Here is a 56,713-nt window from a genome sequence, read left to right as displayed (position 1 = left end):
CGGGGCCGCGTACCGGCTGCTGGAGGGGGCCGGCGAGCGGGACGCCCGGGTGCTCCAGGACGCCCGGGTCGTCTCGCAGATGGCCACGTCCAACGCCTTCGACAGCGACGACCCGGCCCAGGCCCTCGCGGCCAACCGGTACCGTGACCGGGCCATGGCCGAGAACGCCGTCTGGTGGCAGCGGAACACCGGCGGCCGGATCGTCGTCTCGGCACACGACGGGCACATCTCCTACGACACGGCCCTGCCGCACGTCTACCCCGTCACGATGGGCGCGGACCTGCGCGAACTCATCGGCAAGGAGTACCTCGCCGTCGGCACGACCGCGTACGGCGGCGCCTACCGGGCCCGCACGGCGACGAACGGCGTGGGAGCGTTCCCCTTCGGCCCGGCCGCGCCCGGGAGCAATGAGTACGTCCTCGACCAGGTGCGCCACCGCGACTTCTACGTCGACCTGCGCGAGGCGCGCCGCGATCCGGCCCTGGCCGGGTGGCTGGACACGGCCCGGCCGACCTTTGTGATCCCCGGCCGGTACCCCTACCGGACGGCGTGGCCGCTGGCGCTGGGCCGGGGCTACGACATCGTCATGCACCTGCACGACGTGCGGGCGTCCGTCCCGGTGACGCGGCCGTAGCGGCCGGCGAGAGCCCCCTGCCTCGGCCGCCAGTGGTGTCCCCTACTCCCCGGGACGGAGACGCGACTGGTCATCACGGATGATGTCATCTCCCGTAGGATCCACCACCGTTGAGCCATGCACCGCTTCCCTGCATCCAGTAATGACAGGAGCATGCCTTGACTGACGTGACACGACGCGGAGTGCTCGCGGGCACGGCGGCGTTGGGGGCGACGGCCGCCGGGCTGTCCGCGCCGGCGGTGGCCGCCGCGCCGGCCCGGTCCGGCCCCGCCACCGTCGGCCCCGCCACCGTCGGCCCCGACGACACGCGCTACCCGTCGCTCACCCGGCGCGGGACCAACGGCCGCTTCGTCGGCAGGCCCGACTACGTACGGGTGGCCGACACCACCGAGCAGGTCGTCGCGGCCGTGCAGCAGGCCGTGCGCGAGGGCAGGCGCATCGCCGTGCGCAGTGGCGGGCACTGCTTCGAGAGCTTCGTCGACGACCCCTCCGTCAAGGCCCTCATCGACCTCTCCCCCATGACCGCCGTCCATTACGACGCGTCGCGGCGGGCGTTCGCGGTCGAGCCGGGTGCCCTGCTCGGCCAGGTGTACCGGCGGCTGTTCACCGAGTGGGGCGTGACCATCCCGGCGGGGGCCACCGCCGAGGTGGGGGTCGGCGGGCATGTGCTCGGGGGCGGGTACGGTGCCCTGTCCCGCCGGTACGGGCTGTCCGTCGACCATCTGTACGGCGTCGAGGTCGTGGTCGTGGACGCCTCCGGCAAGGCGTCGAGCGTCGTCGCCACCCGGGACTCCTCCGGCCCCCTGCGCGAGCTGTGGTGGGCGCACACCGGCGGCGGGGGCGGCAACTTCGGCGTCGTCACGCGCTACTGGTTCCGGGACCCGGCGGCCACCGGGTCGGACCCCGCCCGTCTGCTGCCCCGCCCACCCGCGTCCGTCCTCACCTTCACCGCCTCCTGGTCGTGGAAGGACCTCGACGAGGCCGCCTTCGCCCGGCTGGTGCGCGACCACGGCACCTGGTACGAGAACAACAGCGCGCCCGGCTCGCCCTACGCGGGGTTGTTCAGCGTGCTGATGCTGAACACCCGCAAGTACGGCACCGTCGACCTGGTCGGCCAGCTGGACTCCGCGGGCTCCGGGGCGCGGCGCCTCCTGGACGACTACGTGGCCGCCGTCGGCCGGGAGGTGGGGGCCCGGCCCACGGTGAAGCGGGAGGAGCGGCCCTGGCTCGAGGCCAACGCGAACGTGACGGAGTCCGCGCCGTCGTTCTTCAAGGCCAAGTCCGGCTATCTGCGGCAGCGCTTCACGGACCGTCAGATCGCGGTCCTCCACGAGCACCTCACCGGCAAGGCGGGTGGTGAGCTCCCCGGTTCGCTGTGGCTGGTCTCCTACGGCGGGAAGGTCAACACCGTCCCGGCGGACGCGACGGCCGTCGCCCAGCGGGACTCCGTCCTCAAGGCGGTCTACCTGACGGGCTGGGAGGACCCGAAGCACGACGGCGGGCCGGAGCTCACCTGGCTGCGCGAGCTCTACCGGGCCGTGTACGCCGACAGCGGCGGCGTGCCCGCGCCCGGCACCAACAGCGACGGGTGTTTCATCAACTACCCCGACGCCGAACTCGCCGATCCCGCGGTCAACACGTCCGGGACGCCGTGGCACACCCTCTACTACAAGGGCCACTACCCGCGCCTCCAGCGCGTCAAGGCGCACTGGGACCCGAGAAACGAGTTCCGGCACGCGCTGTCCATCCGTCCGCCCCGCTGACCGTCCCGTCGCCGGCGCCCGCGACGACGTACCCGTATTCGTAGGCCATGATCACGGCCTGGGTGCGGTTGCGGGCGCCGAGCTTGGCCAGGAGGTTGCTGACGTGGGTCTTGACCGTCTCCAGGCCGACGGTCAGCCGGCCGGCGACATCGGCGTTGGACAGGCCCCTGGCCATGAGGCGGAGGATCTCCCGTTCGCGGGCGGTGAGGGCGGGGGTGCCGCGCGGGGGTCGCGGCGGCGGCCCGGGGCGGGCGGCGACGAGCCTGCGGACGCTGTCCGGGAAGAGGAGGGAGTCGGTCGTGGCGACCAGGCGCAGGGCGTGGCCGATCTGTTCGGACGGGGCGCGCTTGAGGACGAAGCCCGCCGCGCCCGCGCGCAGCGCGTCGTAGACGTACGCGTCGTTCTCGAAGGTCGTGATCACCACGACCTTCGGCGGGGCGGGCAGGGCGGTCTGGAGCCGCCGGGTGGCCTCGATGCCGTCGATGCCCGGCATCCGGACGTCCATCAGGACGACGTCCGGGCGCAGTTCCCCGGCGAGAGCCAGGGCCTGGTGGCCGTCGGCCGCCTCGCCGACGACGTCGAGCCCGGGCAGCGCCGAGAGCAGGGTGCGCAGGCCGGTACGGGTGAGTTCCTCGTCGTCCGCGACGAGGACGGTGACGGTCGTGGTCACGGCGCCTGCCTCAGCGGGACGCGCACGGTGAGCAGCCAGGCCGTGCCGTCGGCGTCCGGTCCCGCGGTGGCCTCGCCCTTGAGGAGGTCCACGCGTTCCAGGATGCCGGTGAGGCCCCTGCCGCGTCGTGCTCCGCGGGCCGGCCGGGCGCGGCCCGGGACCGGGTTGGCGATCTCCAGTTCCAGGAGGGCGGGAGTGACCGTCACGCGCAGGCGGACGGGGGAACGGTCGCCGTGTTTGAGGGCGTTGGTGAGCCCTTCCTGGACGATGCGGTAGGCCTCCCGGGACACGGTCGCGGGGACGCCCGACGGGTCGCCGGTGATGTCCGTGTGGACGTCGGTCCCCGTCCGGCGGACCCGGTCGGCGAGGGTGTGGAGGTCGGCCAGGGTGAGCGGCGGGGCGGTGGTGTCGCGCTCCTCGCGGAGGATGCCCAGGGCGTGGTCGAGGTCGTCCATGGCGGCGCGGGAGGCCTCCTCCAGGCCGGTGAGGGCACGGCGGGCGGCGGCCGGGTCGGTGTCCATGAGGCTTCTGGCCACCGCCGCCTGGATGGTGGACGCCGTCAGGGTGTGGCCGATCGAGTCGTGCAACTCCTGTGCCAGCCGGTTGCGCTGTGCCATCCGCCGCATCTGCGACTCGAGCGCGGCGAGCTGTTCGGCGCGGCCGTGGCCGAGGAGGGCGGGGGCGGCGTGCCGGAGGAGGGCGGAGACGGCGGCGCAGGCGTGGCCCGCCAGGAGGAGGAGCGCGGCAGCCGCCGGGAGCGTCCAGAGCCCGCTCGTTCCCCCGGGCACGTCCAGGGGGCGGAACACCATGATCCGGTCGCCGCCGTTCAGCCACACGGCGGGCAGGGCGACGGCCGTGCCCAGCGCGAGGGCTGTCACGGCCGTCAGCGCGCCGCCCGCCACCGTGTGCAGGACGAGCCACGTCCCCGTACGGAACCGGTCGGCGCCGCGTGGGCGCGCCTCCGCGACGGGGGCGGGAAGGTCCGTGCCCAGCAGGCCGTTGGCCAGCCGGACGGAGGCGCTCCGTGCCGGGCGCGGGCAGCCGGCGGCGATGGTGAGGGCGGCCCACACGGCCAGGAGCACGGTGGTCCGGGCCGGTGCGGGCCAGTCGCGCGGGGCCGCCGCGGTGCCGAGCGACGCGGCGGCGAGCGGCAGGAGACCGCCGGCGGCGCCGAGCAGGCCGTGGAGCCAGGCTCGGAGGGTGTCGCCGCTCGTGGGTGGGCGGAACGGACGTATCAGCGGGCGGAACGGATGTATCGGAAGACGCACGCCCGGGAGTATCGCAGTGGCTTCCGGCGGCCCGCCTCCCCCGCGCGAGCGATACGGGTGCTCCCCCGCCGACGGGATGTGCCGGCCGGTCCGGCGTACGAGGCTTGCCGGGATTTCGGCATCGGCTTCGTGAGACGGGGGTTTCTTTCATGGCATCGCAGATCGCGGCGGTGGACACCACGACCGGGGTGGGGGGTGGTGATCCGGGCGGCCGGAAAGGCGTGGTGGCCTTCCTGGTCATCTGTTTCACGGGGAGCTGGCTCTATATCTACGCCGCTCACTCCCTGTGGGGGCTGTCGCTGGTCAACCCGCTCGCCCAACTGCCCTTCGGGTTCATGCCCGCGCTCGCCGCGGTGGTGGTGCGCCGCTGGGTGACCCGGGAGGGCTTCGCCGGGGCCGGGCTGAGGCCCCGGTTCCGGAGCGCGTGGCCGTACTACCTCGCCGCGTGGCTGGGGCCGCTGGTCTTCGCCGCCATGGCCGTGGGGCTGGCGTGGGCGCTGGAGTGGCGGGTGCCCGGTCCCGCCGCGCTCGCGGACCTCGCCGGCGGGCTGTCCGCCTGGGTGTTCGTCCCGCTGCTCATGGCGGCCGTCCCGCTTCTGACGCCCGTCTACTGGGGAGAGGAGTTCGGGTGGACCGCCTTCCTCAGGCAGCGGCTGTTCCCGGGGCGTCCGGTGCGGGCCACGATGGCGACCGGGCTGATCTGGGCGGTGTGGCACTATCCGCTGGCGTTCACCGGCTACATCGAATTCTCCTGCGTACCCCTCGGACTGGCCGTCTGGACCGTGTCGTTCCTGTTCCAGGAGATGCTGCTCGGCTGGCTCTACGACCGCAGCGGCAGCGTGTGGGTGGTGTCCCTGGCGCACGGCGGGAACAACATGGTGCTCTCGCTGCTCACCGGCTTCCTCCTCGGTGAACGGGCCGGTCTCGGTGTGAACACCGTGGCGCTGCTGATGACGGCTCCGATGGCCCTGGCCTGTGCCGTGATCGCCGTCGGCGCGCGCCGACGGGGAAAGTCGCTTGCCCGACGGCGGGCGGCCGTGCGAGCCTCTGACGACACCTCAGTTCCAGGAAAGGTCCGCTCGTGACACTCGGCATGGTTCTCGGCGACGTCCCCTCTCGCGCTTCGACGCGGGAGCGGTAGCCCGGCCTGCCCTGACACGACCGCCCGTGCCCCGGCACGGGCCGCTCTCCTCCCGCTCCTCGTCGAAGTGCTCTTCGTGCCCCTTGCGCGTTCGATCACGAGGAGTCCCCCGTGTCCACGATCCACTGGACCGAGTCCCCCACGCCCTTTTCCGCCCGTTGGCACTCCGAGAACGCGACCCCGCCGCCCGGCCGGGTCGTGGTCGCGGACGACCGGATGACAGCGGACACCGCCCACCGGCTGGCCTGCGAAGGCACGGCGCTGCTGTGGCGCGGCGACTTCCACAACGCCCGCCAGTTGCTGCGGGCCATGGGCCGCCGAGTCGACCGGAAGTCTCCCCGGCCGGGCGACGACCCCGCCCAGTCGTTCCGGCTCCACCGCCGGGCCCGCGCGCACCGGGCCCGGGTACTCAACAGGCTGCTCGTACTGCTGGAGGACGACCACTGCCTGCGCCTGCGCAGGGCCCCCGACACGCGCCAGGCGTGCGCGGAGGCGTACGGGCCGCCGCGCGGGGCTACGGCGGTCTCCCTCACGGAGCTGCTGGGCGTGCTCGGGGCGTGGCAGTGGCGCCGGAGAGGGGTGGAGGTACCGGCGCTCGACGCGCGCGTCCACCCGCACTACGGGGTGTTCGCGCCCGTCAGGGGCGAGTACGTCGACCTGGTCGCGCGGGCGCCGCTTCCGGCCCCGGCGCCCGGGCGGGCCGACGGGCGGACGGCGTTCGACCTCGGCACGGGGACGGGCGTGCTCGCGGCCGTGCTGGCGCGCCGGGGCGTCGAGCGGGTCGTGGCCACGGACATCAGCCCGCGGGCGCTGGCCTGCGCCCGTGAGAACGCCCGGCGGCTCGGGCTCGCCGGGCGCGTCGACGTCATGGGCGTCCCCGGGCTGTTCCCGGACGGCCGTGCCGGACTTGTCGTCTGCAACCCTCCCTGGCTTCCGGGCCGGCCCGCCTCGGCCGTCGAGCAGGGTGTCTACGACCAGGGCAGCGGGATGCTCCACGCCTTCCTGGACGGGCTCGCCTCCCACCTCGTACCCGGTGGGGAGGGGTGGCTCGTCCTGTCCGACCTGGCCGAGCGGCTGGGGCTCAGGACGCGGGGCGAGTTGCTCGCCCGTATCGAGGGCGCGGGGCTGCGGGTGGTGGACCGGACCGGCACCCGGCCCCGGCATCCCCGCGCGCGGGACACGGCGGACCCCTTCCACGCCGCGCGCGCCGGGGAGGTCACCTCGCTCTGGCGGCTGGCCGTCGCGTGAGCGCTTCGCGTGAACACGCGGCGCCGCCCCGTATCCCCCCATCGGTGCCGGGACCCCCGCCGGCCGGCGGGGGAAATGGGCCCTGGGGTGTATCCGGGCATTGGCCATTCGGCCGTTACCGCCGGTCACACCCGGAGTGAATTCTGAAGTCCGCACCGGGAATTCCACGACGGCCGCCCGCCATGGCCGTCGTGGGCCCTTTCCTGCCTCGGCGACCCCCGGAAGGACGGGGACCCGGCGAATGGGATTCCGGTGCCGCTGTCGTGGACTGATGAAGGGGAACGATGAGCAATCGGATGGGGCGTTCCGCCCCGCGTCGTACGGCGATGACGGCGGTGGCGACGGCCGTGGTCCTCACGATGACCGGTGCGGCCGTCGCCGAGGCGGCCCCGCCGGCGGGGCCGGAGAACGGGGGCACGAGCCGGCAGGTCATGGCCCCTGAATACACGCACATAGCCGTGGACAAACAGGGAACGGGGCTCGACGCTCTCCGGCGGACGCTGCACGAGAACGGCCTCCAGACCGCGGAGCACCGCGGTATCGAGCTGGCGCCGGGCAGCGTCAAACTCGACCACCACCGGCATGTGTTCATGTGGGACTCGACCACCGCGAAGGGCATCGAGGGCGCCAACGAGATCGAGGCGCGCGGCAGCGCCGTGCGTGTGAAGATCCGGTGGAACGAACTCAAGGAACAGGGCGGTCTGCTGGGCCGCGGCAATCTCAAGGGCGACAACGGAAAGCTCGGGGGCAGGTCCACCAATGGCGCCTGGGCCCACGAGGGCGACATCCCGCGCGAATACCTGTTCATCGAGGGGGTCGACGACCCCCGGAATCCCGGAATGCGCGACTGGCTGGCCGGCAAGGGGTGGCCCGAGGGGCACGGCGTCTGCGAGGCCGGACCGTCCGGCGGCCGGTCGAAGCGTTCGGTGAGCGCGTGCGAGAGGGGCGAGCCGGACGGCGCCCGGCCGGAAGGGACCCCGCCCGGCGAGGACGCGGCGAAGCCGCCCGCGGGCCGGGAGCGGCCCGGAGCGGGTACGCCGGAGAGCACGGAGGCGCTGGAGGCCCGGCAGGTGGAGGAGGCCTTCGCCCGGCTCGCGGCCAAGTACTCCCTGAACGTGGCCGGGGCCGGCGGCCGGAAGCTCACGCCCGCCGACGTCCACGCCCGTATCCGCGGCTACACCGCCCTGTCCCCGGCGGCGAAGGCCACGGTCCGGGCGAAGCTGAAGAGCGCCGGTGGCACCGCCAAGGGCGCCCTCCTGGTGACCGGGGCCGCGCTGTGGGCGAAGGGCGTGCACGACGCGTTCGCGCAGGACACCACCAGTCTCGACAAGGCCGCGGCCATCACGGCGATCGTGCCGTTCGTGGGCTGCGGGACACAGGCAGGGGCCGATGCCGAGCACGGCCGGGCGGACGCCGGGGACACCATCGCCTGCCTCGGTGGCGACGCGCTGACGGTGTCGCCGCTGTGGCCGCTGGGGCTGACGGTCCACGGCGCGCGCTACTTCGGCCAGAAGTGGCAGGAGGCCCAGATCCCTTCGGTGACGGTCTTCCGGCAGACGCGGGACAAGGCGTGGGAGGAGGCCTTCCAGGCGTTCCGCGCCAACGGCTTCGAGCAGCTCGTCAGGTCGGCCCTCGCGACCGAGCGGGAGCAGCTGGAGGCCGAGAAGGCCGTGATCCTCCACGACGCCGCCGAGGAGATCGCCGCGGTGGAGCGCCGCTTCGCCGGGCTGCGCGCCGACGCGGCCTCCGACGCGGACCGCGAGCGGGTGTCGGCCAATTCCAGGATCCTCACCTGGAGCATCGAGAAGCGGGCCCGGGAGCGCGTCGGGAAATTGCCGGAGCAGCTCCGGCGGCACTACGCCAAGGCGGTCCGGGACGTACTGGTGGAGCGGGCGCGGCAGTACGGCGAGGAGTTCGTCGAGCAGCAGGTGGACATCGAGCGCTGGAAGGAGGACTCCTGGCAGTCGGGGGTGGCCGGGCCCCGGCAGTCCCGCGAGGAGCGGCAGAAGTACCTCGACGCGGTGGCCAACCTGCTGCGCGACACGCCGCCGCCCGTGCCGCACGAGAACGAGATCGGCCTCGGGATCGACCGGGTGCGCGTCTCGCTGGAGCGGGAGCGGAACCGGGGCTGACCGGCCGGGAGCGGTCCCGCGCCGCCAACACGCCTGTCGGCCCGTCATACCGGCCTGCTCGCAGGCGATGAGACGCACCGTCGCCCCGGCCGGACACGGTACCGGGGCGGCGGAGCCGGCGTCCGGCGCGCCTCCCGAGGCGTCGAAATTCCCCCTTCACCCCAAAGGTTCCGCCCGCCTTGCCGATTGGCCCAACACGCCTGTTTCTTATATCGTTTGGCTCCGACACCGCGAAAAAGGAGTGCCCAATGGCAGTCAAGTTCGAGCAGGTTGAAGATTCCGAAAAGGAAGCACCGGGCGTCGAGCCGGTCGCCGTTCCGGTCGGCGGGCAGGAAATCACAACGTACTGGCGGCGTATTTTCCACGACGACCTCAATCCCGAGGTGACGGAGGACGTCTTCACCGTCGAGATCCTGGCCCCGGTCATGAGCACCGAGGAATACGAGACCGACGAGCAGAACGAGGACGGCAGCTTCAAGCTGGCGACCCGTCCGTGCATGACCCACGAGCGTCGTGAGGTGGACCTCGGCAAGGAGTCCATGGAGAAGCTCCTGGAGGCCCTGAAGCCGTTCCTGGACGCCTCCCGCGAGGCCCAGCCCCTCCCGCAGCAGGCCAAGAAGCGCCGCGCCAAGGCCCCCAAGGCGGCCGTCGACGGCCTCGCGTAAGGACTCGGGCGACGGCACCGGCCGAGTGCCGGGCCAGTAAAGGCGACCACTCCACCGGGGGTCGCCTTTTTTCATTTCCCCGAAATGCCGTGCGGCGGCACCGGCTGATAGTCCATCGGGACCGCACGAGTGGCCCGTGGGGTGATCGCCGTTCATCATGGCGGCATGCGCCGCGTCCGCGCCTTCCCGGGCCGGCGGCCGCCGGCCCGGGACATTTCCTCCGGACGGGCCCGTCCATTTCACCCGTCCGAAGGAAAGGGCACCGCCCATGCCCCTCGACCCGGATCTCGCCGGCCTCCTCCACCGGGCGAACGCCGCCACCGCCGCCCCCGTCCGGACGACCGACCCCGAGGCGCTGCGCGAGGCCGAGCGGCAGCTGTCCGCCTCGACGGCGCCGGCCGAGCCCATCGCCATCGGCTCCGTGCAGAACGGCGCGGCGCCCGGGCCCGCCGGGAACGTCCCCGTGCGGATCTACTGGCCCGTGGACGAGGGGCCGGTCCCCACGGTGGTCTACTTCCACGGCGGCGGCTGGATCACCGGCGACCTCGACAGCCACGACCATGTGACCCGCCGGCTGTGCCGGGACACCGGCGCGGTCGTCGTCGCCGTCCACTACCGCCGGGCACCCGAACACCCCTTCCCCGCCCCCTACGAGGACTGCCTGGCCGTGGCGCACCACGTCGCCGACCACGTCAAGGAGTACGGGGCGCGGCGCGACCGCCTCGCCGTGGCCGGGGACAGCGCGGGCGGCAACCTCGCCGCCGTGATCGCCCAGACCTTCCGGGACGAGGGCCGCCCGCTGGCGGGCCAGCTGCTCGCCTATCCGGCGACCGACTTCGACGGCGAGTACCCCTCGCGCGCCGAGAACGGCTCGGGGTATCTGCTCACCAGCGAGAACATCGCCGACATACAGCACCTCTACGCGGGCGACGACCCCGCCGTGCGCGGCTCGGCGCGGGTGTCGCCGCTACGGGCCCGGAGCCTCGCCGGACTGGCGCCCGCGATCATCGGCACCGCCGAGTACGACCCGCTGCGCGACGAGGGCCTGGCCTACGCGCGGGCCCTCCGGGACGCCGGTGTGGAGGTGTTCGTCCATACCTACGCCGGGCTGATCCACGGCTTCCTGAACGCGTTCGCGGTGTCCACCGCGGCGGACGCCGCCGTAGGCGAGCTGTTCGCACGGTTCAAGCGGCGGCTGGACGGCGTGCCGCCGAACGTGTGAACGGTCGCTCGGGGTGTTTGCCGCCGGTGCCGGGCGGCCACTCAGGAAAGCGAGGTGACGCCCGAGAGTTCGACTGCCACAGGGGGATCCAGCGCCCATGAGTGACGTCCCCGGCTGGCCCCATGGACCCCGGCCGCCGGCACCCGACCCGGAGCCGCCGCCCCCGGCGCCTTCCGTCGCCCCCCGGCCGGGCCTGTGGTGGCGGTGCCTGCTCGGCGGGCTGCTGCTGTGGCTGCTCGCCGTCGTGGTCACGTACACGACGCAGAACTCGAACCTGCTGCCGACGCTGATCCTGCTGGGAAGTTTTCTCGTGCCCGGCTGTTTCACGCTGTGGGCGTACGAGAAGTACGGCCGGGTGCTGGGCGTGGATCTGCTGCTCGGCTGTTTCGTCGTCGGCGGGATCCTGGGCGTCCTCGGGGCGTCCGTCCTGGAGTACTACCTGCTCCATCCCTCCCTGGCGCTGTTCCTCGGCGTGGGCCTGATCGAGGAGGCCGTCAAGGCCCTGGCGCTGATGCTCGTCCTGCGCCGGCGCCCGGACGTCCGGGGGTTGCGCGCGGGCCTGGTGCTCGGTGCGGCGGTCGGTTTCGGGTTCGCGGCGTTCGAGAGTTCCGGCTACGCGTTCAACGCCCTGTTCACCCTCCACGGGCGGCCGTTGCGCGACCTCGTGGAGACGGAGATCCTGCGCGGTGTCCTGGCCCCGTTCGGCCATGGCCTGTGGACGGCCGTCCTGGGTGCCGCCCTGCTCTCCGACCGCCGGGGCGACGGCCGCTTCCGGCTCACGGGCCGGGTCCTCGGCACGTACGTGGGGGTGACGGTGCTGCACGCGCTGTGGGACTCGGTCAACGGCATCGCGGTCTGGCTGGTCTACGCGCTCACGGCGAACGCGGGGCAGCGTGCCCTGTTCGACAGCGGGTACATGCCGCACCCCACCCTTGAACAGCGGCATCTCTACACGCTGTTCTCCGACGGCGGGCTGCTCGTCGTCGCCCTGCTGGGGGTTCTCTGGCTGACGTCCCTGACCCGGCGGGCGAGTCGCGGGGGCGCGCGGTGAGCGACGACGCTCAGCCGGAGAACAATTGCCGCAGCTTGAGGGTGAGTTCGTAGACGCCGTAGACGAAGGGGGCTCCCACCCACAGCCAGCTGAGGACGAACAGTGCCTTACGGCCGGTGGTCACAGCGCGACTCCCCCGTCCGGCGCGACGGCGGTGCGTCCTGGCGCACCCGCCGGTTCGTGGTGGCGGGGGTGGACGGGGCGGATGAACTCGTTCGCCGCGAACCCGAGCGCCAGCACCCCGATCATGACGAAGAAGGACGTGGTGTACAGGCCGGGCCCGGTGTGGCCGGCGGACTTCCCCGCGTCGGCGATGGCGTTGACGATCAGGGGGCCGAGGATGCCGGCGGTGGACCAGGCGGTGAGCAGCCTGCCGTGGATCGCACCCACCTGGTAGGTGCCGAAGAGGTCCTTGAGGTAAGCGGGCACGGTGGCGAAGCCGCCGCCGTAGAAGGAGAGGATGACGGCCGCGCAGACGATGAGCACGGGCTTGGAGGAGCCGCCGGTCAGCGCGATCAGCAGGTACATCAGCGCGCCGGCGCCGAGGTAGAGCCGGTAGACGTTCTTCCTGCCGGCGGCGTCGGAGACGGAGGACCACACGATCCGGCCGAGCATATTGGCGAGCGAGAGCAGGCCGACGAATCCGGCGGCAGCGGTGGCCGTGACGGGCGAGGACGACTCGGCGAAGAAGTCCATGATCATCGGTGCGGCCTTCTCCAGGATGCCGATGCCCGCGGTGACATTGGCGCACAGGACCACCCACAGGCACCAGAACTGCGGGGTGCGCAGGGCGGTACGGGCCGACACCTCGGCCGTGGCGGCCACCGGGCGGGCCGGTGCGGCGCCCGCGCCTTCCCCGGCCCCGCCCCCGTCCGGTGGCACCCGGATCAGCAGGACGCCGAGCGTCATGAAGACGCCGTAGGCCAGGCCCATGACCAGGAACGTCTTCGCGATGCCCGCCGGCTCCTTGCCGAAGGCGGACAGCAGCGCGGTGGACCAGGGCGAGGCGATGAGCGCGCCGCCGCCGAAGCCCATGATGGCGATGCCGGAGGCGAGTCCCGGCCTGTCGGGGAACCACTTGATGAGGGTGGAGACGGGCGAGATGTAGCCGATGCCGAGGCCGGTGCCGCCGATGAGGCCGTAGCCCGCCACCACGAGCCAGTACTGCCGCGTGCCCGCTCCGCACGCGGCCACCAGGAACCCGGCGCAGAAGCAGAGGGCCGACACGGCCATGGCCCAGCGCGGCCCGTTGCGCTCCACCAGCGTGCCGCCGAACGCGGCGGACAGGCCGAGCATGGCGATCGCCACCTGGAACGGCAGTGCCGACGCGGTGCCGGAGAGCCCCAGCGAGGCCTCCAGCGGGGGTTTGAACACGCTCCAGGCGTAGACCTGGCCGATGGCGAGATGAATGGAGAGCGCGGCGGGCGGCACGAGCCAGCGGCTCCACCCGGGCGGCGCGACGGTACAGGATCGGGCGGGCATGCACGGAACGTACAGCCCGCCGGAGCCGCGCCGGAAGAGCGCGACTCCGGGCTAAGGGGTGTGGCCGGTGTTATCCGATGTTCCGCCGGTCCTGACCGGCGGGGAGCGGGTGGGGCCGGCCGGCGGCCGCCAGCAGGGCCTGCTCCCGTTCGGGTGTGATGGGCCGTGCCTCCCGGCCCGTACGGTCGGGGCCGAAGGCCTCGTCGAGGCCGCCGGGGCCGAACAGCCAGGCGGCGGTGTCGCGGATGGACTCCTCGACGGGGCGGCAGCGCAGCCCCGCCGCGACGGCCTTGGCCGAGCTGGGCCGCCAGACCGCGGCCGTCTCCCCGTGCTCCGGGGACCACAGCGGGAGTTCGGTCCAGACGGCGACCTCGTGCTCCAGCAGGATCTCGTCGCCCACCCACACCAGCTCCGCCCCGCCGCCGGTCACGGCCACGCACGTGCCCAGGAACTCGCCCCAGGTCGTGTTCGCGGGCGTACCGCTGACCAGGTACGTCCCGGCGTCCTCGGCCACGATCCGGTCCAGGCCGAACACCGCGATGTCGCGGGCGTCGACGAGCTGCATCGCGCGGTCGGGCGCGCCCGGCGCGATCATCGGGCCGCCCTGTGCGGCCCGGCGCAGCCACCAGGTGAGGCGGCGCGCGAGGTCGTGCGGCCCGATGATCAGGCCGGGTTCGAGGATCAGCGCGCGCCCGGGGAAGCCCTCCTCCACGGCCCGTTCGCAGCCGACCTTGAGCTTGCCGTAGTCGCCGTCGTCGGGGCCCGCGTCCGGGGCGCAGTCGTGCCGGGGCGAGCTCTCGTCCACGGGCTCGGCGGGCCAGCCGGGGCGGGCGTTGATGGAGGACACGTACAGATACGCGGCCGCCGACCCGGCCAGGGCCTCGACGGAGGCCTTCACGACGCGGGGGACGTACCCGCAGACGTCCACGACCGCGTCCCAGGGGCCCGCCCCGGCGAGCCGGGCGAGGTCCTCGGGGCGCTCGCGGTCGCCCCGGATCACCCGGACACCGTCCGGGTCGGCCTGGGTCCTGCCCCGGTTGAAGACCGTCACCTCCCAGCCGCGCCGGAGCCCCTCCTCGACGAAAGCCCTTCCCAGGAACACCGATCCACCGATCACCAGAAGTCTCATGCGGCTGAGTCTGCGCGCGGATGCCGGTGAGGGAACAGGAGTACGCCAGGAGCGGAGCGGTTGTGCCACGGGCGAACGCCGTGACGACCGCCCGGGCGGCGGATACTGGGGGCATGAGCTCCGCCACCACCGCTCCCCCGCCCGGGCCGTCCGGGCCGACCGGTCCGTCCGTCCCGTCCGCCGTGTTCCCGGTCCCCGACGTCCTGGCGTTCCTGACCGGCCGCTGGACGGTCGACCGTACGCTCACCGATCTGGCCACCGGCTCGACCGGGACGTATCGCGGCACGGCCGAGTTCCGGGCGGACGGCGACGGCGCACGTCTGCTCCACGTCGAGGACGGCGAGCTGGACTGGAACGGCACGGTCAACCGCGCCGGCCGTACTCTCGGGCTCCTGCCCGGCCCCGACGGCACCGCCGAGGTGACCTTCGCCGACGGCCGCCCCTTCCACGACCTGGACCTCCGCACGGGCCTCTGGCACACGCGCCACCCGTGCGGCGCCGACCTCTACGACGGCGAATTCACGGTCGTCTCCCCCGGCGAATGGCGGGTGCGCTGGCGGACGGCCGGCCCGGCCAAGGAGCACGTCCAGCACTCCGTCTACCGGCGCCGGGACGGGAGCGGCGCGGGCGTCTGAGCCGTTCCGCCGCCCTCCGCCGCCCTCCTCTGCCCTTCCCCTGTCCTTCCCCTGTCATGACCACGAGCACCGCGGTACCCTGCGGGCCGTCCGTCGCCGAAGGGGTGGGCCCATGGGTACTGCCGGCCGGTTCGATGCCGGGGCCGAGCACGAGAGGGCCCGTGCGGCGTTGCGGGCCGCGGTGCCGCGGCTGGCGGGGTTGCTCCGGGACGTCACCGACCCGGGGGTGCCCTCGGGGGTGCCGCCGTGGACGGTGGGCGACGTCGGTGCGCATGTGTGCGCTGTCTATGTGGCATACGGCTCCACGTTCACGCATGAGTTCCAGGACTGGGACAGCGTGCTGCCGCGAGGCGCCGTCACCTTCGCCGAGCGGGTCGGCTCGGTCAACGCCAAGTCCCTCGGCCTGCTCGGCGAGGAGGCGCGCACGCGTCTCGACGCGCTGGTCCTGGAACGGGGTGAGACGTTCCTGCGGGTCACCGAGGGGCTGGCGCCGGACGCGCCGGTCACGACGCCCTGGTACGGGCCGGGCGTCGCCGTCACCCTGGCCGCGGCCACCGGCATGATGCTCAGCGAGACCCTCCTGCACGGCCTCGACATCGCTCGCGGCGCCCGGCTGCCCTGGGTGATCGCGCCGGACGACGCGCGTCTGGTGCTCGGGCAGTCGATGCCGACGATGATGCCGCTCGCCGTCGACGCGGCGCGGGCCCGGGGCGTCCGGATCGCCTTCGACCTCGCCGTCGAGGGCGGGCCCCGGCTGGCGGTCGTCGTCGACGACGGGGCGGCGACGGTGACCCGCGACGCGCCGCCGCGCGCCTACGACTGCCGGATCACGACCGACCCGGTGACCTTCCTGCTGATCGCCTTCCGCCGTATGCCCCTCTGGAAGGCGGTCGTCCGCGGCGCGATGCGCCCGGGCGGCCGCAGGCCGTGGCTCGCCCCACGGCTCAGCGGCTTCTTCGTCAGCCCCTGACGCCACCGGGGGCCGCGGGCAGCCGGTACTCCGCGCAGGCGGCCGGCAAGCGTACGCCCGCCAGCCGGAGCCGGGTGACGCGTGCGTGGAAGGCGGCGCCGTGGAGGAGGTGGTGGGCGATGGCGGTGACCTGGCGCCGGGCGGGATCGGCCAGGGCGGTGCCGACCGTCCAGGCGTTGAAGGCGCCCATGGCGGGCCCGCACCAGATCTGCCAGTCCCCCTGGCGCCCGGCCTCCCCGGTGACGGCCCAGCGCGAGGCCATGGCCAGGTACCAGCGGAAGACCATCGCCATCCGGAACTTCGGTTCCCGCTCGGCGCGCTCGCGCCACGACGGGTGGTGGGCCGCCAGATAGTCGGCCGTGTCGCGCCAGACCTCGTCGAGGGGGCGGCGCAGGACGCGTTGTTCCAGGTAGCGGCGTTCCGTGGGCGGCAGGGCGGCCAGGCCGTCGTGGTCGCGGTAGAGGCGGTACAGCCGGCCGGCGTGGCCGGGGAACATGGTGCCCCGGGCGAGGACCTGGACGGTCACGCCCTGTTCGAACAGGTCGGCGGCCGGGGCCATGACGCAGTCGGCCAGGCCCGCCTCCGCCAGCAGTCGTTTGACGGCCGGTGAGGTGCCGGCCTCGGTGGCGGCCTGGTTGACCGATCCGGTGACGACGTACGCGGCGCCCAGCGCGAGGGCCGCCACCACGGCCTCCGGGGTGCCGATGCCGCCTGCCGCGCCGACGCGCACCCGCGCGGTGGCGGGGTGCTCGCGGGCGACGCGGTCGCGCAGGCGGACGACGGCGGGCAGCAGGACGGCTAGGGGGCGGCGGTCGGTGTGGCCGCCGGAGTCGGCCTCGACGGTGACGTCGTCGGCGAGCGGGACCGTGCGGGCGAGCGCGGCCTGTTCGGCGGTGACGTGCCCGGCGGCCACCAGGGCGGCCGTCAGCTCCCCGGGCGCCGGGCGGAGGAACAGTTCGGCGGTCTCCGGGCGGGAGACCTTGGCGACGACCCGGTGCTCGGCCCGTACCCCGGACGGGCCCGGGTCGCGGTGGAGCCCGGCGAGACGGTAGCGCACGAGGTCGGGGGTGAGCTGGACGAACGCGGAGGCCTCCACGCAGCGCACACGGTGGCGCAGGCAGGCGTCGACGCAGGCGCGTTCCTGGCCGGGTGCCATGGGGCTGTGGATGAGATTGCACGCGTACGGCACCCCGGCGGAGCCGAGGGCGCCTTCCAGCCTCCCCAGGGCCGTGTCGATGCGGGCCTCGGGGAGTCCGGCGGCTCCGAAGGAGGCGAGGTGCCCGGCCCGGGCGGCGGCGATGACCAGCTCCTCGCAGGCGATGCCTCCCGCCATCGCACCGGTCATGTAGGCGTAGCGGACGCCGTGGTGCCGGCGGAAGTCGGCGGAGCCGAGCCGGTCGGGGTGCTGCGGGGCGACGGCCGCCAGGACGGAGAAGCCGTCGCCGGGGACGGGCGGCGCGTTCGTGGCGCCCACACGGCCGCCGCCGCTGACGATGTAGCAGGGGCGGTCCAGGTCGGCCAGGACCGCGTGGACGCCCTCGGCGTCGTACCGCACCTGAGTGGATGTCAACGCCGCCCCCTTGCCCGCGTGGTCACGCGGCCTCCCCGCGGATGTCGGCCGCGATGTTGTCCACCTGGTAGATGCGCAGGTCGTCGCGCCAGACACTGCCGTCGGCGCGCAGCAGGACCCGCCGGTCCTCGCGGCGCACCTCGCGGATGTGCGCTTCGCCGCGCACCCGCCGGTGTTCGCGCAGGATCTGCCCCCGGTACGACCAGTGGAGCTCCTCCCCGACGGCGATGTGCGAGCGGGGGCGGACGAGGTGGTCGAGCAGGCCGGTGTGGAGGGCGTAGGCGTGCACCGCCTGGTAGAGCATCTGCACCCCGGCGGAGCCCGGCATCACGGGATCCCGGAAGAAGTGGTGGTCGAAGAACCAGTCGTCGCGCCGCACGGGTTTGTCGCACAGGACGTATCCGGCGCCGTGGTCGCCGCCGCCGGGTACGAGCGTCACGTCCTCCAGCAGCGCGAGGCGGCCGCGCCCGAGCCGGAGGTCCCGGTGCAGGTCCAGCCGGCGGACGTCGGCGGGGGCGGGCGGGTGGCGTTCCAGCCAGGGGGGCCGGTACGTGCCGGCGTCCAGGCCCTGCTGTTCCGCGAGCAGTTCGGGGGTGAAGAAGCCGTGGACGGCCTCCCCCTCGTAGAAGGGCTCGCCGCCCGCGCCGAGCCGGAAGTCGTAGCGGTGCATGACGCCGCCGGGCAGCGGTGAGTGCGACCGCAGGGTGACGTGCTGCTCCACGGTGGTGCCCGGTGCGTCGACGTGCCGGATCAGCCGCGCCCTGCCGTCGAGGTTGCGGCAGGAAAGGTGCTCGTCGGGGTACGCGCCCGCGACCCCGAGCATGCCGCTGAACAGGCCCGCCGCCTGGAGCGCGGTCTCCATGAGGGCCAGTTGCGGCATCGTCCCGCCGTTCTCCCGTACGTACCAGGGGTCGGCCGGGACGTCGTACTCGGCGAGGCCCCAGCTGCCGGGGCGGTACACGTCCCACTCCCCGTGCCCGTCGACGACGCGGTCCAGCATGCGGAAGTCCCCTCGGGGCAGCCGGGGCCGGACCCGGCCGGTGACCCGTGCGGTGCTCCCGGGCAGCGGGACGATGCCCAGGTCGCCCTCGGCGAAGATCGCGGTGTGCAGTTCGTCGGCGACCACGCGCTTGCCGGTGACGCTCGTACGGAGGCTGGGCCGGACGGGGTCCAGGGCGTCCTCCCCCGGCCCCTCCTTGAGTACGACGCCCACGTCCCGCAGCCGTGCCAGGGGGCGGCCGGCCGCGGTGATCTCGCAGTCGGCGGTCGCGTACGGCCTGGGCAGCATGCCGGTCGCGGTGATCTCGGCCGCCAGCCGGAGTTCCGCGCCGGGCGGGGCGGGGGCGTCGCGGACGTCCAGCAGGACGGGCCGGCCGGCCGGGAGGGTGGCGCGGGCGCCGGGCAGGCACAGGTGGAGGCCTTGGTGGAAGGCGTGGACGCGGAGGAGTTCCAGGGCCGCCGCGACGCAGTGCGGCCAGGCCTCCTCGGCGCGGTCGGGCAGCCGGGTGGTGGCGTGCAGCAGGCCCTGTGCGCTCCGGCCGCCGCGCGGGTCGACGAGGGTGACCGTCTCCAGCAGCCGGGCGGGCCAGGGCGCGGGCGGGGCGGCGGGGGGCCGGCCGCTCTGGCCGAAGGCGGCCCCGAGGACGCGGGCGATGTCACCGGCGGCGAGCGCGTCGAGGTCGGCGGCGTTCAGCCGGGTCACCGTGGCGCGGGCCAGCGGGCGGGGGTCGGGCGGGAAGCGCCGGACCGGAGGCTCGGGCCAGGATTCCCGCGGCCCGTGCGGTGCCAGGACGGCGAGGGTCCGCTGTCCGGCGCCGATCCGCCACTCCTCGCCGTCGCGCTCGACGCGCGGGGCGGTGCCGGGGAGTTCGGGTGTTTCGTCCAGCCAGGTGATCGCCGCGCTCCCCGGGAACGGGCCGGCGCCCGCGCCCCGGAGCGCGCGGGCCGCGGCGGACAGGATCGTCGCCACGGGGTCGGCGTCACCGGGCCGCCGCGCCGGTGCGGGCAGGGTCACGGGCGGGGATACGGACGGAGGTACGGGTACGGGTGGGTGTGCGGGTGGGGCGGGGGCCGGGGAGAGGTCCGCCGGGCGGGCGGCGCGGGCGAGCTGCCAGGCGATGATGACCTGATGTGCCGTCAGGACACGCGTGTGGGTGCGCTGGAGGCGCTCGGCGAGCCGCACCGTGAGCGACGCCGCGGCGTCCGGCCCGACGGCGTCCGGGCCGCTGACCTCCGGCCCGGGAGCCGGAGCGACGGCCGGAGTATCACCCGGTCGCGGCAGCGGAATCCCCTCGAATCCGAGTTCGTCCATGAGGATTCCTCCTTGGTCATTCCCGGTCCGCCGTGCCCCGGGTGGCGATGCCGTCGGCCAGGGCGGTCGGCTCGATCCACACCGTGCGGACGCCGCTCCACCTCTGGTGGATCCGGCCGTCGGGCGCGCAGGCGGTCAGCGCGCACCGGGAGAAGAACGTCGTCGGGGAGGGGGGCTCGTCGACGTCGACGGTGATGACGAAGGGCTCGTCGTCGGGGAGCGGCCCGAACAGCTCCAGGCGCTCGACGGAGACGGGTACGGGAATCTCCTCGCCGTCGGCCAGCGCCAGCAGGGTCAGAAGGGCGCCCTGCATCAGCAGGTCGGCGAGGGCGGGGCTGTACAGCCGCCCCGCGAACGCGCCGTGGGCGAACGCCGGGTCGGGCATCCTGGCGGTGATCACCAGATGGCCGGGCGCCTCGTCCAGGACGTTGCGCAGTCCGTTGAGGGCCGCGCCGTGGAAGAGCCGGCCGTCGCGGTAGCCGGGGTGCGGCTCGTCGGCGAACGTGCACGGCGGCAGGCTCGTCACGGGTGCCTCGCCCGGCCCGTCCGCCGGCCGGAAGCGGCCCTCGAAGCGCGGTTTCCCCTGTTCGTCCGCGTCGTCGACGCCGACGCGGACGAACGGCACGACCGACGGACGCGCGTCGTGGGCCAGCCGGACGCGGAACCGCTCGGGGTGCCCGGGCGGGAAGGTGATCGCCCGCGCGATCCTGACGTCCCGGCACTCGACGACCGGCCGGGCACCCCCGTGGACGCGCTCGACGGCGCCCAGGGCCCAGCCCACGGCGGCCGTCATGGGCAGGACGGGCACCCCGGCGACGCGATGCGCCCGCAGGACGGGCTCCTCGCCGAGCCCCGTCAGCACGCGGTGCGCGGTGAGGCCGGTGTCGGGGAGCGGGTCGGCCCGCTGGAAGAGCGGCACGGTCGGGCCGACGAGGGCCACCCCGCCGCCCCTGCCGGGAGCCATCAGCTCCAGGAACCGCGCGCACCCTTCCTCCCTGGAGAGCACGGGCACGCCGATCTCGGTGAAGAGCTGGTGGATGTCCGCGGCCATCCCTTCGGTCCAGGGCCCGAAGGCGACCGGCACGACGCGGCAGTGGGGATGGGCGGCCTGCCAGGCGCAGCCGAAGCGGTTGAGCGCCTCGTTGGCGAGGGCGTAGTCCGCCTGCCGCAGGTTGCCCCAGATGCCCGCGACGGAGGTGAAGAGCACCAGGTGGCGCAGCCGTGCGGCGTCCAGGGGCGCGAGCACGTTCCGCAGGCCGGTCGGTTTGGTGTCCACGACCGCCGCGATGCCGTCCGGGTCCGCCTCGGCCAGCGGCCGGTCCCGGAGGACGCCCGCGCCGTGCAGGACACCGGTGATCCGGGCGGCGTACGGGGCCAGGGCCGTGGCCACCGCGTCCGGGTCGCGGACGTCGGCCGCCACATAGGCGACCTCGGCGCCGTACGAGCGCAGGGTGTCCAGGAACGCGCGGATGTCGCGCTGCCGGGCGAGCGGGCCGGGGTCGACCTCGACACGGGTGCCCGCCGGTTCCTCGCCGGGGTCCTCCCCCGCGTCGCGCGCCCGGGCCGCCGGGGCGGCGTGCGGTTCGTCCGGGCCGCCGGGCGCGGCGGCCCGGCCGGGCTCGTCCGTCAGGGGCGTGCGGCCGAGCAGGACGCAGCCGCAGCGGTGGGTGCGCACCAGTTCCTCGACGCACCAGGCGGTGATGCCTCCGGCGCCGCCGGTGACCAACAGGACGTCGTTCTCGGTGAGTTCGATGTCGGTGGCGACCGCCGGGGTCCGGGGCCACGGGGTGCGGGACACACGGGGCGCGCGGCGGCCGGTGGTGTCCACGCCGACTTCGCGTACGTCGCCGGCGAGGTCTGCGAGCTCGGCGGCGAAGGCCGCTCCGGCCTCCTCGTCGGACAGGCCGGGGTCGAGGTCCAGGGCACGACAGAACAGGGTCGCCGCCTCCAGGGCGAGGGTCTTGACCAGTCCGCCGAGTCCGCCCGCGAGGGCGGCCGCGGCATCGCCGCCCGAACCGGCGTAGCCGAGCGCCCCGTCGAGCCGGGTGACGGTCACCAGGCCGGCGCGGGTGCCGGTCCGGGCGGCCGCCTCCAGGGCGGCGCGGGTGTGCTTGGCGATCAGGATCGCGTGCCGGAGGCGGGTGGTGATCCGGTCGGCGGCGGTGTCGGCGTCCGTCCCCCGGCTGCCGTCGGTCTCCCGGCTGACGGGCAGGACGCACAGGTCGAGGCGCGTCCCGTCCGCCAGGAGCTCGGTGAGGCGGGCGGTCAGCGTGTCCTCCGCCCAGTCCGCCAGCCGGGGCGCCTCCGTGTCGATGGTGCCGACGCCGGGGAGGGCCAGTCGGCTGACCCGCCAGCCACGGGTGGTCAGCGCGTCGGCGAGGAGGCGGCCGAGCCCGCCCGCGTCGTCGACGAGCAGGGCGTGGGGGCGTTCCGGGTAGGCGCCGTCCCGGACGTCGACCGGGGGAAGCTCCGCGGGGGTCACCCAGACGCTGCCGGTGGTGGTGCCCACGACCGGTGAGATCAGCTGGGGTTTGGGGGCGGCGAGGACCTCCTGGGCGATGTCCGTCAGATCGCGCACCGTCCGGGCCTCGCCGAACCGGTACATCTCGCTGCGAGCGATCACCGGGTAGCGGCGCCACATCTCGGCGCCGATCTCGACCCGCTTCAGGGAGTCGATCCCGAGGTCCGCCTGGATGTCCATGTCGGGCTCGATCATGTCGACGTCGTAGCCGGTCTTCTCGGCGATCACGGCGCGGAAGACCCGTTCGACCTCGTCGGGGTCGAGCGTGCCGATGTCCATCGTGCCGGTGGCCGTGGGCTCCTCCTGCTGGGCCGCCCACAGTTCGGCGAGCGCCGACCTGCTCTGGGTGTGCGGGTCCCCTTCTCGCGATCCGTCCTCCGGGCCGGGTGCCGCCACTTCGGCGTCTGCCACCGCCGCATCGGCCGGCCCCGCCGGTACGGGCACGGGTGGATCGCCCTGTTCCGTCGGGCGCAGCAGGCCGGAGATCGCTTCGGCCGCGCGGGCGTGCGTCTCGCCCAGGGCCATGCTGTGGTCGGTGACCGCCCGGATGGCCGCGAGCAGCGACGCGTCCATCCGGCCGGCCGCCGCGCCCCGGGCGAGGAGCGCGCCGAGCTGTTCGGTGGTGCGGACCTCGCTGTCCACGTAGCGGGCGTGCGCGGCCAGGTGGTCGGTGGCGGCGCGGGTCAGCGGGTCGGTCTCCTCGGTCGGGGCCGCCGGTGTGTACGGGACGGGCGTGTTCTCCGGCTCGGCCCGCTCCGCCCGCTCCCCGGCGGCGGGGTGGCGGGCCGGCGGCTCCTCGTGGGCGCCGCGCGGCTTCTCCACGGCGAAGAACGGGCCGTCCAGGCGGCGGGCCACCTTGGAGGGCGTCCGGCGCTCCGGGCGGGGCGGGGCCGTGTAGCGGTCGATGCCGGTGAGAGGCAGGCCCAGGACGGCCAGGTGTACGGCCGCCCGTTTGAGCGCCGCGCAGGCGTCCGTGCCGGGTCCGGCGTCGCAGGCGACGGCCTCCACGCGGTCGGCCCCGAGGGTCCGTTCGACGAGCCCGGTGAGGATCCGCCGGGGGCCGAACTCGACGAAGACCCTGATGCCGTCGGCGTACATCTCCTCCAGGCGGGCGGCGAAGTCGACGGGGCGCAGCAGTTGCTCCACCAGGGTGCGGCGGTTGGCGTCCGCGTCGTCGCCGTAGGACGCCCCGGCCGTGTTGGCGTGGACGGGCAGCGCGGGCGGCGCGAAGGCGGCTTCGGCGCAGGCCGCCGCGAACTCCCGGGCGGCGTGGGCGATGTGCGGGGTGTGGAAGGCGGCCGCGACCGGCAGGAGCCGTACGGGCAGGCCGCGTGCGGCGCACTCGTCGGTGAAGTGCCGTACGGCGGCGGTCGGGCCGCCGACGGTCTGCTCGTCGGGTGCGTTGTGGTTGCACACCGTCAGTTCGGGGTGTGCGGTGAGGAGTTCGGTGAGTTCGTCGCGGCTCAGGCGTACGGCGGCCATGGCGCCGGGGTCGTGGCCAGGGCCGGGCGGCCGTGCCATGGCCCGGCCGCGGGCGTGGGCCAGGGCCGTGAAGGTGTCGTCGTCGAGCACGCCGGCGGCCCACAGGGCGGTCAGCTCCCCGAAGCTGTGGCCGAGCAGTCCGTGCGGGGCGAAGCCCAGCTCGCGCAGGTAGCGGTACTGGCCCGTGGAGAGCGCGCCGATGGCCGGCTGGGCGTGGGAGGTGCGGCGGAGTCGTTCGCCGTGGAGGGTGGCGTCCCCGGTCCCCGGTGGGGGGAAGACCGCGCGGGCCAGGCTGTCGGCGGCGGGGAAGCGGGCGTTGGCGGCGTCGAAGGCGGCGCGCACCGGGGGCAGGGCGAGGGCGGCGCGCAGGCCCATGTCGGGGTACTGACCGCCCTGCCCGGCGAACAGTGCCCCTGTTTTGGTGCCGGGTGGCAGGGCCCGGGTGCGGTAGTGGACGCCGCGCGGGTGGTGCCAGGCGTCGTCGCCGGGGTGGTCGCGCAGTCGGGCGACGGCGAGGGCGAGCAGTTCCTCGTACTCCGGGCGTCCTGTGGCGACGAAGCCGAGGCGGGCGTGCGGTGCGGGGGCCGGTCCGGGATCGGGTGGGTCGCCGCACTCCAGGCGGCGCAGCAGTTCCGCTCCGCCGGGGGCGTGCCACAGGTGCGCGGAGGGGGTGTCGTGGAGCGCGTACTCCCGCTCCGCCGGGGGGCCTTGGTGTTCTTCGAGGACGGCGTGGTAGTTGACGCCGCCGAAGCCGAACGCCGAGACGCCGGCCCGTCGGGCCGTGCCGGAGGGGTCGCGTACCCAGGGCCGGGCCGTGGTGTTCAGGTAGAGGGCGCCGTCCTGGCGGGCGGCCTGTGCGTGGGGGGTGGTGACGTTGATGGTGGGGGGCAGCACCTTGTGGTGGAGGGCGAGCGCGGCCTTGATGAGCCCGGCCGCGCCGGCGGCGGCCTTGGTGTGCCCGATCTGCGACTTGACGCTGCCGACGGCCACGAAGTGGCGGTCGGCGGGGGTGGTCAGGAGGTCGTTGAGCGCGGTGAGTTCGACCTCGTCGCCGGTGGGGGTGCCGGTGCCGTGCGCCTCGATCAGCCCCACGGTGGCGGGTGGGCAGCCGGCGTCGGTGTAGGCGCGGCGCAGCGCGGCCGTCTGCCCGGCGCCGCAGGGCGCGTAGATGCTCTGCGCGTTGCCGTCGCTGGAGCCGCCCAGGCCCTTGAGGACGGCGTAGATCCGGTCGCCGTCGCGCTCGGCGTCGGCCAGGCGGCGCAGGGCCAGCATGCCGATGCCCTCGCCGATCAGTGTGCCGTCGGCCTCGGTGTCGAAGGGGCGGACCGTGCCGGTGAGGGAGAGGGCGGGGGTCTTGCTGAAGCACATGAAGGAGACGATCGAGTTGTCGGCGTCGCAGCCGCCGGTGAGCATCACATCTGCGCGGCGGGAGACCAGTTCGTCCACGGCGCAGCGGAGGGCGGCCAGGGAGCTGGCGCAGGCGGCGTCGACGGTGTGGTTGGCGGCGCCGAGGTCGAGGCGGTTGGCGACGCGTCCGGAGACGACGTTGGCGAGGATGCCGGGGAAGGAGTCCTCGGTCCAGGGCGGCAGGGCCGCGAGCCGGGTCCGGGCGATCTCCTTCGCCTGTGCTTCCGGGACGCCCGCGGCGAGCATGGTCTCCAGCATTTCGGGGAGCAGGAGGCGGGCGGCGAGCGGGATGAGGGTGGAGTTGGTGCCGCACACGCCCAGGACCACGCCGGTACGGGACGGGGAGCACCAGTCGTCCCTGCCGCGTCGCGCGTCGTTGAGTGTCTCCTTGGCCACCACCAGGCTCAGCAGTTGCACCAGTCCGGTGGAGTCCATCGTGTTCGGCGGCATCGCGAATTCGAGCGGGTCGAAGATCTCGGGGGTGAGGAATCCGCCGCGGCGGCAGTACGTCCTGTCCTCGGCGAAGGGGTCGGGGTCGTAGTACCGGTCCGGGCGCCACCAGCTCTCGGGCACGGTGTCCGAGCAGTCGCGGCCCGTGACGATGTTGTCCCAGAACTCCCTGATGTCACGGGCCTTGGGGAACCGTCCGGACAGGCCGACGATCGCGACGGGGTCGGAGCCCAGTCGGCGGTCCGGGCCGCCGGAATCCTCGCTGGTGGTACGCACCGGTCACCTCGATCCCGTCGACGGCGGACCCGTACTCATATCTCCCCACCGGACAAACCGGTCTACTCCGGGCGGTGAGGGCGCGTGGGGGCACTGACGTCACGTCGTACGACAGGAAGCGCCCCCGCGCCCCGCCGGCCTCCGACCTCCGACCGCCGGCCTCCGGCCTCCGACGGCGTCGCCTCACGCGCCGGCGGCCCGCCGGAGGGCGGTGCGGCAGGCCTCGACGGCCGGGTGGCGGCCGCCGCCCCGGCGCACCGCGGTGAGGATCGTGCGCGCGCCCCGGCCACGGGGGAGCCGGCGGAGCGCGACGGTCGGGGGACGGCCGTTCCACACGAGGTCGGGCAGGAAGGCCGCGGCGTGGCCCTCCTCGACGAGCCGGAGGTGGAGGAGCAGGTCGGTGCTCTCGAACCGTACGTCGGGTTCGAAGCCGGCGGTGCGACACAGGGTGGTGGCCCAGTGCCGGGCGGCGCTGCCCTCGGGCTCCATCACCCAGGGCCGTTCCGCGAGGGCGCGCAGGTCCGCCGTGGGACCACCGACGGCCTCCGGTGGTGCGGGGAGGGCCAGGCGCAGAGGGTCGTCGAGCAGGTGTTCCTGTTCGAGGCCGGCGGGCCGGGGCGTGGGGTGGCCGGGGTACTCCTCGGCGACGACCAGGTCGAAGTCGCGGGCCTGGAGCGCCAGGAGGGCCCGTTCCGGTTCCATCTGTGTGACGTGGACCCGCAGCCGGGGGTGGGCCTCGCGGAGGAGGCCCAGCACGACCGGCACCAGGGTGAGCGCGGCCGTCTGGAACGCGGCGACGCGCAGGGTGCCGGTGAGGTCGGTGAGGGACGTGGCGATGTCCGCCTCGGCCCGTTCCAGTCGTTCGATGACCGCTTCGGTGTGGGCGACGAGGATCTCCGCCTGCGGGGTGAGCCGCACCCGCCGCCCCACGGGTTCGAGCAGCGGGACGCCCACCTCGGACTCCAGTTGGGAGAGCTGCTGCGAGACGGAGGACGGGCTGTAGGAGAGGGCGGCGGCCACGGCCGCGAGGGTGCCGCGGTGCTTGAGCTCGCGCAGCAGGCGCAGCCGGTGGAGGTCGAACACGGTTGGCATGGCCCTTCGACAGCGGTCGCCCCGGCCCCGGCGGAACCGGGGGGCGGGACGGAACGTTCGGTTTTCCTGATGAATATAGGTGGGAAACATGCGCTGGACCGTGCGAAGGGGCCGGCCGCACGCTGGTGACATGCCCGACAACTTCGCCCCTTCCCGTACTCCGTGGTGGTTCGCCCGTCCGGCGGCCCGGTCCTGGACGTGCGAGCCCGCGCCCGCCGACGCGCGGGAATTCCACGCCTCCCTGCCCGGCTACGCCCCGACACCGCTCACCGAACTTCCCGCCCTCGCCGTCGAGTTGGGGGTGGGACGGGTGTTCGTCAAGGACGAGTCGTCCCGGCTGGGGCTGCCCGCCTTCAAGGCGCTGGGCGCGTCCTGGGCCGTGCGCCGGGTCCTCGCCGAGCGGACGGCCGAGGGGCGGGGGACGGCGGCCCCGGTGACGCTGGTGACGGCCACGGACGGCAATCACGGGCGGGCCGTGGCCCGGACGTCCCGGCTGCTCGGGCAGCGCGCCCACGTCTTCGTCCCGCACGGCGTCCACCCGCGGGCGGTGGCGGCCGTCGCGGCCGAGGGGGCGGAGGTCACCCGGGTCGCGGGGACCTACGACGAGGCGGTGCGCCGGGCGGCGGAGGCGGCCGCCGCGCCGGACGCTGTCCTGGTACAGGACACCGCCTGGCCCGGCTACGAGCGGATCCCGGCGTGGATCGTCGAGGGGTACGCCACGCTCTGCGCCGAGGTCGACGCCCAGCTCGCGCTCGCCCGGGCGGGGGCGCCCGGCCTCGTGGCCGTGCCCGTGGGCGTGGGCTCGCTGGCCCAGGCCGTCGTCACCCACTACCGGAGCCGCCGGGACGGGCGGGCCCCGGCGCTGCTGGCGGTGGAGCCGGAGGCCGCGGCGGTCCTCACCGCGAGCCTCGCGGCGGGACGGCCCGTCACCGTCGCCACCGGCGGGACCACCATGGCCGGCCTGAACTGCGGCACCGTCTCCCATCTCGCCTGGCCGGTGCTCCGGGACGGCCTGGACGCGGCGGTCGCCGTCACGGACGCCGGCAGTGCCCGCGCGGCCGCCGACCTGGCGTCCCTCGGCGTCCCCTCCGGCCCCTGCGGCGCCGCCTCCCTCGCGGGCGTCCGCGCGGCGCTCACCGGCGCCGGCGCGGAGGAGCGGCGTGCGGCGCTGGGGCTCGGGCCGGCGTCGGTGCTCGTCCTGCTGAGCACCGAGGGGCCGGCCGCCAATCCGCACACCATGTCCGGCAGCACCGCCCCGCACTGAGACGATCGGACATAAAAGAAAGACAGAAGGCCATTCTCCGTCTCTGTTGATCTCTCTACGGTTGGATCATCAAGCCGATCCGATCAACCCGGTCAATCCGGTCAAGGAGAAACCCCATGCGCGCCGTCACCCAGAACGCTTTCGGAGGCCCCGAGGTCCTGGAGGTCGTGGAGACCGAGCGACCGCGTCCGCAGGCCGGCGAGGTGCTCGTCCGGGTCCACGCCGCCGCGCTGAACCCCGTGGACGCCGCCGTCAGGTCCGGCTTCCTCCCGCTGCTCGGCGAGCCGCCCTTCGGCATCGGCTGGGACGTCTCCGGCGTGGTCGAGGAGACCGCCGAGGGCGCGGGGTTCGCGGTCGGCGACGAGGTCTACGGGATGCCGCTCTTCCCGCGTGCCGCCGGTGGATACGCCGAGTACGTGGCCGTGCCGGCCGGCCACCTCGCCCGGCGGCCCGTCTCGCTCGACCACACGCACACGGCGGCGCTGCCGCTCGCCGGGCTCACCGCCTGGCAGTCCCTGGTGGGCGCGGCCGAGGTGAAGGCCGGTGACCGGGTCCTGATCCACCGCGCCGCCGGTGGCGTCGGCCATCTCGCGGTGCAGATCGCGAAGGCGCGCGGCGCCCATGTCATCGCGCTGGCGAGCGAGGCCAAGCACGACTTCGTGCGCGGCCTCGGCGCCGACGAGGTCGTCGACTACCGCACCACCGACTTCACCGAGGTGTTCGAGGACCTCGACGTGGTCCTCGACTCGTCGGCCGAGGGCGACCGTTCGCTCCGCGTCCTGCGCCCCGGCGGCATGCTCGTCAGCATCATGCAGCACCGCGACCAGGAGCTCGCCGCGCGCGTCCGGGCCGCCGGGCGGCGCTTCGCCGGGGTGTCCGTCGAGCCGGACGCCGAGGGCCTGGCCGGAATCGCCGCGCTCGTCGACGCCGGGCGCGTCCGTCCGCACATCGCCGCGACCTTCCCGCTCGAGGACGTGACCGAGGCACACGAGCTGCTCGGCACGGGCCGCACCCAGGGAAAGATCGTCCTCACCGTCCGGGACGAGACCGCCGTCTGAGACGATCACGCCGCTGACGACGCACCACGGGGGCCGCACACATGGGCATGGACATGGACATCCTCACCGAAGTGCTCGGATCGATGCGCACGGGACGCCCGGCCTCGGTCCGCACCGAGGGGCGCGCCCCCTGGGGGCTGCGCCTGCCGCCGGTGGCCGGTGCGGGATTCCACGTCGTCCTGCGCGGCAGCTGCTGGCTCCTCCCCCGGGACGACGCCGCGCCCCACCACGAGCCGCTCGCCCTGAACCCCGGGGACGTGGTCTTCCTCAGCGACAACCACCACCACGTCCTCGCCGACGCCCCCGGCACCCCCGCCGAGGCGGGGCGGGCGAGCTTCCGCCCGGGTTCGCCGGTCGGCGCGCTCTCCCTGGGCGGGGACGGCCCGCGCACCACGCTGCTCTGCGGCGCCTACCACCTGGACCAGGCGCGGCCGCACCCGCTGGTCCGTCAGCTGCCCGAGGTCGTCCACCTGGAGACCCGGCACGGACGGCATCCCGAACTCTCCGGCGCCGTCGGGCTGCTGCGCGCCGAGCTGGAGGAGGAACGGGCCGGTGCGGCCGGCATCGTGCCCGCGCTGATCGACGCACTGCTGCTGTACGTGCTGCGGGCGTGGCTGGAGGAGCAGCCGGCGACGGCGGTGGCGGGCTGGTCCGCCGCCCTCCGGGACCCGGTGATCGCCCCGGCGCTCACGGCCATCCACGAGGACCCCGCGGCCCGGTGGAGCGTCGAGTCCCTGGCCTCCCGCGCCGGGACGTCCCGGGCCACCTTCGCCCGCCGGTTCCACACCCTCGTCGGGGAGCCTCCGCTGGCCTATCTGACCCGCTGGCGGATGACGACGGCGGCCCGGCTCCTGCGGGAGGCCGACCATCCCCTGAGCGTCGTCGCCGCCCGGACCGGCTACGGCTCCGAGTTCGCCTTCGCCAAGGCGTTCAAGCGCGCGTACGGCCTTCCTCCCGGCGGCTACCGCCGCCACGCGGCGGCCACGCCCATGCCGTACGCCGGTCACCGCCGATGACGAAGGAAAACATTTGGCCAAGGGGTGACGTCCAGTGAAGAATGGCCTTTTCACCCTTGCTTTCTAAGGAATGCCCGTTATGGACACCCGGCGCGCCGAAGTCGACGACCTGGCCCTGGCGGTCGCCACCGCCGCCCGACGCCCGGGAAAGGGGACGACCCTGGAGTCGCTCCTCGACACCGGTGACCCCCGGCGGTGGGTCGCCCTCGACCTCGGAGTGCGGCGGCTGCCCTGGTACTGGTCGACCGCCCTGCCCTCCATGGCCTGGCTGCGGACGGGCGAACCGCCCACCGGCGAACCGGTCCTGGCCATCGCCCTGTGCCACCCCGACGGGCGCATACGCCAAGCCGCCCTCGAACGTGCCGCCGGAGTCCCGGCGTTGCTGCCGCTCGTGGCCGTGCGCTGCTCGGACTGGGCGGGCCCGGTCCGCGACCTGGCCCGGGCCCTGCTGCGCGCCGGACTGGCCGGCGCGGCGCCGCGCACCGTCGCCCTCGTCACCGCCGTCGCGCTGCGCACGGCGGCGCGGCGGCACGGCGCCCACGCCCACGACCTGCTCATGGAGATCCTGGAACACGCCGACGCCGAGGTGACGGACACTCTGCTGGACAGCCGCGACCCGGCCACCCGGCGGCTCGGGTACCGGATCGCCGTCCGCCGGAACCGCTTCTCCCCCGCCCGGCTCGCCCGTATCGCGGCCACGGACGCCGACGTGGTCGTCCAGGACGTCTGCGCCGACGCCGTCCTCGCCCACACGAAGGACGGCCTGCACGGTGAGCTCCTGGAACCGCTGCTGCGCGCCCGGGCCTCGCGGGTGCGCTCGTCCGGGGTGACCGCGCTCCACCGGACCGGGCGCTCGGCCGAGGCCACGGAATTCCTCACCGACCGCGCGGGCATCGTCCGTGCTTGCGCGCGCTGGGTGCTGCGGCAGCGGGGCACCGACCCGTTGCCGCTCTACCGCGAGCTGTGCGCCGGCCCCTCGGCGGACGTCCCGCCGGGTGCGGCGGCCGGTCTGGGCGAGTGCGGCACCCGCGAGGACGCCGCCCTGCTCCACCCGCTGGTCGCACACCCGGTCGCACGGGTGCGCACCCAGGCGGTCGCCGCGCTGCGCGCCCTGGGCACGGTCGACGCCGAGCGCCTGCGGCCGTTGCTGGACGACCCTTCGGCGGCCGTCACCCGTGAGGTGGCCACCGCGCTCGTCTCCTCGGGAGGCCGGCTCCCCGAACCCTGGCTGTGGGAACGCCTCGCGTCCGGCCGGCCCCGGCACGTCCGGGCGGCGGCCTTCCGGCTGCTCGCCGCGCAGGACGGGATATTCCAGCTGCGGTGCTGTCTGACCCTGCTGGACGACGCCGACCACCGGATCCGCGAACAGGCCCGCGCCGCTGTCCTGCGCTGGACCCCGGCCTACGCCTCCACCGCGTACACGGCGCTGCCCGCCGACGAGCGCGCCCGGCTGGACGCGCTGGTCGACCGGGCCGTGCCCGTCCTGGGCGAGCACAACGTACGGCTGTTGCGCCTCTACCTGGGGGCGGGACGCCCCTGACCGGCCAGGGCGGAGGCCGCCAGGAGCAGCCCGATGACGCTCCCGGCCTCGGTGATCCTCCCGGCCCGTACGGCGGCCACCGCGTCGTCGAGGGGGATCCACCGCACCGTCATGCCGGCTTCGGTCGCATCCCGGCGGAGCCCGGTTCCCGGGCGCAGGTCCGTGCCGAGGTACAGGTGCGTCACGGCGGACGTGCGGGACGGCAGGGGGTGGTAGACGGTGAGGGGGTGGAGCGTGCCGGGGCATCGGCCGGTCTCCTCCTCGCACTCGCGCCGCGCCGCTTCCCTCGGGCACTCGCCCTCGGTGATGGCGCCGCCGGGTACGTGGAGCAGGCGGCGTCCCAGCGGGTAGCAGGCGTCCTCCACCAGCGCGACACGGCCCCGGGCGTCGACGGCGACGGTTCTGGCGCCGTCCGCGACGGTGACGCGGTCGTACGTCCCTTCCGTGCCGTCGGGTTGCAGGACGCGGTCGTGGTGCAGGGTCAGGTGGGCTCCCCGGTGGACGTCATGGGAGCTCAGTCTGCTCCAGCCCGGCCAAGGTTCCTGGGTGTCGTGGGCCATCTCCCCCGCCGTTCCTCGTCGGTGCGCGCCGCTCTGGGTAACGCCGGGACGGGGGAAGCGTTGCGCCGGCGAGGCGGGCACGGTACGGCAGGGAGAGGCACGGTTCATGTCAGGGCGTCGACGAGCATGAAGGCGGCCACGCCCAGCAGGGCCACGGCGAACGCCCGGCGCAGTGCGGTGCCGGACACCTTGGCGGCCAGTCGTCTGCCGTCCCAGGCGCCCAGGATCGCGGTCGCGGCGAACGGGGCGACGACCGACCAGTCGAGGCCGGAGGCGGTGGTGCCTCGGGTGACCAGGGAGGCCAGGGAGTTGGTGGTGATGACGAGCAGGCTGGTGCCGACGGCGGCCTGCATCTCGAAGGCCAGCACCGTGACGAGCGTCGGTACGACGAGGAACCCGCCGCCCACGCCGAGCAGTCCGGTGAGCGCGCCCAGGCCGGCCCCGGTACCGGCGGCCTTGACCCCGGCGGGGGCGCCGCGCGGCGGCTCCCGGTCCTGAGGCCGTTCCGGCGCGCCGGCCGCTTCGTCGTCCGCCGGTCTCTCGCGGGTCGCGAGCAGCATCATCACGGCGGCGAGGGTGGCTATCGCCGCGAAGGCCGCGGTCAGTGCCCGCTGGGGCAGGTGGGCCGCCAGGGCCCCGGCCGCCGCGGCGGGGAGGAGCCCCGAGGCCGCGAACAGCGCGCCGGTTCTCCAGCGGACGTTCCCGCAGCGGGCGTGCGCGTACAGGGCGGTCGCGGAGGTCGCCGCGACGATGAGCAGGCTGGCGGTGGTGGCCGCCGCCGGGGTGAAGCCGAGCAGATAGATCAGCGCGGGTACGGCCAGGACGCTGCCGCCTCCGCCGAGCGCGCCCAGTGCCAGCCCGACCGCCGCTCCGGCGGCGAGGGCGAGTATGAGGGCGCTCACGCTATGACGCCGTCGCCCGCTATAACGCCGTCGCCGAGGCTTCCGCCGGCGGCCGGCAGTCCGCTCTCGGTCCCTCCTTCCCTGGCCCGGGCCGTCGCGGCGAGGTCCTGGCGGACGCGTTCCTGTGGCCGGGTGCGCACCGGGCCGGGACAGCCGAAGCCGTGGAGGGACTGCGGGAGCATCGGTCGATCACTTCCTGGGAGGACGGGAGGGGACGGGAACGGTCAGGCGGCGCCGTGCCCGGGGACGGTGAGCCCCACGGCCGTGGCGGCGTCGAAGACGTCGTCCACGGCGACGACGTTCCGTCCCGCGGCGTCCAGCAGGGACGCCGCGATGGCCGCGCGCGCCCCGCCCGCGCAGTGCGCCCACACCACTCCCGGTGGCACCTGCCCGACGCGGTCGCGCAACCGGTGGACGGGGATGTGCGCCGAGCCGCGTACGAAGCCCGCCGCGCGCTCGGAGTCCCGGCGCACGTCCAGCACCACCATCCGGTCGCCGGCCGCGCGGGCGGCCGCGAGGTCGGCGAAGGTGGCACGGCGGAAGGAGCGTAGCGCCTCTCCCGGGCGGGCCCAGGAGGCGGGGGTGCCGGTGGCGGCCGCGGCCGGCCGGTCGATGCCCACGCGCACCAGCTCCCGCTGCGCGGCGGCGAGCTCCTCGGGTCCGGCGGCGAGCAGGGTGAGGGGCTTGCCCCAGGGGATCAGCCACGCGAGGTACGTGGCAAGCTGCCCGTCGCCCTCGAAGTTCAGCGAACCGGCGACGTGCCCCTCGGCGAAGGCGACGCGCCGGCGCAGGTCCACCACCCACTCCCCCGCCGCCAGCCGCGCGGCGATCTCCGTCGCGTCGGCCCGCCGGGGCGGGGTGAGGTCGACGGGCGCGGGCCCGGCGGCGTTGACCGGGCCCATGTGGGCGTAGTAGGCGGGGATGTCGTCCAGGCCGGCGAGGAGTCCGGCGACGAAGGTGTCCACGTCCTCGATCAGGGCGGCGTTGGTCCCGCGTTCGGCGCCGATCGTCGTGGCGTCGCCCCGGGCCGGGGAGGAGGAGCAGAAGCTGCCGAAGCCGTGGGTGGGCAGGACGGGCACGTCGTCGTCGAGCTCGTCGGCCAGCCGGTGGGCGGAGGCGTGCTGGGCGCGGGCCAGGCGCTCGGTCAGCCGGGGCTCGACCAGGTCCGGCCGGCCGACGGTGCCGATGAGGAGCGAGCCGCCGGTGAAGACGGCGACGGGCCTGCCGTGCTCCTCCAGGACGTAGGAGGTGTGGTGGGGCGTGTGGCCGGGGGTGGCCAGGGCCCGGAGGGCCAGGCCGTCGTCCACCGGGACCGTGTCGCCGTCGGCGACCGGAGTGCGGGGGAAGGAGACCGCGGCGGCCGCGGGCACCAGGTACCGGGCGCCGGTGACGCGGGCGAGCTCCAGCCCGCCGGATATGTAGTCGTTGTGCACATGGGTCTCCGCCACGAAGCCGATCCGCACCCCGCGCCGGGCGGCGGCCGCGATGACCCGGTCGATGTCGCGGGGCGGATCGACCGCCACGGCGACGGCGGCACCGCCCGCCAGATAGCTGCGGTTGCCCAGGCCTTCCAGTTCGAGGGTCTCGACGGCATGCACGGTGGCGACTCCTCACCGGTCGACGCACCCCGGGGGCGCATTCCGGTCGACGCACCCCCCGGGGGCGTTCGGAGCTCCCTTCCACCGTAATACCCAGGGGTATTCCTGAAGGCCGTGCGGAACCTATCCGGCCGCCCCGCGCGCAGCCACCGCCGAGAGCGCGGCCGCGGTCAGCCCCAGGGCGGCCGTGACGGCCACGAAACCGGGGCCCGCGACGGCCCACGGGCCGAGCAGGGCCGTTCCCAGGGCCACGCCGAGGTGGTCGAGCGTGCCGTTCCAGGAGATGACGCTCGCGCGCCGCGCCGGATCGGCGCCGCCGAGGTACGTCTGCTGGCTGGTGTAGAAGGCGCCCCCGGCCACCATCCACACGAACACCGCGACCAGACTCACGGCCGCGTCCGTGCCGACCAGCGCGACGACGCTCGCTCCCACGAACACCAGCGCGCAGCCCGCCGACAGCGCGTTCTCGCCGATGCCACGCCGCCGCGCCCGGTCGCTCACCTGGCCGAGAAGCACCGAGCCGGTCAGTGAACCCGCCCCCACCAGCAGGCCGATGAGCCCGAGCCGCGCCGTGTCGTAGTGGTACCGCTCCGCGAAGAGCGCGCCGACGAACGTGTACGCGCCGAGCCGGCCGGCCTGGAGGAAGCCGGTGGAGAGCAGGGGCAGTGCCAGGCGCCGCTGCCGCCACACGGCGAAGCCGGCCAACAAGGAGACGGACGCGGCCGGCGGCCGGGGGCCCTTCAGGCGCCACCCTATGAGCAGCACGACCGGGGCCAGCCCCGCGCCGACGGCCGCGAACGCCCACGGCCAGCCCGCCGCGTCCGAGAGGAGCCCGCCGAGCGGCACGCCGAGGACCTGTCCCAGCGCGTAGCAGGAGACGCCCATGGCGACGGCGCGGCCGCGCTGGTGACCGGCGGCGGACTCGGAGAGGTAGGCCCACATGGCGGGGGCGGCTGTCGCCCCGCCGAGCCCGGTGAGGGCGCGGGCGGCGGTCAGGGCGGTGAGGCTGTCCGCCGTGGCGCACAGCAGGTTGCCGCCGACGAAGAGCGCGCCGCCCGCGGTGATGAAGAAGCGGCGCGGGAACCGGTCGGAGACGCCGCCGAGCAGGGGGGCCGCCACCGCGTAGGTCAGGACGTAGGCGGTGACGACCTGCGCCGCGGCTCCGGTGCCCACGCGCAGGTCGGCGGCGATGGTGGGCAGCAGCGGGGAGACCAGGAAGGTCTCGGCCCCCATCAGGAAGAGGAAGAGGTACAGCAGCGCGCAGCGGGCCCATGGGGTGACCGCGGCCTCGCCCCCTGCCGGAAGGCGGGGGGCGAGGCCGGTCGCCGGGCTGGAGCCGGTCACGCCGACCGGGCGCGTACGCGCGCCGGTGCGGTGCGGGGCAGGTCCAGCTCGTCCCAGCAGCGGCGGAGCGCGTCGGCGAACCGGTGGACCTCCAGCGGCTGGTGGACCGGGGACGGGTTGATGCGCAGGCGCTCGGTGCCCCGGGGCACGCTGGGGAAGTTGATCGGCTGGGCGTACATCCGGTGCCGTTCCAGCAGGATCCGCGCCAGTTCGCGGCACCGGTCCGGGTCCCCGACGAGCACGGGCACGATGTGGCTCTGTTCGCTCACCAGCGGGATGCGGGCGTCGCGCAGCAGGGTCTTCAGCAGCCGGGCCCGCTCGTGGAGCCCTTGGCGTTCGATGTCGCTGCGGCGCAGGTGCCGCACGCTGACCAGTGCTCCGGCGGCCAGCGCCGGTGGCATGGACAGGGTGAAGATGAAGGCGGGCGCGAGGCTGCGGACGGCGTCGACGACGGGCCCGGGGCCCGCCACATAGCCTCCGGCGGTGCCGTATCCCTTGGCGAACGTCCCCATCAAGAGTGTAACCTCGTCGCCGACGCCGAGCTGGGCGGCCATGCCGGCGCCCTCGGGCCCGTACATGCCGACCGTGTGCGCCTCGTCGACGTACACGAACGCGTCGTGCCGCTGGGCGACCGCGCAGAGCTCGGCCATGGGGGCGGCGTCGCCGTCCATGGAGTAGACGGATTCGAAGGCCACGACCTTCGGGCGCCCGGGGCGTACGTCGTTCAGTCGGCGGTTGAGGTCGGCGGGGTCGTTGTGGTCGAAGACGTGGCGCTCGGCGCCGCTGGCCCGCATCGCCGTGATCATCGAGGCGTGGTTGAGCCGGTCGGAGAAGAACACACAGTCGGGGAGCGCCTTCCCCAGGACGTACAGGGCGGCGTCGTTGGCCGCGTAGCCGGTGATGAAGGTCAGCGCGCTCTCCTTGCTGTGGAGATCGGCGACCTCCCGTTCCAGGGCGACGTGGTGGGGTGTGGTCCCGGAGATGTTCCGCGATCCGCCGGCCGCGGCTCCGGAGGTGTCGAGCGTCCTGCGCATCGCGGCCAGCACGTCGGGGTGCTGGCCCATGCCCAGATGGTCGTTGCTGCACCAGACGGTGACCTCCCGGGTTCCCTGGGAGGCGTGGTGCAGGGCCTGCGGGAAGCGACCGGCGAGCCGTTCGATCTCGACGAACGTGCGGTACTGCCCGGATTCCTTGAGCTTCTCCATGCGATCGGCGAAGTGACCGATGTAATCAAACACTTTTCGCGAACCCCCGTTGAGGGACACGGTCGCCCGTGCCCGACTCGCTCAGCGTGCCCGACCAGGATCGCGCGGGGCCCGCTCCGACGCATCGTCACCGGGTATCGGACACGCTCCTCCTGACGGGCCATCCCCCGGACGGAGGCATCAGGCCGGCGGAGGAGAGGGAGCGTGGTGAAGACCCTCCCCAGCACGATGCCGACGATCTACGGCTTGTGCCCCCGTTTCTTCCTGCGCAGATGGGGCCGGGGAGAGCGCACCGTCAACCGGACGCGCCGCGCACCGGATCGTGCCGCCCCACCAGGAGGGTCCCCACGGCGGTGCGCCGGTGGAGGACCGCCCGACCGGCGCGGACCGTGGTGACGAGCCCGGCCCCGCGCAGGGCGGCGGCGTGGGCGGAGGCCGTGGCGTTGCTGACGCCCAGCCGCCGGGCGAGGCCGCTCGTGGTGTGCTCCTCCGCGAGCAGGATCAGCATCTCGCAGCGCGTGCGCCCGAGCACCCGCGCCAGCGCCTCCTCCGGGCGGTCCTCCTCGTCCGGTCCGGGCGGGGTGAGCGGCAGGCCCGGCCCGGCGGGATAGGTCACGTGGACCGGGCGGCCGGGCAGGTCGGAGACGAGCGGGTGCCCGTTCCAGTGGAAGGTGGGCCGCAGCACCAGGCCGCGTCCGCCGGGCTCGACGTCCCGCTCCCGGGCCCCGGGCAGCTCCCAGACGCTCCCCCGCAGCCGCGCGCCCGGCACGAGTCCGGCGAGCGCGGTGCCGAGGCCGTGCTCGGCCACCGCCAGGGCGTGGCGGGTGAACTCCCGCTGGTGGAGGTCCCGCACCACGGGCCATACGGGGCGCACCACGCTGTCGAACGCCGAGTGCTGGGCGCGGCGCAGGACGCGCCAGGCGCCGGCTTCGCCGCGGTGCAGCTCGCGGACCCAGAGCGGAGGCGGGGCCGGGTGCCCGGCGTAGACCCGCTCGATCTCCGAACGGACCCGGTCGGGGCGCCATTCCCGGGCGGCGTCGAGCGCGTCCGGGAGGGAATCGTCGAACACGTCGAGAAAGCCCGGTGCCAGGCCGGCGGGCACCAGGTCCCCCAGTGCCTCGGCGGCGGCCGGCAGGGAGTGGAGCGACCGTCTCCGCCAGCGGCCGTAGAGCAGTTCGTCGCCGGGGGTCAGCAGCTTCATCAGGGTCGCGTTCAGCTCCAGCAGCGGGGCCGCCCGGGGCGCGAAGCGGACCCCGGCGAGGTCGGCGGCCGTGAGGTGGATCCTGATCACTGCTCTCCTCCGGCGGACCGCTCTCCTCGGGGCGGCGACGCGCCATCGTTTCGGCCAGGGCCTGAACCTTCGCCCCCGCTCCTCTTCGGGCCGCAGCATAAGACCGCGTCGGCGCAGAGATGAACAGGGAGATGAGGGGAGAGTCATGTTTCCTACAGGAACGCCGACCCGGCGGGGCTTCGCCGGGTCGGCCGTGCTGGCGGGTGCCGCGCTGCTGCTCGCGGGTGGCGCGACACCGGCGCGGGCGCGGCGGCGACAGCCGTCGCGTGCTGCGGCCGGCGTCACCCTGCGCCTGCCGGGGCCGACCGGCCCGTACCGGACCGGGGTCACCACGCTGTATCTGGTCGACCGTTCCCGGCCCGACCCCCTGACGCCCTCGATTCCGGAGCGGGAGCTGATGGTCACGGTCTTCTACCCCGCCCGCGCGGTCCACGGCCGACCTGTCGCACCGCAGATGTCCGCCGTCGCCGCGCGGAGGTTCCCGGAGACCGCCGCTGCCGTCCACCCGGGCCTGCCCACGAGCGGGGTGGACTGGGCGGCCACCTCGACCCACTCGTACGCCGACGCCCCCGCGCGTCCCGGGCGGCGGCCGGTGCTGCTGTACAGCCCGGGCGGCGGCGATCCGCGCACCATGGGCACCGGGCTCGCCGAGGAGCTCGCGAGCCACGGCTACGCGGTGGTGACCGTCGATCATCCCGGCGACGCGGGCGTGGTCGAGTTCCCGGGCACGACGGACCACCGTCCCGAGCCCTGGCGCGAGACCGTCTTCCGGGGTGACCCCCGTATGGACCCGCCGCTGTTCCGCACCATGATCGACGCCCGGGTCGCGGACACGCGTTTCGTCCTGGACGCTCTGGAGACGCTGGCGGCGGGGCAGAACCCGGACGCGGCGGGACGGCCGCTGCCGGAAGGGCTCGGCCGCGCGCTGGACCCGCGGCGCGCGGGCGCGTACGGCCACTCGGCGGGCGGCACCACCGCCGCCGAGGTCATGTACGAGGACCGGCGCGTCCGCGCGGCCGTCGACATGGAGGGCTATCTCGACCACCCGGCCGAGGGCCCCGGGCGCGTGGGAGAGCTGTATCCGGTCGCCCGCCACGGGGTGGACCGGCCCCTGCTCCTGCTGGGCACCGACGGCTTCCCCGATCGACGGGGGCTCGAACGGTCCTGGTCGGCCGTGCTCGCCCACCCGGGCGGACGCACGGACCGGCACCAGCTCGACCGGGCCGCGCACGCGGTGTTCACCGACTACGCCGCCTTCGTGCCCCAGTTGCGGTCGGCGGGGCTGCTGACCACCGAGGACCGGGTCCGGCTGGTCGGCGCGGTCGGTCCCGCCGTGTCGGTGCCGTGGGTGCGTCACCGTGTGCGCTCGTTCTTCGCCCGGCACCTGCCGGCGCGCTGACCGGGAACCACCTGGCGCCGGCATCCCCGAACCTGCCGGAATCGTCTCATGGTTGACGAGACATCAGCTCATGACGATTCGTCGCTCGCCCTGCCCGGCGGCCCCGCCGGCCGGGCCCTGCTCGGCCGGTCGGGGGTGCCGGTCACCCGGCTGGGCTTCGGCGGCGCGGCGCTCGGCGGGCTGTTCCGCCCGGTGACGGCGGACGACGCGGTAGCGGCCGTACGCGCGGCCTGGGACGCGGGCGTCCGCTACTTCGACACCGCCCCGCACTACGGCGCCGGCCTCTCCGAGGAACGGCTCGGCGCCGCCCTGCGCGGGCTTCCCCGCCGGGAGTTCACGGTCTCCACCAAGGTGGGCCGGCTGCTCGCCGACGGGCCCGGGGGCCTGCCGCCGGGTGGGGACGGCGCGGAGTTCACCGGCGCCCCGGGCCGGCTCCGGGTGCGCGACTACAGCCGGGACGGCGTGCTGCGGAGCGTCGAGGCGAGCCTGCGCAGACTCGGCCTGGACCGGGTCGACGTGCTGTACGTCCACGATCCGGACGAGCACTGGGCGCAGGCGGCCGGCGAGGCGTTCCCCGCGCTGGCGCGGCTGCGGGACGAGGGGGTCGTGGGCGCGATCGGGGCCGGGATGAACCAGACGGCGATGCTCGCCCGTTTCGTCGCCGAGACCGACCTGGACGTGGTGCTGTGCGCGGGCCGGTGCAGCCTGCTGGACGGCGGCGCGCAGCAGGGGCTGTTCCCGCTGTGCGAGCGCAGGGGGGTGGCGGTGGTGGCCGCCGGCGCCTTCAACAGCGGCGTCCTGGCCGACCCGGACACGGACCCGCGCTACGACTACGCCCGGGCACCGGCCCCGACGGTGGCCCGCGCCCGGCGGCTGGCCGCCGTGTGCGAGCGCCACGGCGTGCCCCTGCCCGCGGCGGCCCTGGCCTGGCCCGCCCGGCACCCGGCGGTGGCGTCCGTGCTGGTGGGGATGCGCAGCGCGGACGAGGTCGGGGCGGACGTCGCCCTGGCGGGCACCAGGATCCCGCCGGAGCTGTGGCGGGACCTGGAGAGCGCGGGACTGCTGCCGGGGCGGTCGTCCTCCCACGAGGCCTGAGCGGCCTTGGTGAAGTCCGGTGCGGTTCGAGCGCCCCGAAGGGGCGCGGGACAGCGCCGATCTGCGGCTACCGCCGCGTGGGCGCGACCAGCCACGACGCACCAGCAGATGACGTACCGGACTTCCAGCGGAGCGCTTGGCCGAGGGCCAGACCGTCACGTTCGGCAATATGTCGCCTGAAAGGACTGCTTCTACGAGAAGAGGGGCAGATTGTCACCAAGGGCGTGAACTGAACACCATTGTTCTCAGGGGGAATTCATGACGGACGATCAGGCGGGCTCCCCGGTCCGTGAGGGGAGCCCGGACTCGGCGGTCGACCGGGTGGCCGACTTCTACGGCGCCTACATCGACGCCGTCGACGACGGGACGGACGACCTGGGCGACGAGCTTCGCGCCCACTACCTGACGGAGGACCTCCGGCAGCGGCTGGCCGCCTGGGAGGAGGCCAACCACGCCGACGGCGTACTGCGCGCCCAGGACGTTCCCACCCACTGGGAGGTCCGCTACCACGACTCCGGCGCCGGGCACCTGTTCACCACGGTTACGCTCACCTGGGGCACCGGCCCGGACGCCGGGCACACCCGGCTGGCGGTGCAGAGCGATCTGAGCACCAAGCTCATCTCGGACATCGAGGACGGCTGACCCGGCCGGGCGGCCGCCGCCCGGCCGGTCACCGGTCACCGGTCACCGGTCACCGGTCCAGCACCGCCCGCAGGGCCCGCTCGACCTCCGCCGGGTCGCCCTGCGCCCTCTCCCGCCAGGCGATCAGGCCGTCGGGCCGGACGAGCACCGCCCCGGACGGGGTGACGCCGTGCGCCGCCGCCCAGTCCCCGTCCAGGTCCGGGACGGCGACGGGGACACCGAGGCGCCCGGCGGCCCGTTCCGCTCCGGACCGCCATCCCGGATCGTCGGTGAGGAGCACGAATCCGCGGCCGTACAGGTCACGCGTGGACCCGTCGCCCATGGGCACGTGCGGCGCCCGGGTGCCGGGACGGCCGCTGGGGGCGGCCGGGTCCTCGAAGAGGGCGTCGTCCGAGGAGGCCGCCCTCTCGGGGACGAACGCGCCCGCCGGGCAGCGGTAGCCGAACAGCAGGCGGGCCGGGTCGATCCGCTCGGCCACGGTGTCGTCGGCCAGGTCCGGTGACATCCGGTGCACCGTGTTCGCGTACTGCTGCTCGACCAGGCACTCCGCGAAGGGCCTGCGTTCGGCGTCGTGGCTGTCCAGCAGCCCGGGGCCGGCCTGGCCGCGGACGACCGCGGCCAGCTTCCAGGCGAAGTGGTAGCCGTCCATCAGGGCGGTGTTGCCGCCCTGGCCTCCGGTCGGCGGCATCACATGGGCCGCGTCCCCGATCAGGTGCACCCTGCCGGACGAGAAGCGGTCCGCGACCCGGCAGGCGGTCGACCACGTCGTCGCGCCGAGCAGCTTCACCTCCAGCTCCGGAAGGCCCGTGACCAGCCGGATGAGCTCACGGGCGCGCTCGTCGCCCTCGGTCGCCCCCACGACGGCCACGAACCTGCCGGGCGTGTCCGTGGAGACGAACGCGCCCGACCCGCCGGGCAGCGCGGGGTTCTGGAGGTAGTGCATCTGCACGGCCGCGCCGTCGAGGGACACCTCCAGGTCGGCCTCGAAGAGCAGGCTGGTGCTCTCGCCGATGACGCCGCGCCCGTGGAAGCCGATGCCGACCGCCTCGCGGATCCCGCCGCGATGGCCGTCGGCGCCCACCAGATAGGCGGCCTCGACCTCGTAGGCCTCGCCGGTCGCCAGGTCGCGCAGGACGGCGGTGACCCCGTCCGGCCCGTCGGTGAAGGACTCCAGGCGGGTGGAGAAGCGTATGTCCGCGCCGAGCTCGGCGGCGCGCGCGGCCAGCAGCGACTCGGCGCGCTCCTGACCGACCATGCCGGTGGGGGCGGGCGAGTACCGCCCGAAGTCCGGCATGGCCTCGGTGATGCTGTGGAACACCCGACCGGTCACGCTCTCCGCGATGACGATGGTCATCCCGGGCCGCCCCGGGGGCGCCGCGTCGAGGAACGCCCGCTCCAGGCCGGCGGCGCACAGCGCCTCCATGGTGGCGGGCATCTGGCCGCGGGCCTTCGGCTCCAGCGACGTACCGGGGTGGCGCTCGGCCACCAGCGCGGGCACGCCGTGCAGCCCGAGGAAGAGCGCGGTGGACAGGCCGCCGAGGCCCGCTCCGACGATCAGGACGGGGGTGGACCGGGTGTGCACGATGCCCTCCAGGAGCCTAGACTAATCCCAGGAAGCGGATATTCCCATCAATCGAAATATCCATCGCATCGAGATATATCTGCCGAGGTGTGCCGTGTCAACCGAGAACAGGTCCGATCTGATCGCCGATCTGATGAAGGCCATGCGCGACCAGGCGGGTCGCGGGCTGATGCTGCACGGCGCGATCGCCGAACGGTTCGGGCTGAACTTCACGGACCTCAAGTGCCTCGACCTGGCCCGCCACGAGGAGGAACTGACGGCCGGGAGGATCGCGACGGCCACCGGGCTGAGCACCTCCGCCGTCACCGCCGTGCTCGACCGCCTGGAGCGGCGCGACTTCATCGAGCGCCGGCGCTCCACGACCGACCGGCGCAAGGTCGTCGTGGTCGCCACCGGCCGGCACGACGCCGAGATGCAGGAGGTCTTCGCCGGATTCGGCAGGACGGTGCTGGACGTCCTGGACGACTACGACGACGAGCGGCTCACCTTCCTGCTGGAGGTGACACGCCGCCTCACCGCGGCGGCCCACGAGGCCACGGAGGAGCTCACCGACAGCGGAAAGGGCTGACGGGGAGCAAGGGGCAGGGGCGGGGAAGGTCCTATAGCGGACAAGGCGGGGGCCGGCACGGCGGGTTTACCGTTCCGTTTCCCTCTGTTTACCTTTCCGCCCTTCGCGCGGGGGTATCCCCACCCCATACTGACGACACCCGTCCCGCAAGCCCCACGGTGAGCGTGAAAACCACCGTGCTGGAAAGCCAGCAGGACGTCTCTCCTTTCTCTGTCGTCACCCCCATCGCTGAAGGATCCCGGCGCCGTGCCCGTACCCGTTTTCCTCCACGGCCGCACCGTGCGGCTGGAACCGCTCGGCGAGCACCACATCGAGGGCCTGGCCGCCGCGGCGGCCGAGGACCGCAGCAGCTACGCCTTCACTCCTGTGCCGCACGGCCCGGAGGCCACGGCCCGCTATGTGGCCGAGGCCCTCGCGGCCCGTGCCGCGGGCCGGGCACTGCCCTTCGCCACCGTGCGGATCGCGGACGGCCTGGTCATGGGCTCGACGCGGTTCTGCGAGATGGACTACTGGCAGGGCCCGGTGCAGTGGCCCCCGGCCCCGCGCGGCCCGCTGGGCGATCCCCTCACCGCGATACCCGACGCGGTGGAGATCGGCGGTACCTGGCTCTCCGCGCACGCCCAGGGCACCGGCATCAACACCGAGACCAAGCTCCTGATGCTGCGCCACGCCTTCGAGACCTGGGGCGTCCGGCGCGTCTCCCTGCGCGCGGACTCCCGCAACGCCCGCTCGCGCGCGGCCATCGAGCGCCTCGGCGCGGTGCTGGAGGGCGTCCACCGCGCCCACACCCGCGGCCTCGACGGCATGGTCCGGGGCACGGCCTTCTACTCGATCCTCGACGAGGAATGGCCCGGCGTACGGGCCGGGCTCGAGCACCGGGTCGAGCACCGAGCCGAGCACCGGGCCGGGGTGGGGCACCACCACGCCCCGGAGCGGACGCGCCCGCTCGTCTCGGCGTAGCAGCCGCCTCCTTCGTCCCCTTGTCCCCGTTTTCTTCCATCCCGTTTCCTCAGTGGCCCGGGCTCGTTGTGCGAAAGCGAGCCGCACCCCGAACCCGGGTGAAACGAGGAAAAGGAGAAGCGCTGTGCGCTGGATGAGCATCGCTCTGGCCGCGGTGGCCACGGTCGGCGTCATGAGCACCCCGGCGGCCGCCGCCCAGCTGCGCGCCGACGGCGGCCCACCCTGGCCTTACAAGGACTGCGTGGAAACGGCCGTCAAACAGCACAAGGAGACCCCGAGCCACGCCAAGTGGCACTGCGACGAGCTCGCGAAGAAGGGCTGGGTCAAGCCGCCGACGGCCGAGGACAACGCGGCGCAGAACACGAACCCCAAGGGCACCGACCCCAAGGGCACGGGCCCCAAGGGCACAGGCCCGAAGAGCGGCGGGCCGAAGGCCCACCACTCGAAGGCCCACCACTCGAAGGGCAGCCACCCCAAGGGCCACCACCCCGGGCACGGCAAGGCCAAGCCCAAGCCCAAGAGCGGCAGCCCGAAGGGCGGACCCGAGGCCGCCCCCAAGCAGTAGCCACTCCCCCCCACCCCCGCCCCGTCAGGCCCGCTCGTGCTCCCGGAGGAAGTCCAGGACGAGCGGGCCCGCGACGGACCGGAACTCCTCGAAGTAGGCGTGCCGCGCGCCCGGGATCAGGCACAGCCGGGCGCCGGGCACGCGCTCCGCGAGCAGCGCGGCGTTCGCGGTGGGGTTGAGCAGGTCGTCGTCGCCGTGCACCACGAGCGTGGGCGCCTGGATGCCGGGGAGCGCGTCCCACGCGTCGTGCCGCTCGCTGGCGATCAGGTGCCGCAGCCGGTCCTTCGGCGTCATGGTGGGGTCGCCGAGCGTGTGGAACGGGCCGGGGTGGGCGGCCGACCAGCTCGGTGTGTACATCAGGTCCAGCAGGGCCCGCGGGCCCTCGGGGGCGGGCCGGGCCAGCGACCGGCGCACGTCGTCGCCGCGGTCGACCGCGTGCGGTCCGCCGGGGGACGTACAGCCGAGCACGAGGGCCCGGACGCGGTCCGGCCGGCGGGCGGCGATCCACTGGGCGACACGGCCGCCCATGGACGTGCCGTAGACGTGGGCGCGTTCGACGCCGAGGTCGTCGAGCACCGCGATCGCGTCCTCGGCGAACCCCTCCGTGCTGTAGGGCTCGTCGGGACGGTCGCTGTCGCCGGTCCCCCGGTAGTCGAGCGTGATGGTGCGGTGGGCGGTGTCGAAGTCGTCGATGACGCCGTCCCACCAGTGGTGGGTGTTGCCCTGTCCGGCCAGCAGGAGCAGGGGCTCGCCCGCTCCCCGGACCTGGTAGGCGATCCGGGCCCCGTCGGCGCTCTTGGCGTATCGCATGGTGTTCCCCATGGTTTTCCCCTCCCCCTCGGGCCCGGTCAGGCGTCGCCGGAACGCAGGGCGGCGGGCAGGGACTCCAGCAGTCGCTCGGGCGCCGCCTGCTTCCAGGAGTCCACGAGGATGTCGCGCAGCTCGTCCATGTCCTCCAGGGCGGCGAGGCGTACGCGCACCCATGAGGAGCTCGCCTCGTGCGGCGGCACCCAGAACTTCTCCGGCTCGGCCGCGATCAGTTCGGTCCGCTCGTGCCTGGGGCAGCGGACGGCGAAGGACGTCTGATCGTCGGGGACCGTGATGTACATCTTTCCCGCGACGCGGAAGGTGGGCATGCTCCACGCTTCCTTCTCCACGGTTTCCGGCAGGGACAACGCGATACGGCGGATGTCATCGGCATCGATCATGGACCCCAGATTAATGCGCGCGCTGTCCGACGATCACCCTGCGTGAGGCAAGCGTCCGGATATCGGACGACCCGGCCGGGCCTTCGCCCGCTTCTCCATACTCGAGACTCCTCGATCTCGGATAATGGACAGGTACGACCATGAGCCGGACACTCACTTCTCCTCCCCCGCCGGTGGAGAGCACTCCTCAGCAGGGCTCCCCGCTGTCGAACGGGCTCAAGCAGCGGCACCTCTCGATGATCGCCCTCGGTGGTGTCATCGGCGCGGGGCTCTTCGTCGGCTCGGGCGCCGGCATCGCCGCCGCCGGCCCGTCGATCGTGCTCGCGTACGCCGTGTCCGGCCTGCTCGTGATGTTCGTGATGCGGATGCTCGGCGAGATGTCCGCCGCCAATCCGGCCTCCGGCTCCTTCTCCGTGCACGCCGACCGGGCAATCGGCCCGTGGGCCGGCTTCACGGCGGGCTGGATGTTCTGGACGCTGCTGGTCGTGGGCGTGGCGATCGAGGCGATCGGCGCCGCCCACATCGTGCAGGGCTGGCTGCCGGGCACCCCGTCCTGGCTGTGGGTTCTGCTCTTCATGGCGCTGTTCTGCGGCACCAACCTGGGCGCGGTCGCGCACTTCGGCGAGTTCGAGTTCTGGTTCGCCGCCCTGAAGATCGGCGCCATCGCGCTCTTCCTGATCCTGGGCACCCTCGCCGTCCTGGGCGTCCTGCCCGGCACGGACTCCCCCGGCGCGGCGCACCTCACCGGCGACGGCGGGTTCCTGCCCACGGGCGTGAACGGGCTGCTCATCGGCCTGCTGGCCTCGCTCGCCGCGTACGGCGGCCTGGAGACGGTGACCATCGCGGCCGCCGAGTCGGAGGACCCGGTGCGCGGCGTGGCCAAGGCCGTGCGGACGACGATGTGGCGCATCGGCATCGTCTACGTCGGCTCGATGCTCGCCATCGTCACGCTCATCCCGTGGAACGACAAGGCCGTCACCGAGGACGGCCCGTACGCCGCCGTGCTCGAGCGCCTGGGCGTCCCCGGCGGCGGCCAGATCATGAACGTGGTCGTGCTGATCGCGCTGCTGTCGGCCATGAACGCCAACATCTACGGCGCCTCGCGGATGGCCTACTCGCTGGTCGCGCGCGGCCAGGGTCCCAAGGCGCTGGGCAAGGTCTCGGGCGGCGTGCCGCGCCGCGCGGTGCTCGCGTCGTCCGGATTCGGCTTCTTCGCCGTGCTGCTGTCGTACTGGTACCCCACCACGGTCTTCGCCTGGCTGCTGAACATGGTCGGCGGGGTCGTGCTGGTGGTGTGGGGCTTCATCGCCGTCTCCCAGCTGCTGCTGCGCCGCCGCCTGGAGCGCGAGGCGCCCGAGCAGCTGGTGGTGCGGATGTGGGGCTTCCCGTATCTGACGTGGGTGACGCTGGCCGGGGTGGCCGGGGCGCTGGGCCTCATGGCCCTCGACGCCGACACCCGGGTGCAGCTGTACTTCACGGGCGGCCTGGCGGTGGCCCTGGCCGTCGTGGGCTACACGCGTCAGCGGGCCGTCGCGGCGCGCTGACCGAGGCCGCCGGGTCTCCCGCGAATCGTCCGAGGCCGGTTCCCGTTTCGTACGGGAACCGGCCTCGGGTCTTTCCGCCGGAGTACGCGGGGTATGGCGGACTAGGCGGCCTCCATGCCGTCGAGGCAGGACCGCAGGGAGCGCATGACGTGGCTGCGCCAGCCGCCGCTCATGATGGCACGGGCCTTGCGCTGGAGCGGGTTGTCCGGGTCGAAGCCCTCGTGGTCCAGGAAGAGCCGGGTGCCCCGGCCCTCGGGCCGAAGGGTCCAGGTGATCGTCCAGTCGACCTCGACGCCGTTCTCCGGATCGGCGTCCTGCCAGCCGATCCGCAGCATCTTCCCGTCCTCGAAGGCCAGGACCTCGGCCGCGATGGTGCCGGAGAAGCCCGTGGCGGGCATGGCGGCGGCCCGCATGGTGTACCGGTGGCCGACCTCCAGGCGGAAGTCGCCGGGCATCAGCCACCGGGCGAGCAGCTCGGGCTCGGTCAGGGCCCGCCACACCTTGGCGGGCGGGTGCGGCAGGAACTCGTCGACCCGTACCGCGGTCAGGTCGTCGGCCAGGTCGTCGTGCTCATTCATGAGTCCTCGCTCGTTCATGACTTCTCGTCCTCCATTTCGTCGAGCTCCATTTCGTCAAGCACCGTCCGCAGGGCGGACAGCTTGTCGCGCCAGAAGCGCTCGTACGGGTGCAGCCACTCCTGCACCTCGAAGAGGGGCGCGGCCTCCAGCTCATAGAAGCGCTGGCGCCCCACCTTGTTCTCGCTCACCAGCCCGCACTCGCGCAGCACCCGCAGGTGCTCGGAGAAGCTGGGCCTGGCCATGTCGAAGTGGCCCGCCAGCTCCGCGACGGGCTGCGGCCCGCGCTCCCGCAGCAGCCGCAGCACCTCACGGCGCACGGGGCTGGCCAGGGCGGCGAAAACGCGACCCTCCGGTGCCTCGGTCGCGGCCTCGGTCCGGGCGGAACGGGTGTGGGTGGTGTTCATGGAGACCACTATAGGTAGGAAATTTCCTACCAGTCACTTCGATCAAGCGTCGACACCGAGGAAAACCCGTTGGCCCGCGCCCGCCGCGTGGCGACCATACGAGGATGAAGACGACCGCACCCCCGGCCTCCGGTGTCCGCCGGCCCTGGGCCGACCTGCCGTCCGCCGTCCGCCGCGCCCTGGAGGACGTCCTCGGCGGGCGCGTCGTCGAGGCGCACAGCCAGAGCGGCGGTTTCTCACCGGGCGTCGCCGCCCGGGTCCGGCTCGCCGACGGCCGGCGCGCCTTCGTCAAGGCCGTCAGCGCCGAGACGAACGCCCACAGCCCCCGGCTGCACCGCGCCGAGGCCCGCAACACCGCCGCCATGCCGCCCGGCGCCCCCACGCCACGGCTGCTGGGCACCTACGACGACGGGACCTGGGTCGCGCTGCTCCTTGAGGACATCGCGGGCCGTCAGCCCCGCGTCCCCTGGCTCCCCGCCGAACTGGACCGGGTCCTCACCGCCGTCGACGCGCTGAGCCGGGCCATGACCCCGGCCCCCTTCGAAGTGCCCGCCGTGGCCGAGAGCGAGGCGGAGACGTTCACGGGCTGGCGGACCCTGCTCGCCGCGGGCGACACCACGTGCCTCGACCCGTGGGCGGCCGGCCGGCTCGCGCTGCTGGCCGACCTGGAGTCCGGCTGGGCCGAGCCCGCCGGCGGCGACGGCCTCGCCCACGGCGACCTGCGCGCCGACAACATCCTGCTCACCGACGACCGGGTGGTGTTCGTCGACTGGCCCCACGCGCTACGGGCCGCCCCCTGGTACGACCTGCTGGTGATGCTCCCCAGCGTCGCGGCCCAGGGCGGCCCCGACCCGGAGTCCGTCTTCACCACGCACCCCCTGGGCCGGGCCGCCGACCCGGAGGGCGTGACCGCCGTGCTCGCCGCGGTGGCCGGGTACTTCGTCCGCCAGTCGCTCCTCCCCGACCCGCCCGGCCTGCCGACCCTCCGGGCCTTCCAGGCCGCCCAGGGGACGGCGGCGCTCAGGTGGCTGGCCCGGCGACTGGGCTGAGCCCCCGGGCCGGAGCCGTCCCGGACGTGACGATCACAACCCCGGCCGGAGCCGTTCGTGGCGCTACGCTGCCGTGCGACGGCCGCCGCGCGCGAGGTGGGGGACGCTCCGGTCGCCGGAGCGCCGTCCGGCCCCGGGCTCCGGCCGGCCTCGCGGCCCCCACCGGGCCCGTGGCCGGCCGGGCCATCAGTGGAACCGCGCGACGGAGGACATCTCGTGAGCACCGAATCCCGTGACACCGGCACCCTCGACGCCCGTGACGCCCCCGACTCCCCTGATGCCGCGTCACCACCGGTCGGCAGACCGGCGGAGGGCCGGCCGCGGCTCTCGCGCGACATCTCGCTGTCCGCCGTCCTCGCGGGGTTCGTGGCCGTCGTCGTCTCCTACTCGGGCCCTCTCGTCATCGTGCTCTCCGCCGCGTCGGCGGGACACCTCGACACCGCGCACACCGGCTCCTGGATCTGGGCCATATCCATAGGCAGCGGCCTGACCTGCATATCCCTCAGCCTCTACACGAGGATGCCGGTCATCACGGCCTTCTCCACCCCGGGCGCGGCGCTGCTCGTCACCAGCCTCGGCGCCTACTCGTACGCGGAGGCCGTCGGGGCGTTCGTCGTCACGGGCCTGGTCATCAGCCTGGTCGGGCTGACCGGGGTGTTCGGACGGCTGATGCGGCGGGTGCCCACGGCGGTGGTCTCGGCCATGCTCGCGGGCATCCTCTTCTCCTTCGGCACCGGTGTGTTCACCTCCCTGCGGACCGCGCCCTGGATCGCCGGCGCCGTGCTGCTCGCCTATCTGCTGGGCAAGCGGTGGCTCCCCCGGTACGCGGTGCTCCTCGCGCTCGCCGCGGGGGCGCTGTGCGCCACGGCCACCTCGCGCGTCCACATCCGGCTGGACCACATCGAGCTGGCCCGGCCGGTGTTCACCGCGCCCGCCTTCTCCGTCGCCTCCCTGATCGGGATCGCGGTGCCCCTGACCCTGGCGACGCTGGCCTCGCAGAACGCACCCGGCATGGCGGTGCTCACCGCGTCCGGCTACCGGCCGAAGGACCGGCTGCTGATCGGCTCCACCGGCATCGCCTCGACGCTGCTCGCGCCCTTCGGGTCGCACGCCGTCAACCTCGCGGCCATCACCGCCGCCATCTGCACCGGCCCCGAGGCCCACCGCGACCCGCGGCGGCGCTACGTCGCCGGAGTCGCGTGCGGCGCCTTCTACCTCCTCGTCGGGTCGTTCGGCACGACCCTCGTGGCGTTCTTCGCCGGACTGCCGAAGGGGCTCGTCGCCGCGATCGCCGGAGTCGCCCTCTTCGGAGCCCTCGCGGGCGGCCTGGCGGGCGCGGTCAAGGAAGAGCAGGACCGGGAGGCCGCGCTGGTCACCTTCCTGGCCACCGCCTCCGGTGTCACCCTCCTCGGCATCGGCTCGGCCTTCTGGGGGCTGGTCCTCGGTGTCGCCACCCATGTGCTGCTCACCCTCGGGCGCGGGAAGCGTGCGCCGGCGGGCGCCTGATCCGTGCGTGACGCCTGATGATCCGTACGTACCGCCCGCCCACGGGCGTCACCGGCTTGGCGGGTAGCGCGTTGGGTACCGAGGCCGACGGGTCGGCGTAGTGTCGACGGCATGGCAGATGACTCGCTGCGAGCCGATGTGCTCGACGAGCTGGGGGACGACCGGATCGAGGAACTGGCCCAGGAGCTCGGCACCGACACCGAGGGCGCCAAACAGGTCGTGGCGGCCACGGTCGACGAGCTCCCCGCCGAGCTGACCGGGGGCGGGCCGCCCGGCGGGGCCCTCGGCCTCGGCGGGCTCGGCGGCGGACTGGGGGGCGGCCTGGGCGGCGGACTGATGTCCGGCGTCCTCGGCAAGATCACACGACCTGTGGCCGAGGCCGTGGCGAAGCGGACCGGGCTGCCTCCCGCCACCGTGGCCAAGGCGCTGGAGCTGCTGCTCCCCGTGGTGATGACGACCATCGCGAAGCGCCGGAAGCGCTGACGCGCACCCTCACACGCCCTCACACGCCTTCATACGCAAAACCGAGAGGCCGCCCGTGCCGGGCGGCCTCTCGGTCCACTGTGGAGCTAAGGAGAATTGAACTCCTGACCTCCTGCATGCCATGCAGGCGCTCTACCAACTGAGCTATAGCCCCTTGTTCTGTTGTCCGCCCGGTTTCCCTCGCGGTCTCCCTGGCGACACGGAGAACATTACACGGACCACCTGCCCTTCCACCAAATCGGTGCCCCCGGGGCGCCCGGGGGCACTCTCGCCCGGAAGGCGCAGCCCTGTAGCGCGGTGCCCACGGCCGGAGCACACTGGTCCGGACGGCGCCCCGCCGGGCGCGTGCCCCACCTGCCGGAGGGACAGATTCATGGCCACGGACGTGCGCCCCGGTCCGCTGCGGGTCCTCGTCTTCGGCGCCGCTCTGCGGGCCGGATCGACCAACGCCCGCCTCGCCTCCCTGGTGGCCCGGCTGATCACCGAGGCCGGGGCCGACGCCGACCTCGCCACCATGCGCGAATTCGACATGCCGCTGTACGACGGGGACGCGGAGGAGGCCGACGGCATCCCGGCCGGCGCGCTCGCGCTGCACGAACGGATGGAGGGGGCCGACGCCCTCGTCATCTCCTCCCCCGAGTACAACGCCTCCGTGCCCGGCATCCTCAAGAACGCCATCGACTGGGTCTCCCGCATCCAGCCGCAGGCGTTCAAGACGAAGCACGCGCTGCTCGTCTCCGCCTCCCCGTCGCTCGTCGGCGGCAACCGGGGGCTGTGGGCCCTGAGGGTGCCCCTGGAGCACCTCGGCACCCGCGTCTACCCGGACATGTTCAGCCTCTCCCGCTCGTACGACAGCTTCGCGGAGGACGGGTCGCTGGCCGACCCCGGGCATCAGCAACGCCTCACCGAGACGGTGGAGGCGTTCCTCAAACTCGTCGAGGCCGACACGCGCTACGTCTGCCTCCAGCGCCGCTGGTACGAGTTCCTGGGCGACCGTTCCGAGTCGCCCATCACCCACCGCGCGGAAGTCTGAGGACGGCCCGCGAACCCCTAACCCTCAACCCTCTCCGGGCTCACAAGCGTTGACGTGGGATTTCCCGCCGTGCCAGATTCTGGGCGACATCGCGCGAGCCAGGAGTGTGGCACCCATGACGACGACGCCGGAGCGACCGCCCCCGTCCCCCTCCCCGCTCGCCATGGAGCGCCGGACGATCGACCCGATACCGGAGGAGGAGCGGCACGGCTCGCCGGCCGGCCTGTTCACCCTGTGGTTCGGCGCCAGCATGCAGATCACGGCGGTCGTCGACGGCGCGCTGGCGGTGGTCTTCGGCGCCGACGCGCTGTGGGCGATCCCCGCCCTGTTGATCGGCAATGTTCTCGGCGGCGTCGTCATGGCCCTGCATTCCGCCCAGGGCCCACGGCTGGGGGTGCCTCAGATGATCTCCAGCCGGGCGCAGTTCGGGGTGCTCGGCGCCGTGCTCCCGCTGGTGCTGGTGATCCTCATGTACCTCGGGTTCGCCGCGACGGGCAGTGTGCTGGCCGGGCAGGCAGTCCGCAGGATCCTCCATCTGCCCGACGCCACGATCGGAATTCCCCTGTTCGGCGCGCTCACCGCCGTGGTCGCCGTCGCCGGATACCGCCTCATCCACCTCGCGGGCCGCGTGGCGACCGTGACCGGCATCGCGGGGCTGGGCTATCTCGTGGTCGCCGTCTTCACCCGCTACGACGTGCCCGGACATGTGGGAGTCAAGCCCTTCGACGCCGCGACGTTCCTGCTCGCCGTCTCCCTCGGTGCCGGCTGGCAGCTGACGTTCGGCCCGTACGTGGCCGACTACTCCCGCTATCTGCCCCGGTCGACCAGCGAACGCGCGACGTTCCGGGCGACCTTCGCGGGCACCGTCACCGGTTCCGTGTGGGCCATGTCCCTGGGCGCCCTGATCGCCGCCGTCGCCGGGGACCGGTTCCTGTCCGACCAGGTCGGCTTCGTCGGGGAGCTGGCCGGGCCGGCGGCCCTGGGGTACGTCATGTATCTGGTGGTGCTGGTCGGCAAGGTCACGGCCAATTGCCTCAACGCGTACGGCGGTTTCATGTCGGTCCTCACGACCGTGACGGCGTTCAACAGCCGTTCGAGGATCACACCGGCCGCGCGCGTCGCGTACATCACGGGGTTCTCGGCGGTGGCCACGGTCATCGCGATGGCGGCCAGCGCGGACTTCCTCGACAACTTCAAGAACTTCATCCTGCTGCTGCTCACGGTGTTCACGCCGTGGAGCGCCATCAACCTGGTGGACTACTACCTCGTCTCGCGCGAGCGCGTGGACGTCCCGGCGCTGTACGACCCGGACGGCCGCTATGGCCGCTGGAACGTTCCGGCGCTGAGCTGTTACGCCCTCGGGATCCTCGCCCAGGTGCCGTTCCTGGCGACGAAGCTGTACACCGGCCCGCTGACCTCCCGGCTCGGCGGCGCGGACGTCTCCTGGATCGTCGGCCTCGCCGTCACCTCGGCCGTCTATTACCCCTGGGCCCGCCGCACCACCACCGCCCACGACGATGTCGCCGATGCCCCGGAGGCGTCGCGGGGACGGCTGCTGCCGGACGCCCCGCAGCACGCGGAGTAACGGGACGTCCGGGACGGCCGGGTCAGCGGAAGCAGTACGAGTCGGAGGAGGCATCGCCGCCCTGCAGCCGTGTCTGGTGGACGCGCAGGCCCTGGAAGTCGTCGCCGTGCGGGAAGAAACGCGGGTCGGCCGACAGGCCGCCGTGGCCGGTGTCCGCGTCGAGCTTCGCCATCCAGGGCTCGACGCCTCGTGGGTGGAACTGGTCGTCCCACGCCCCGTAGAGCGAGTTCGTCACGTAGACGCGCCGCCCGTCACGGCTGAGCTCCAGCATCTGGGGCCCTCCGGTGAGGGGGACGGCCGGGGCCGAGGGATGCGGTTCGCGGCCCGCGATGCCGCCCAGCCGGACGGAGGCGGTCCGCCGAGGGTGGAACGGGTCGCTCACATCGAACTGGAGGAGCTCGCCGGTCCCCCACGCCGACACGTACAGCCACCGGTCATCGACGGACAGGTTGATGTCCGTGACCAGCGGTGGCACCGCCCCGAACGGTTTGAGCACCGGGGGCAGGTCCTCGGGCGCGGCGGGCTCCGCCGGGATCGTGATCACCTTGCGGACGGCGAAGTCCGGCCCGTCCCGGTGCCAGAGCCAGACGGACGCGGACAGGTCCGCCACGCTGACGACCACCCCGGCGAAGCCCCACGTCGCCTCGGGGTCGTGCGCGGGGCGCAGTTCCAGCACCATCTGGTGCTCGTCGCCCAGGTCCACCCGCTGGAGGTGCCGACCGGTGCCGAGCTCCCAGAAGTGCAGCGCGTGGCCGTAGCCGCGCCGCAGGAGCAGCTCGGTGTCGAGACCGTTCTCGACCATCGACGGGGTGCCCCACTCGCTGGTCACCGCGATGTCGTGGCCCAGGTGCCACCAGACGTCATACGCCAGGTGCTGCGGCCCCCGGTCGCTCTCCCAGGGGCGCAGCACGTCGAACGTCTCGTGGTCCAGCAGGGCGACGCCGCCCGGCCCCTCGGCCCCGTAGGCACCGCCCAGGCAGGAGAGGAAGACCCCGCCGGGGCCGCAGTGCAGGGTGTGCGGCCGCGAGTAGCCCGCCTTGGCGGCCAGCTCGTCGGCCTCGATGACCTTCACCAGGCGCGGGCGGACCGGGTCGGGGCGGGTGTCGAAGACGTGCAGCCGGGACGAGCGCAGCCCGGGGAGGATCAGGAAGCGCCGCTGGGGATCGCTGTGGCACGCGTGGGCGAGCGCGCTGGAGCACGCGTTCCAGCCGAAGTGGTGGAGCTCGTCTCCCAGGTTGGGTAACCGTGCTGTGTTCACCACCCGCCCGTAGGAGGGCGAGCCGGGATCGGTGTCGACGGTCATCAGCGCGTCGGGGCGCCGCGCCGCGCGGTCGAAACCCACCACGTAGGCGAGCTTCTCCGGTGGCGCGGCGACGGCTTCGGCAGGTGTGCGGTAGAGGGTGGGATCGCTGTGGGACAGGGAATCCGCCATGGCCGGTGAGGGTGCCACATCCGGGAGGGCGGGCCAAGGGAGCGTGCGGACGTATATGGCGCATACGGGGAGGGCGGCGGCGCCCCTGGGGTGGGGTGCCGCCGCCCTTTTCGCGTCTGTGGGTCCGCTTAGTACGCGGAGTTGACGTTGTCCATGGAGCCGTACTTGTCGGCGGCGTAGGCG

At 74.0% G+C, this 56,713-nt stretch carries 47 protein-coding genes and 1 tRNA gene (1 of these 48 cut by a window edge); 26 read left to right on the top strand and 22 right to left on the bottom strand.

The features are described from left to right. Together ACFYZR_RS24945 and ACFYZR_RS24940 are read left to right on the top strand one after the other, a co-directional pair. On the top strand, positions 1-634 hold the 3' portion of the coding sequence (locus ACFYZR_RS24945) for an erythromycin esterase family protein (RefSeq protein WP_391913883.1). 743 nt of this gene lie to the left of the window's left edge; only the last 634 of its 1,377 coding nucleotides appear in the window; its start codon lies beyond the left edge, outside the window; the stop codon is at positions 632-634. A 167-nt stretch (positions 635-801) separates the two neighbouring features. Further along, positions 802-2,397, top strand: a complete 1,596-nt coding sequence (locus ACFYZR_RS24940) for an FAD-binding oxidoreductase (RefSeq protein WP_391914167.1) — start codon at positions 802-804, stop codon at positions 2,395-2,397. On the opposite strand, the gene ACFYZR_RS24935 is transcribed toward ACFYZR_RS24940, so the two are convergent. Continuing rightward, positions 2,333-3,067 carry a response regulator gene (locus ACFYZR_RS24935; protein WP_391913881.1) on the bottom strand — a complete coding sequence of 245 codons (735 nt, stop codon included), beginning with the start codon at positions 3,065-3,067 and terminating at the stop codon, positions 2,333-2,335. The genes ACFYZR_RS24940 and ACFYZR_RS24935 overlap by 65 nt on opposite strands. Beyond that, on the bottom strand, positions 3,064-4,335 hold the full coding sequence (locus ACFYZR_RS24930; RefSeq protein WP_391913879.1) for a sensor histidine kinase: 1,272 nt from the start codon (positions 4,333-4,335) through the stop codon (positions 3,064-3,066). The genes ACFYZR_RS24935 and ACFYZR_RS24930 overlap by 4 nt, the downstream gene beginning before the upstream one ends. A 149-nt stretch (positions 4,336-4,484) precedes the next feature. Between ACFYZR_RS24930 and ACFYZR_RS24925 the strand changes: the two genes are divergently transcribed. The 6 genes from ACFYZR_RS24925 (at position 4,485) to ACFYZR_RS24900 (ending at position 11,794) form a co-directional block, all read left to right on the top strand. After that, entirely contained in the window at positions 4,485-5,420 is a 936-nt protein-coding gene (locus ACFYZR_RS24925; protein WP_391913877.1) for a CPBP family intramembrane glutamic endopeptidase, read from the top strand. 167 nt (positions 5,421-5,587) lie between these two features. After that, positions 5,588-6,724, top strand: coding sequence for a methyltransferase (locus ACFYZR_RS24920; protein WP_391913875.1), 1,137 nt, complete (start codon positions 5,588-5,590; stop codon positions 6,722-6,724). Between the two features lie 284 nt (positions 6,725-7,008). Next, complete coding sequence (locus ACFYZR_RS24915; protein ID WP_391913872.1) at positions 7,009-8,856, top strand: hypothetical protein; 1,848 nt, start codon at positions 7,009-7,011, stop codon at positions 8,854-8,856. A 248-nt stretch (positions 8,857-9,104) separates the two neighbouring features. Next, entirely contained in the window at positions 9,105-9,521 is a 417-nt protein-coding gene (locus ACFYZR_RS24910) for a hypothetical protein (RefSeq protein ID WP_391913870.1), read from the top strand. Positions 9,522-9,789: 268 nt separating this feature from the next. Next, positions 9,790-10,743, top strand: a complete 954-nt coding sequence (locus tag ACFYZR_RS24905; protein WP_391913868.1) for an alpha/beta hydrolase — start codon at positions 9,790-9,792, stop codon at positions 10,741-10,743. Between the two features lie 97 nt (positions 10,744-10,840). Continuing rightward, the gene (locus ACFYZR_RS24900) at positions 10,841-11,794 is read left to right on the top strand and encodes a PrsW family intramembrane metalloprotease (RefSeq protein WP_391913866.1); all 954 of its coding nucleotides are present in this window, start codon (positions 10,841-10,843) and stop codon (positions 11,792-11,794) included. A 120-nt stretch (positions 11,795-11,914) separates the two neighbouring features. Here ACFYZR_RS24900 and ACFYZR_RS24895 read toward each other — a convergent pair whose 3' ends face one another. Beyond that, positions 11,915-13,276, bottom strand: coding sequence for an OFA family MFS transporter (locus tag ACFYZR_RS24895; protein WP_391913864.1), 1,362 nt, complete (start codon positions 13,274-13,276; stop codon positions 11,915-11,917). 70 nt (positions 13,277-13,346) lie between these two features. Next, positions 13,347-14,405, bottom strand: coding sequence for an NAD-dependent epimerase/dehydratase family protein (locus ACFYZR_RS24890; RefSeq protein ID WP_391913862.1), 1,059 nt, complete (start codon positions 14,403-14,405; stop codon positions 13,347-13,349). Between the two features lie 113 nt (positions 14,406-14,518). On the opposite strand from ACFYZR_RS24890, the gene ACFYZR_RS24885 reads away from it, so the two are divergent. Both ACFYZR_RS24885 and ACFYZR_RS24880 read left to right on the top strand, forming a co-directional pair. Beyond that, a complete protein-coding gene (locus ACFYZR_RS24885) occupies positions 14,519-15,040 on the top strand; it encodes a DUF6314 family protein (protein WP_391913860.1) in 522 nt (173 codons plus the stop codon). A gap of 112 nt (positions 15,041-15,152) precedes the next feature. Continuing rightward, positions 15,153-16,010: a maleylpyruvate isomerase N-terminal domain-containing protein gene (locus ACFYZR_RS24880; protein WP_391913858.1), complete on the top strand. Its 858-nt coding sequence runs from the start codon at positions 15,153-15,155 to the stop codon at positions 16,008-16,010. Here the strand turns inward: ACFYZR_RS24880 and ACFYZR_RS24875 are convergent. From ACFYZR_RS24875 to ACFYZR_RS24860, 4 genes are all read right to left on the bottom strand, one after another. Continuing rightward, positions 16,000-17,580 (bottom strand): PfaD family polyunsaturated fatty acid/polyketide biosynthesis protein, encoded by a 1,581-nt coding sequence (locus tag ACFYZR_RS24875; protein WP_391913856.1) that lies wholly within the window; start codon positions 17,578-17,580, stop codon positions 16,000-16,002. The genes ACFYZR_RS24880 and ACFYZR_RS24875 overlap by 11 nt on opposite strands. 22 nt (positions 17,581-17,602) lie before the next feature. Beyond that, a complete protein-coding gene (locus ACFYZR_RS24870) occupies positions 17,603-19,891 on the bottom strand; it encodes a 3-hydroxyacyl-ACP dehydratase (protein ID WP_391913855.1) in 2,289 nt (762 codons plus the stop codon). Positions 19,892-19,907: 16 nt separating this feature from the next. Continuing rightward, positions 19,908-26,027: a beta-ketoacyl synthase N-terminal-like domain-containing protein gene (locus ACFYZR_RS24865; RefSeq protein WP_391913853.1), complete on the bottom strand. Its 6,120-nt coding sequence runs from the start codon at positions 26,025-26,027 to the stop codon at positions 19,908-19,910. A 183-nt stretch (positions 26,028-26,210) separates the two neighbouring features. After that, positions 26,211-27,110 (bottom strand): LysR substrate-binding domain-containing protein, encoded by a 900-nt coding sequence (locus tag ACFYZR_RS24860; protein WP_391914165.1) that lies wholly within the window; start codon positions 27,108-27,110, stop codon positions 26,211-26,213. A 139-nt stretch (positions 27,111-27,249) separates the two neighbouring features. Here ACFYZR_RS24860 and ACFYZR_RS24855 point away from each other — a divergent pair, with 139 nt between their 5' ends. The 4 genes from ACFYZR_RS24855 to ACFYZR_RS24840 all read left to right on the top strand — a co-directional run bounded on the left by ACFYZR_RS24855 (position 27,250) and on the right by ACFYZR_RS24840 (position 31,997). Beyond that, positions 27,250-28,383, top strand: a complete 1,134-nt coding sequence (locus tag ACFYZR_RS24855) for a diaminopropionate ammonia-lyase (protein ID WP_391913851.1) — start codon at positions 27,250-27,252, stop codon at positions 28,381-28,383. 116 nt (positions 28,384-28,499) lie between these two features. Then, entirely contained in the window at positions 28,500-29,441 is a 942-nt protein-coding gene (locus tag ACFYZR_RS24850) for an NADP-dependent oxidoreductase (protein WP_391913849.1), read from the top strand. A 41-nt stretch (positions 29,442-29,482) separates the two neighbouring features. Next, on the top strand, positions 29,483-30,457 hold the full coding sequence (locus ACFYZR_RS24845) for an AraC family transcriptional regulator (protein ID WP_391913847.1): 975 nt from the start codon (positions 29,483-29,485) through the stop codon (positions 30,455-30,457). A 79-nt stretch (positions 30,458-30,536) separates the two neighbouring features. After that, on the top strand, positions 30,537-31,997 hold the full coding sequence (locus ACFYZR_RS24840; RefSeq protein ID WP_391913845.1) for a HEAT repeat domain-containing protein: 1,461 nt from the start codon (positions 30,537-30,539) through the stop codon (positions 31,995-31,997). Here the strand turns inward: ACFYZR_RS24840 and ACFYZR_RS24835 are convergent. The 7 genes from ACFYZR_RS24835 to ACFYZR_RS24805 all read right to left on the bottom strand — a co-directional run bounded on the left by ACFYZR_RS24835 (position 31,973) and on the right by ACFYZR_RS24805 (position 38,897). After that, positions 31,973-32,557, bottom strand: coding sequence for an NUDIX domain-containing protein (locus ACFYZR_RS24835; RefSeq protein WP_391913843.1), 585 nt, complete (start codon positions 32,555-32,557; stop codon positions 31,973-31,975). The genes ACFYZR_RS24840 and ACFYZR_RS24835 overlap by 25 nt on opposite strands. A gap of 104 nt (positions 32,558-32,661) precedes the next feature. Next, positions 32,662-33,459, bottom strand: a complete 798-nt coding sequence (locus tag ACFYZR_RS24830; RefSeq protein ID WP_391913841.1) for a sulfite exporter TauE/SafE family protein — start codon at positions 33,457-33,459, stop codon at positions 32,662-32,664. Further along, on the bottom strand, positions 33,456-33,641 hold the full coding sequence (locus ACFYZR_RS24825) for a hypothetical protein (RefSeq protein ID WP_391913839.1): 186 nt from the start codon (positions 33,639-33,641) through the stop codon (positions 33,456-33,458). Before ACFYZR_RS24825 ends, ACFYZR_RS24830 begins: the two co-directional genes overlap by 4 nt. Positions 33,642-33,683: 42 nt before the next feature. Next, positions 33,684-35,057, bottom strand: coding sequence for an MBL fold metallo-hydrolase (locus ACFYZR_RS24820; protein WP_391913837.1), 1,374 nt, complete (start codon positions 35,055-35,057; stop codon positions 33,684-33,686). Positions 35,058-35,180: 123 nt separating this feature from the next. After that, positions 35,181-36,401: an MFS transporter gene (locus ACFYZR_RS24815; RefSeq protein WP_391913835.1), complete on the bottom strand. Its 1,221-nt coding sequence runs from the start codon at positions 36,399-36,401 to the stop codon at positions 35,181-35,183. Beyond that, the gene (gene hemA / locus ACFYZR_RS24810) at positions 36,398-37,639 is read right to left on the bottom strand and encodes a 5-aminolevulinate synthase (RefSeq protein WP_391913833.1); all 1,242 of its coding nucleotides are present in this window, start codon (positions 37,637-37,639) and stop codon (positions 36,398-36,400) included. Before hemA ends, ACFYZR_RS24815 begins: the two co-directional genes overlap by 4 nt. 262 nt (positions 37,640-37,901) lie before the next feature. Next, on the bottom strand, positions 37,902-38,897 hold the full coding sequence (locus ACFYZR_RS24805) for an ArsR family transcriptional regulator (RefSeq protein ID WP_391913831.1): 996 nt from the start codon (positions 38,895-38,897) through the stop codon (positions 37,902-37,904). A 145-nt stretch (positions 38,898-39,042) separates the two neighbouring features. On the opposite strand from ACFYZR_RS24805, the gene ACFYZR_RS24800 reads away from it, so the two are divergent. From ACFYZR_RS24800 to ACFYZR_RS24790, 3 genes are all read left to right on the top strand, one after another. After that, the gene (locus tag ACFYZR_RS24800) at positions 39,043-40,296 is read left to right on the top strand and encodes an alpha/beta hydrolase family protein (protein ID WP_391913829.1); all 1,254 of its coding nucleotides are present in this window, start codon (positions 39,043-39,045) and stop codon (positions 40,294-40,296) included. A 48-nt stretch (positions 40,297-40,344) separates the two neighbouring features. Then, a complete protein-coding gene (locus ACFYZR_RS24795; protein WP_391913827.1) occupies positions 40,345-41,391 on the top strand; it encodes an aldo/keto reductase in 1,047 nt (348 codons plus the stop codon). 258 nt (positions 41,392-41,649) lie between these two features. After that, a complete protein-coding gene (locus ACFYZR_RS24790) occupies positions 41,650-42,033 on the top strand; it encodes a hypothetical protein (RefSeq protein WP_391913825.1) in 384 nt (127 codons plus the stop codon). Positions 42,034-42,082: 49 nt separating this feature from the next. Here ACFYZR_RS24790 and ACFYZR_RS24785 read toward each other — a convergent pair whose 3' ends face one another. Then, a complete protein-coding gene (locus ACFYZR_RS24785) occupies positions 42,083-43,615 on the bottom strand; it encodes an FAD-dependent monooxygenase (RefSeq protein WP_391913823.1) in 1,533 nt (510 codons plus the stop codon). A gap of 94 nt (positions 43,616-43,709) precedes the next feature. Here ACFYZR_RS24785 and ACFYZR_RS24780 point away from each other — a divergent pair, with 94 nt between their 5' ends. The 3 genes from ACFYZR_RS24780 (at position 43,710) to ACFYZR_RS24770 (ending at position 45,708) form a co-directional block, all read left to right on the top strand. Next, positions 43,710-44,183 (top strand): MarR family transcriptional regulator, encoded by a 474-nt coding sequence (locus ACFYZR_RS24780; RefSeq protein ID WP_391913821.1) that lies wholly within the window; start codon positions 43,710-43,712, stop codon positions 44,181-44,183. A gap of 246 nt (positions 44,184-44,429) precedes the next feature. Next, positions 44,430-45,143 (top strand): GNAT family N-acetyltransferase, encoded by a 714-nt coding sequence (locus ACFYZR_RS24775; RefSeq protein ID WP_391913819.1) that lies wholly within the window; start codon positions 44,430-44,432, stop codon positions 45,141-45,143. A gap of 124 nt (positions 45,144-45,267) precedes the next feature. After that, the gene (locus ACFYZR_RS24770) at positions 45,268-45,708 is read left to right on the top strand and encodes a hypothetical protein (protein WP_391913817.1); all 441 of its coding nucleotides are present in this window, start codon (positions 45,268-45,270) and stop codon (positions 45,706-45,708) included. 24 nt (positions 45,709-45,732) lie between these two features. On the opposite strand, the gene ACFYZR_RS24765 is transcribed toward ACFYZR_RS24770, so the two are convergent. Both ACFYZR_RS24765 and ACFYZR_RS24760 read right to left on the bottom strand, forming a co-directional pair. After that, a complete protein-coding gene (locus tag ACFYZR_RS24765; protein WP_391914163.1) occupies positions 45,733-46,518 on the bottom strand; it encodes an alpha/beta fold hydrolase in 786 nt (261 codons plus the stop codon). A 38-nt stretch (positions 46,519-46,556) separates the two neighbouring features. Further along, positions 46,557-46,916 (bottom strand): MmcQ/YjbR family DNA-binding protein, encoded by a 360-nt coding sequence (locus ACFYZR_RS24760; RefSeq protein WP_391913815.1) that lies wholly within the window; start codon positions 46,914-46,916, stop codon positions 46,557-46,559. Between the two features lie 140 nt (positions 46,917-47,056). Here ACFYZR_RS24760 and ACFYZR_RS24755 point away from each other — a divergent pair, with 140 nt between their 5' ends. Then, positions 47,057-48,460 (top strand): amino acid permease, encoded by a 1,404-nt coding sequence (locus ACFYZR_RS24755; RefSeq protein ID WP_391913813.1) that lies wholly within the window; start codon positions 47,057-47,059, stop codon positions 48,458-48,460. A gap of 101 nt (positions 48,461-48,561) precedes the next feature. Here ACFYZR_RS24755 and ACFYZR_RS24750 read toward each other — a convergent pair whose 3' ends face one another. Beyond that, complete coding sequence (locus ACFYZR_RS24750; protein ID WP_391913811.1) at positions 48,562-49,056, bottom strand: SRPBCC domain-containing protein; 495 nt, start codon at positions 49,054-49,056, stop codon at positions 48,562-48,564. Further along, complete coding sequence (locus ACFYZR_RS24745; protein ID WP_391913809.1) at positions 49,053-49,442, bottom strand: ArsR/SmtB family transcription factor; 390 nt, start codon at positions 49,440-49,442, stop codon at positions 49,053-49,055. Before ACFYZR_RS24745 ends, ACFYZR_RS24750 begins: the two co-directional genes overlap by 4 nt. A 104-nt stretch (positions 49,443-49,546) precedes the next feature. Here ACFYZR_RS24745 and ACFYZR_RS24740 point away from each other — a divergent pair, with 104 nt between their 5' ends. The 3 genes from ACFYZR_RS24740 (at position 49,547) to ACFYZR_RS24730 (ending at position 52,480) form a co-directional block, all read left to right on the top strand. Further along, entirely contained in the window at positions 49,547-50,491 is a 945-nt protein-coding gene (locus ACFYZR_RS24740) for a phosphotransferase (RefSeq protein ID WP_391913807.1), read from the top strand. A 216-nt stretch (positions 50,492-50,707) separates the two neighbouring features. Then, positions 50,708-51,997 carry a benzoate/H(+) symporter BenE family transporter gene (locus tag ACFYZR_RS24735; RefSeq protein ID WP_391913805.1) on the top strand — a complete coding sequence of 430 codons (1,290 nt, stop codon included), beginning with the start codon at positions 50,708-50,710 and terminating at the stop codon, positions 51,995-51,997. A 111-nt stretch (positions 51,998-52,108) separates the two neighbouring features. After that, positions 52,109-52,480 (top strand): DUF937 domain-containing protein, encoded by a 372-nt coding sequence (locus ACFYZR_RS24730; protein ID WP_391913803.1) that lies wholly within the window; start codon positions 52,109-52,111, stop codon positions 52,478-52,480. A gap of 81 nt (positions 52,481-52,561) precedes the next feature. Here ACFYZR_RS24730 and ACFYZR_RS24725 read toward each other — a convergent pair. Beyond that, positions 52,562-52,634: transfer RNA gene (locus ACFYZR_RS24725), tRNA-Ala, on the bottom strand. Positions 52,635-52,853: 219 nt separating this feature from the next. On the opposite strand from ACFYZR_RS24725, the gene ACFYZR_RS24720 reads away from it, so the two are divergent. Together ACFYZR_RS24720 and ACFYZR_RS24715 are read left to right on the top strand one after the other, a co-directional pair. After that, on the top strand, positions 52,854-53,513 hold the full coding sequence (locus ACFYZR_RS24720; protein ID WP_391913801.1) for an NADPH-dependent FMN reductase: 660 nt from the start codon (positions 52,854-52,856) through the stop codon (positions 53,511-53,513). 115 nt (positions 53,514-53,628) lie between these two features. Then, entirely contained in the window at positions 53,629-55,098 is a 1,470-nt protein-coding gene (locus ACFYZR_RS24715; RefSeq protein ID WP_391913800.1) for a purine-cytosine permease family protein, read from the top strand. A gap of 22 nt (positions 55,099-55,120) precedes the next feature. Here the strand turns inward: ACFYZR_RS24715 and ACFYZR_RS24710 are convergent, their stop codons facing one another. Further along, positions 55,121-56,530 (bottom strand): selenium-binding protein SBP56-related protein, encoded by a 1,410-nt coding sequence (locus ACFYZR_RS24710; RefSeq protein WP_391913797.1) that lies wholly within the window; start codon positions 56,528-56,530, stop codon positions 55,121-55,123. Between the last annotated feature and the right edge of the window lie 183 nt (positions 56,531-56,713).

The organism is Streptomyces sp. NPDC001678, from assembly GCF_042892945.1.
Classification (GTDB): Bacteria; Actinomycetota; Actinomycetes; order Streptomycetales; family Streptomycetaceae; genus Streptomyces.
This window is presented reverse-complemented; position numbering and strand designations above follow the sequence as displayed.

What these genes read in the sequence shown, in the direction of transcription:
- ACFYZR_RS24925 (WP_391913877.1), top strand. Translation starts at nt 4,485, where the DNA reads ATGGCATCGCAGATCGCGGCGGTGGACACCACGACCGGGGTGGGGGGT.
- ACFYZR_RS24915 (WP_391913872.1), top strand. Translation starts at nt 7,009, where the DNA reads ATGAGCAATCGGATGGGGCGTTCCGCCCCGCGTCGTACGGCGATGACG.
- ACFYZR_RS24910 (WP_391913870.1), top strand. Translation starts at nt 9,105, where the DNA reads ATGGCAGTCAAGTTCGAGCAGGTTGAAGATTCCGAAAAGGAAGCACCG.
- ACFYZR_RS24905 (WP_391913868.1), top strand. Translation starts at nt 9,790, where the DNA reads ATGCCCCTCGACCCGGATCTCGCCGGCCTCCTCCACCGGGCGAACGCC.
- ACFYZR_RS24900 (WP_391913866.1), top strand. Translation starts at nt 10,841, where the DNA reads ATGAGTGACGTCCCCGGCTGGCCCCATGGACCCCGGCCGCCGGCACCC.
- ACFYZR_RS24895 (WP_391913864.1), bottom strand. Translation starts at nt 13,276, where the DNA reads ATGCCCGCCCGATCCTGTACCGTCGCGCCGCCCGGGTGGAGCCGCTGG.
- ACFYZR_RS24890 (WP_391913862.1), bottom strand. Translation starts at nt 14,405, where the DNA reads ATGAGACTTCTGGTGATCGGTGGATCGGTGTTCCTGGGAAGGGCTTTC.
- ACFYZR_RS24885 (WP_391913860.1), top strand. Translation starts at nt 14,519, where the DNA reads ATGAGCTCCGCCACCACCGCTCCCCCGCCCGGGCCGTCCGGGCCGACC.
- ACFYZR_RS24880 (WP_391913858.1), top strand. Translation starts at nt 15,153, where the DNA reads ATGGGTACTGCCGGCCGGTTCGATGCCGGGGCCGAGCACGAGAGGGCC.
- ACFYZR_RS24870 (WP_391913855.1), bottom strand. Translation starts at nt 19,891, where the DNA reads ATGGACGAACTCGGATTCGAGGGGATTCCGCTGCCGCGACCGGGTGAT.
- ACFYZR_RS24855 (WP_391913851.1), top strand. Translation starts at nt 27,250, where the DNA reads ATGCCCGACAACTTCGCCCCTTCCCGTACTCCGTGGTGGTTCGCCCGT.
- ACFYZR_RS24850 (WP_391913849.1), top strand. Translation starts at nt 28,500, where the DNA reads ATGCGCGCCGTCACCCAGAACGCTTTCGGAGGCCCCGAGGTCCTGGAG.
- ACFYZR_RS24845 (WP_391913847.1), top strand. Translation starts at nt 29,483, where the DNA reads ATGGGCATGGACATGGACATCCTCACCGAAGTGCTCGGATCGATGCGC.
- ACFYZR_RS24840 (WP_391913845.1), top strand. Translation starts at nt 30,537, where the DNA reads ATGGACACCCGGCGCGCCGAAGTCGACGACCTGGCCCTGGCGGTCGCC.
- ACFYZR_RS24835 (WP_391913843.1), bottom strand. Translation starts at nt 32,557, where the DNA reads ATGGCCCACGACACCCAGGAACCTTGGCCGGGCTGGAGCAGACTGAGC.
- ACFYZR_RS24825 (WP_391913839.1), bottom strand. Translation starts at nt 33,641, where the DNA reads ATGCTCCCGCAGTCCCTCCACGGCTTCGGCTGTCCCGGCCCGGTGCGC.
- ACFYZR_RS24800 (WP_391913829.1), top strand. Translation starts at nt 39,043, where the DNA reads ATGTTTCCTACAGGAACGCCGACCCGGCGGGGCTTCGCCGGGTCGGCC.
- ACFYZR_RS24795 (WP_391913827.1), top strand. Translation starts at nt 40,345, where the DNA reads ATGGTTGACGAGACATCAGCTCATGACGATTCGTCGCTCGCCCTGCCC.
- ACFYZR_RS24790 (WP_391913825.1), top strand. Translation starts at nt 41,650, where the DNA reads ATGACGGACGATCAGGCGGGCTCCCCGGTCCGTGAGGGGAGCCCGGAC.
- ACFYZR_RS24765 (WP_391914163.1), bottom strand. Translation starts at nt 46,518, where the DNA reads ATGCGATACGCCAAGAGCGCCGACGGGGCCCGGATCGCCTACCAGGTC.
- ACFYZR_RS24760 (WP_391913815.1), bottom strand. Translation starts at nt 46,916, where the DNA reads ATGATCGATGCCGATGACATCCGCCGTATCGCGTTGTCCCTGCCGGAA.
- ACFYZR_RS24755 (WP_391913813.1), top strand. Translation starts at nt 47,057, where the DNA reads ATGAGCCGGACACTCACTTCTCCTCCCCCGCCGGTGGAGAGCACTCCT.
- ACFYZR_RS24750 (WP_391913811.1), bottom strand. Translation starts at nt 49,056, where the DNA reads ATGAACGAGCGAGGACTCATGAATGAGCACGACGACCTGGCCGACGAC.
- ACFYZR_RS24745 (WP_391913809.1), bottom strand. Translation starts at nt 49,442, where the DNA reads ATGAACACCACCCACACCCGTTCCGCCCGGACCGAGGCCGCGACCGAG.
- ACFYZR_RS24740 (WP_391913807.1), top strand. Translation starts at nt 49,547, where the DNA reads ATGAAGACGACCGCACCCCCGGCCTCCGGTGTCCGCCGGCCCTGGGCC.
- ACFYZR_RS24730 (WP_391913803.1), top strand. Translation starts at nt 52,109, where the DNA reads ATGGCAGATGACTCGCTGCGAGCCGATGTGCTCGACGAGCTGGGGGAC.
- ACFYZR_RS24720 (WP_391913801.1), top strand. Translation starts at nt 52,854, where the DNA reads ATGGCCACGGACGTGCGCCCCGGTCCGCTGCGGGTCCTCGTCTTCGGC.
- ACFYZR_RS24715 (WP_391913800.1), top strand. Translation starts at nt 53,629, where the DNA reads ATGACGACGACGCCGGAGCGACCGCCCCCGTCCCCCTCCCCGCTCGCC.
- ACFYZR_RS24710 (WP_391913797.1), bottom strand. Translation starts at nt 56,530, where the DNA reads ATGGCGGATTCCCTGTCCCACAGCGATCCCACCCTCTACCGCACACCT.